Below are 57671 nucleotides of genomic sequence, written 5' to 3' on the forward strand. Positions count from 1 at the left end.
TATCATCTTTTTTATGGGGATGAAAAAGGGAATCCCGGAACGGAGCTGACTTTTTTTGAAATTCCGATGATGGCCCGTCATCGTGAAGGCGTCTGTAGCATCTCCGCCACTTCCCTGCGTGTGGCTGATGATGCTGCACTCGAATATTGGAAAAACCGCTTCGCTATACTTGGGATTGAGCATGACAATATTAAAGAAAGGTCAAATCGCAAAACGCTCGCGTTCAGGGATCCGGAGGGACAGCACCTTATCCTTGTATCGGATGAAAATAACAATGGCGTCGCAGGCGGGGTTCCATGGAAAAAAAGTTCAGTCCCCGAGGAAAAGGGAATTCTCGGACTGGGACCCGTTCAATTGACTGTGCGATACGCGGAACGCACAACAAAGGTATTGACTGAGTTGCTGGGATTTCGGGAAAGAGGAAGCTATCCATCCCATTTGGACGGCCAGCCTGATATCCTCATTTTTGAAACAGGTGAAGGCGGCACAGGGTCCGAAATTCATGTTGAGGAAAGAAAGGAACTACCGCCTGAAAGGCTCGGGCGAGGAGGGGTTCATCATGTGGCCTTCCGCGTGGAGGATGAAGCCGAGCTTCGGACATGGATTGACCGTATCACAAAAGCAGGCTTTCAAAACACGGGGTTCGTCGACAGGTTCTATTTCCGCTCTCTTTATTTCAGGGAACCCAATGGTATTTTGTTTGAACTTGCAACGGACGGGCCCGGCTTCGACACGGATGAGCCGCTTGAACATTTAGGCGAATCGCTCGCACTTCCTCCGTTCCTGGAGCCAAAACGGGCAGAAATTGAAGCGAAATTGAAGCCGCTATAACAGTGAGGAAATCATATGAAGACTAAACTAATGGTATTTACAGGGATCTTGACGATACTGCTAACAATTTCCCTAATAGGAACGAAATCATTTTTTAACCAACGAGAAATCAATGCCGCAAAAGCCGGATGTGAACAAACAGGAGGACAACCCGTACTGGAAGAAGGCTTCCTGACTTTGAACTACTATTTTCAATGCGAATAATCAAGTGGGAAGAAAGCTTTGCGCTTCTTCCCTCTCCTTCATTTTGTTCCAGGTGCCGCCATGTCTACTCCCTTGATCCGATGCCTATGACCGTCGTCTTCCGTTGTATAAAAATCATAATAATGAACATGCATGCCGTTTCCGACCGGAATCGCCGGACCGGAATATGCTTTGTAATGGTGTGTATGCCCATCCTCAAATAAAACATACCCTTCGACGTAATGTACGTGGCTTCCTTCCTTTGTCGGGATTGCTGGGGATGTAACATCCAAACATTGATGTACATGACCATCGTTTACACTCGTGTAATCGACCGACCCGTGATTATGCCCAGGAACATACCCAGGAGCGAAATCATCTTTCCCTACCCTTTTCATCGCTTGGCATCACTCCTTTTCTCAATTGAATATATGAATCGATTGAATAAATATGCCCGGGCAAGGGGTTCATATTGGAACTTGAGAACCCTTTTTCAGCGTCATGCCAGCATTTTTTCTAAAAATCAAACCTACCATAACAGATGCTGCTGTGACGAATCCTGTCATCAATAACGGATAAATCGCCAGATAAATCATTATTTCAAAAACGGCCGCGACAGTTCCCAACACGCAGACGATGCCGTTTAAAATAAATAGGCGCATTATTAAGCGGCCCCTCTTTTCTTTTGTAAAAACAGGAGCAATAAAAAAGGAGGCCAGCCCCAAAAATAGAGTCCATCCGAGCAGATTGATTGAATAAAAGGCGGATGTCGGGTTCCATTGGACGAATTGCTCCAATCCCTCAAGCTGACCATTTAATATGCTAAGCCTGACAGCAGTAAATTGAACGAAGTAGTTCATGCTTGAAAAAGCTGTAAACATGAGTGCAAAACATACGGATATTCTCGTCAAAAACTTTTTTTCAGGAGAAGCATATTCGTGCACACAGCAAACCATCACCACAAAAAGAGGCGCTGATATGAAGGCCATCGTTTGGCATAGACTGTAATAATTTATATATGACAAGCTGAAGCCTGCAACCGTGTCAGAGATTCCCCGCCATTCGGGAATGGGAAAGGCAACGAGCAAAGCAACCATGCCGATCGCATAGCCGATTCCTGTCAATGCAAACAAAATCGATGACCAAAACCCAACTTTAAATGCCAGTTGATTAACTGGATTCCCCATAATAAACGCCTCCGAATTTTATAAATATTGCAATTATTTTATCATAGTGAATTGGTCTGTAATCGGCTTTTCCAAACATTTCATTTCTTTAGTCTGCAGATCTTTTTCCCTGTTCATGAAAAGAACAAGTGAAACAAGCGCTGTTCCAAGCCATACAAGCAACATAGTCCCTGCCAGGACAGGCAACAAGGTGAATTCGAATACAGATTGGCCCAGTGCAGTTTGGACACCAATCAGTATAATTGCAAACATCCACGCAAGGCTCCCAGAATGGATTATCCATTTTTTCAAGCGTTCACTGTCTTGAACTTTTCCCAAAAGCCATCCGGGCAAGATCAATGTTTGCAAAGCATGGAACCCCAATCCGTGGAGCACAATCAGGTTTCCTTCACTTCCTGTAAATCTGCTTTGCAGCAGAATCATACCTATTCCTGCGAGATTGGCAGCAAAAACCGATACAAATGCATAGCGGATACCGAGAATAACCAACGGCCTCTGAGAAACTTTGAAAAATTGAATCATGAGTAAAAAACACAACGTTACAAGCAAAAGTGAATCGATACCAAAAACGGCCCCTGCGATTATATCGATGGCCGATCCTTCACGTGAAAACCGGGGATTCAAGCCGCGAAAATGCTGGATTGTTTCAACTGCATAAGCATACAGGGAGGCGCTGATGAACAACCACCGGATCACTTTCTTCTTTCGTACGCTATACCCGGCTAACGGGAGAATCGCTGCGATGGAAAGAATAAATATGCCGATAGCTGCATTAAATGAGAAGGCATCACCCAAATTGCCCTCAGGTAAAACTATGGGCCCGCGAATTAAAATAAAAAATGCTGTGAGGGCCGCTAGCAAAAATCCGATCAAACTTGTGATTACAAGCCCTTTTTCTCCTTCAAACATCTTAACTCTTGACATCTTTCAACCCTTCTTTCCATTTATTTATCAATCAATAAATAATTTGTCAAAAAAAGAAAGCTAAGCTCACTTTCTTTTTTAAGCCTCCCCTTTGATCAATTGCGGTAGATCCAACACTTCTGAAAGAGTAATCAGAAGTCCTGTGCCAATAAAATGTGCAGCAGTCCTGTTAGCGCGTGGAATTCCTGCTCTTTCAAACTTCAAAGTCAGTGCATCAAACATTGTTTGATGCAACCTGCGGACATGATCCCTTATTCCTTCCTCCGAAATCGAATGTGCCTGCATAATGAGCAAAACCTCGTCCCTGTGTGTCTGGATCGTCTCCGAAAACGCGTGGCCCATCACTTCAATCAATTGATCGGCAGGGACTTCCACTTTGGAAAATGTATCATAGAGACGACTGAACGCACGGTCAATTACCGTTTTGAACAGTTCTTCTTTATTCTTGAAAAAATGGAACACGTATGGTTGCGTTACCCCCGTCGCCTTTGCTACCATCGCAGTCGTAGCTTTATAATAGCCCATCTCTGCAAATATCCCGACGGCGTTTTCAATAATGAGTTCTTTTTTATCTTCCTTGACCATGTGATCATCCTTTTTTTATTTATCGATAAATAAATACTATGCCAGATGAAGTTTTATGTCAATCAAAAATCACGATACCATTCTTCAACACCTCCGAAAGGTTCTTCCAGGAACTGAGGTCTTCCTTAACGCTATCCGCCTCGTCAGTTATAATAGTAAGAAATGCGAAAGCGCCGGTTTAACACTTCGGTGCCAACGGCAATCCTTAATTCTAGACGAAGCATTTAACGAATAAAAAGAACGCAATATCACCATCCCAGTGAGAGAGGGCGTGTAAATTTGAAAGAATGCGGACACCTTCAGCCGAATGCCAAGGAGATGCAGAAACTCTGCGTCTCTTTGGTTCCGATTTTTAATCATTTGCGGACAGAAGAAATGCAAGAGATCGTCAAAGCCACACGGTCATCGAAATATGTGCGCGGCGAAGAAATTTACGGCGCCGGCGACACTTCCGCTCATTTATACATTGTCCATCGGGGCCGGGTGAGAATTTTTTGTTTGTCCGAATCCGGCAAGGAGCAGCTCATCCGGATCTTGGAGCCGGGCGACTTCATGGGAGAACTCGCCTTATTTTCAGGCTCCCCCTTTAACCACTACGCCGTCGCCATGGAAAACACCGAGCTCTGCGTCATGAGGCGAAGCGATTTGGAGGCTTTTCTAAAAAAATATCCCGCCATCTCCCTGAAAATCATGGAAGAATTCAGCAGACGCCTGGAGCGGACGGAAAAACTCATCAGCAGCCTGACATCGCAAGATAGCGAAAAGCGCATAGCCGCCTACCTTGTAGAGCTGGCCAAAGATCAAGAATCGACCCCGATCACCCTGCCCATGCCGAAAAAAGACATCGCCTCCTATCTGGGGACCACTCCGGAAACCGTAAGCCGGAAGCTGGCTGACTTTCAGGAAAAAGGATGGATTGAACAGATAGGACAAAGGAAAATGAAGATTTTGGACATGGACGCGTTGGAGACTCTTTAAGGTTGTGCGCGGTTAACTACGGGTAGGATATATGTGTAAGGGCACACCTTAATCTGACCAAGCGCCGTTTGGTTACAATTTTACAGATGAAAATGCTTTGAATGGAGGAATGGGATTTGTTAGCATCGATTGAAAAAGCGGGAGAAAACTATATTGTCCGATTTGAACGGGCCTTGAACTATACCGTTGAAGAAGTATGGCCATGGTTGACAGAAAATGAAAAACTGGCCCAATGGTTTTCAGAACTTCGGGTTGGAGAACTTGGTAATAGCGGATTCATGCAATTTGATATGCAGGACGGCACCTGTGAAAAACTGGAGATTACCGACTTTACAAATGGCTCCGTCTTAGAATTTGCCTGGTGGGACGACAGCGTCCGTTTCGAATTGCATGAAGCATCGATTGGCTGCGACCTTGTTTTAATAGAAACAATGAACAAAATTACAGACCATACACCCAAAGACCTTGCCGGCTGGCATGTGTGTCTGGATGTGATTGGCGCCCTGCTGGATGGTCAGCACATTGAACGGATGACGGAATGGAAAAAATGGTATGAAAAGTATGTGCAAGCGATTGAGAAGATTACTTGAAACTACGGGTTCAGACCCCCACCACTTGAACGCGTTAAGTGTGCAGGGGTCTGAAACCCCACCCTTTACAATGTGTCTAGGCTAGAAACTTTAATATCGGTAATCAGGAACCCATCAATGTATTTTAGAGTATAGGTATTTTTAAATTTCTTCGTTTTTCCAGTGTTATCTGTATCATCCGAACCATAAATAGTAAATACTTCTGTACAGGTAACAGAATATACTCCATCACCGGAGCTAATTATACTATCTATCGTATAGTCCTCTAATTCCACTCTGATATCCCTTTTATAAGTACTTTCAACATAGTTTAATTGTTCTTCGTAAATAGGGCTTCCGGGATTTAAATAATCTTTAATATAATAGCCGTCTCCATAGTTTACACCGTATTCATAGTTGGTTAAATATTGATCCATCACATAGCTGACTTCCTCTTTATCCTTAGCAACCGCCACATTTTTGTAATGCTCTGCAGCTTCCTCTTTAGTCGTTTTCGTTAAAGTTTCACTTATGCCATTCATAGTCATGGTTAAGCCACGATCTTCAGCAAGGGAAAAAGTAATGTCTGTGTCGTCCAACATTGCATTTAAAGAACTATAAGTAGCGTAGCTTTTCTTCAGTTGCTCAGAATCTCCGGTTTGTAAAAAGGTAAAGGTACCCTTTTTATTCACCTCTAAATATATTATCCCTTCATCAACATCAGCCTTCCATACACCAGCTATATCCTCAAAGGCTAATTCATTAGAAAAGATCATTGTATTTTGATAGTACGCATTAGAAAACTGATTTAAATCATCTACGATGACCTTCTTATCTCCCATGTTCTCCATAAAATATAATTTATCATCGTCGGAACTAAATGCGAGATTACCAAAATAATGGGAAAATAGGTTCACGCCGCTGGCAACTTTTTCATTATTTAAAAATAGGTCCTCGTCATCTGTTTTATAAATAACATCCCCCTTGGAAGTGACCTCATAATACATGACAGAGCTTGCCACTTTTTCGGGGGTTTCGTCTTTTAATTGAAATAGATTTTCATCTTTATCTGTAAAGAACACCTTACCGTTCTTCACCTTAAAATCCAACACATCACTTGCAAGCTTAGTGGAGTTTTCATCATTTTCCTTTTTCTTATACAGGTTATCATCATTATTTACATAGTAATAATAACCATCTTCATATTGAAAATCCCGAATATCGCTAGCAAGCTTCTTAGACGTTCCTCCTTCAGATATGGAAGAAACATATATATCCTGTGAGCCATCCTCTATGTTGTAATAAACAAGATTTGAACCCACTTTGATTATGTATTCCGGTGAAACCTCATTACCAGTTATTTTAATACTCTGTTGATCATCAGCACTCTTGTAATACAACGCATAATCTTCGTTCAAATAAGCAACTTCCTCTTTATCACTTAAGCTAGTAAAAGAAAAAACATCGCTGGCAATTTCAGTTTCCTGTTTATCCTCGATATTGTACATGAGGAAATTGCCACCCTCATTCAAATAATAAATATGGCTCCCTATAAGTTTATAATGGGTAACACGAGAAGCAATTTTATCCTTCTCATTTTCGCCTATGATGACATACAAATCCCCTTCAGGATTTTGGAAGGTCACGATATCTTTATCGTAATTTCCATTAACAGCGATGACATCCTTAGCAAGCTTAGACTTTTCCTTTCCTTTTACGCTTTCAAACAATTCATTTTCTTCATTGATAAACAGCACTTTTTCCTGGCTATTAATATAGTAATAAAAGCCATCCTTCACTTTACTGGCAATTTTCTCTTTTTCTTTTCCGTGAGAAATTAGATATAAGTCTCCAATACTTTGGTCAGATTCCCCAGTATATTTTTCTTCGAACAATAGAAAATCATTATGAATCTTATTAGGTTTTTTTTGACCCTGAGCCTGATTTTTGTTGCAGCCGGCTAACAAAAATATCCCAAGTACTAGAAGTAAAGCCATAAACCGCTGACTGTTCAAAACGGACACCCCTTTTTAATGATAACCTACTTTAATACCGCTTCTATTTTACTATATTAATGACTTTATCTGCTAATTTTAAAAATTCAATTTGGAGGATGGTTTTCCATTAGAAAAGGTATTGGAGTAGTTCCAATACCTTTTCTAGCTTCTTTACTTAATTTCTCTTCGGACTGCGCACCGTCCCTAACCGGGTGACCCATTTTTATTTCGCAGTCATCGACTCCCGATTTCTCTAGAAAATCGCATCTGTCTATACAGTTCACCGTAGAGAATTTAATGGGTTTCTACTCTTGCCTAGGGAAAGTCTAAAGGCTTTGAAGACTGAATTTAAACAAGCCTGTTACTCTAACCCATAATAGCCGCAAACAACATATCCCACTGATTTTGCTGCGACAATCAGTGCATCTTCATCTATGTCAAATTTCGGATGGTGATTGTAGTAAGGTTTTTCGACTCCTTTTGGAGTAGCTCCAATGTAAAAGAAGCAACCAGGGATTTTTTCTAAATAGTAGGCAAAGTCTTCGGATGGTGACATCATTGGATACTCAAGAACCTGCTTAATATCTGGGTCATTCGCACCTTCAAGACTTGCTTTCACTTCTGCGGTAACTTCTGGGTCATTATATAATGGCGGGTAATCAGAGGTATAGGTTAACTCACATTGCACACCAAACTCAGCTTCGATCCCACTGACAATACGGCGGACTTCCTTTTCAATAATCTTCTTCGTTTCCAAATTCATATAGCGAATGTCACCTTCAAGTTCCACCCGATCTTTAATGACATTAAAGGTACCTTTCCCGTCAAAGGAACCTATAGTGATGACCCCCATATCAAACGGATTTAAACGCCGGCTAATAATCGTTTGGACAGCTGTAACAAAATAGGAACCCGCGACAATCGCATCATTTGCCAGATGCGGGGAAGATCCATGACCGCCAACACCTTGGATTCCCAATTTAAAATAAGACCTGCCGGCCATCGAAAAACCGCTGTGGTAGCCCACAACACCTGCTGGATCCATCGGAAGCAAATGAATCCCGAAAATATTGTCTACATCGTCCAGGACTCCGGATTCAACTATGCTTTTAGCACCTCCGGGCGGTACTTCTTCTGCGTGCTGGTGAATGATTTTGATTGTACCAGGAATCTCGCCTTTCAATTGGATCAGGCAATCCGCAAGTACTAATAAATAAGCAGTATGTCCATCATGACCGCAAGCATGCATAACACCTTCATTTTTTGATTTAAAGGGGAGCCCAGTTTCTTCCATAATCGGAAGTGCATCAAAATCTGCACGGAGACCTATCGTTTTTCCCGGCTTTCCACCTTTAATAGTCACGATAATCCCATGACCATTCCCTACATTGGATTGGATTTCCACTTCTTTTCCCTTATAGAAATCTAAAATATATTGGGCCGTTTTTTCTTCTTTAAAGGATAACTCAGGGTTTTCGTGTAAATAACGGCGAATTTGAATCATTTCCTCTTTACGAGCTTCCAACATCTCCATTAGTTGTTTTTTCATGATATGTCCTTCCTTTATAAATGCTTAGCTCTACTCGAGCCCATAATAGCTGCAAACGACTTGTCCAACAGATTTCGCAGCGACCAGAAGACAATCTTCATCAATATCAAATTTCGGATGATGATTGAAATAAGCCGTCTCTACCCCTTTTGGTTTACAACCGATGAAAAAGAAACATCCCGGAATTTTTTCTAAATAGTAAGCAAAGTCCTCAGAACCAGAAAGCATTGGGTATTCCCCTACTTCCTTAATATCCGGATCATCCATGCTTTCAAGTGCGGCAACGACATCTGCGGTCACTTTCGGATCATTGTATAGCGGGGGATAATCAGCCGTATACGACAGATCGCATTGAACATCAAATTCCACTTCAATCCCTTTGGCAATCCGACGTACTTCTTTTGCGATTAACTCTTGATTTTCAACCGTCATGTAACGGACGTCCCCTTCAAGCTCCACACTGTCTTTAATCACGTTGAAGGTTCCTTTGCCATCAAAAGACCCGATGGTAATCACTCCGTGTTCAAACGGATTTAAGCGGCGGCTGATGACTGTTTGAACGGCCGTGACAAAATGAGCGGCCGCGACAATCGCATCATTGGCTAAGTGCGGCGAAGAACCATGCCCGCCAACACCTTGTATAACTAATTTAAAAAAGGATCTTCCGGCAAGCGAATACCCGCTGTGATAGCCAACAAAACCCGCAGGATGTGTTGGGAAAATATGGATACCAAAAATATTATCAACATCGTCCAGGACTCCGGATTCAACGATGCTTTTTGCACCGCCAGGTGGTGATTCTTCAGCGTGCTGGTGAATAATTCTTATCGTACCAGCAAGGGAAGATTTCAATTGAATAAGGCAATCCGCAAGGATCAATAAGTAAGCAGTATGTGCATCATGCCCGCATGCATGCATCACGCCTTCATTTTTCGATTTAAATGGGACATCTGTCTCTTCCAAAATGGGAAGGGCATCAAAATCCGCACGGAGAGCAATCGTTTTTCCCGGCTTCCCACCTTTAATGGTCACGATAATCCCATGACCATTCCCAACATTGGACTGGATTTCCACTCCTTTTCCCTTATAGAAATCTAAAATATATTGGGCCGTTTTTTCTTCTTTAAAGGATAACTCAGGGTTTTCATGTAAATAACGGCGAATTTGAATCATTTCCTCTTTACGTGCTTCTAACATGCCCATTAATTTTTCTTTCATTATCTAGGTCTCCTTCATTTCAAAAGGTAATTTGGGATACCAGCATCACAAGTCCAGAGCGCCCAACCAAGTTTATTAAGTAGCTGGTGATTGTGTTGGTTCCGGTGTTTTTCTTGGGGCCTTTTTTCCAGGAATAAATGCCATTATGGAAAGTAAAGAAAGAACTGCGAAGATAACGTTTGTAATGATTCCCGCAGCTGCTGCAGCTTCTAAACTCCCAACGGTTTGAATCGCGCCATACACAGTCGCTGAAATTGCTACACCGAATGAACCGCCAAGAGAACTGGCCATTTTGTAAAGCCCGGAAGCTTCCCCTACCTTATTTGATGGTGCACTAGAAACGGCGGTATCTGTAGATGGTGTTGCGTACATGCCCAGTCCGATACCGAAAATGGCATATCCACTGAAAACAACAACCGTATAGATTAAATCAGGTAAAAACGTTAATCCCATCACCGCTACACCAATCGTCGTAAGAATCGCTCCCCAAACCATTGGTGTTTTTGCACCGGTCCGTTGTAATATTTTCTCGCCCACACGGATCATCGCTAACACCGCGACTAAATACCCCAGTGATAGCATCCCGGCCTGGAATTCCGTAAATCCACGGCCAACTTGAACATAGGTATTCGCAATTACAAGTGTTCCGGCTACTGCGTTTAACAAAAAGTTGGAAATGGTTGAACCTGTGTACGGTCTGTTTTTAAAAAGCGCGAAATCAATCAGTGCATGTTCTTTCTTTTTTTCCACTCTTATAAAAACAAAAAACCCAATGATTGAAACAGCGGCTAGACCTAATGTTAGAGGGCTTAACCAGCCAAAATCCTTGCCCCTTGTGATGACAAGATTTAATGCAACCATCGTGACAATAAAGATCGCCAATCCACCAAAGTCAAACTTAAATTCACCTGACTCTTCGCCTTTACTTTCTGGAGTATCCTTAATTAACCACATAGCAAGCAAGGCGAAAATAATGGAAAAAATAAATATCCATTTCCATCCCATATAGGTTGCAATGGCACCGCCGGCAAATGAACAAACTCCTGATCCGCCCCAAGAACCAATGGACCAGTAGCTCAAGGCACGCTGACGTTCAGCTCCTTCAAAATACTCTTTCATTAAAGCAATCGTTGAAGGCATAATACATGCAGCTGAAAGACCTTGGATCACACGTCCGATGATCAACAGCGCAGAACCATTGGCTAAGACAAGACAGAGAGAACCAATCACACTTAATATTAAGCCTAGGTAAGTAATTTTTTTGCGGCCAACCTTATCGGCCACCCCTCCGGCAGCAACGATAAATATCCCTGAAAATAATGCCGTTAAACTGATGGCTACATTCAGCATCCCTAATGAGATGCCCAAATCTTTCTGTACTGCCGGAACAATGTTAACCATTGCTTGAGCAAACAGCCAAAACGTAAGGACCCCAAACACAATCCCAGTGATCATTTTATTTGTCCCTTTATAACCAGTACCCATGTTGAACCTCCAATTAATTTTTTTCAAAAATAATGAATCCTAATTAGTAATATTTGAATTGATGGTTGTCTCTATTCGCATGAATTACTAATACCTATAAAAGAACTACATGCAAAAATAAATAATTGGATTAGAGTTGCTGCATTTACAGCATTTGAAATTCTCTTACTTTTAAAAGTAATTGTTTGGAGTTTCCGCTGGGTAATGGTTTTCATATTAGGGATAAAGGGAACGGTTTCTCTTTTCCGAAACAAAAAACACCAAAAAATACAAAACTTCCTCTATATGTTTGGAAATCCATATTATGATATTGGCATTGGTATTTAAGCCCATTCCCCCGCACCACACCACTCTGTTTTCCTAGCCCCATTCATAAGAAAAAACATGTCCACATATATATCATTAAAAAGACCATCCGCTAATGATGAAACGGGGTGCCATATGTTTATTTATGTTGTGAAACTGGGGGATTCTTTGTTTTCAATCGCGGCAAAGTATCGGATTTCGATGGACAGCCTTCGCATCACTAACGGCCTTAGAACAGACCGGCTTGTTCCCGGACAGGATTTGCTGGTCCCATCCAATGTATATATCGTTCAGCCGGGAGATTCTCTTTTTTCCATCGCCCAGACCGCTTTCATTCCGGCTGAAACGATCCGCCTCTATAATGGCTTGCAATCGGATGCCTTGACCGTAGGGATGGAGCTTTATTTACCGCCAAGACAAAAATATTCTGAGGAAGGGCTTAGTTATTTGACTCCATCGACTCCCGCACAAAATCGGCTCAATGTCCAAACCTTCGCGCCGATCATTAATGATTTTGCCGTTTTTGAGTATCACGTTTTGGATGATGGAAGTTTAAGTGCGCTGGATGATCAGCAGCTCATCTCTCTTATAAGGGAGAATGGTTCGACACCGATTGCGGTCATCACTAATTTGACGGAGAGCGGATTCAGCTCTCAATTGACTAAGAGGATTTTGAATAACCCGACTCTCCGGCAACGGGTTATCAATAACATCTATAATTTGGTCAAGAGTAAAAATTACGCCGGTGTCAATGTGGACTTTGAACAGGTCCTTGAAAGTGAACGGGATTTATACAGCGGGTTTTTGGCAGCCCTGAGGGATCGTTTGAAACCGGAAGGCTTCACCATTTCTGCAGCGGTTCCCGCAAAAACCTCCGACAATATTCCTTGGTTGAGAGGATTCGATTATGGCGGCATCGGAGCGGCTGTCGACTTTATTTTTATCATGGCATATGACTGGCACGAAGCTGGCAGCCAACCGGGGCCGGTTGCTCCAATTACAGAAGTGAAAAAAACACTCGACTATGCCTTGACGAAGATGGGCAGGAATAAAATTGTGTTGGGGGTTCCCCGCTACGGATATAATTGGACAATGACAAACGGATCAGTCGAAAGCGCAAGTGCTCTTTCCGTCTCCAATGCTTTTACGACAGCGATGAAATATCAAGTTCCAATCCAATATTCTGCAGAATTCCAGCAGCCTCATTACACATATTGGGATGAAAATGGAAAAAGGCACGTCGTCTGGTTTGAAAATGTGCAGGCACGGGCAGCAAAATTCCAATTGGTGGTCGACTATAAGCTCAGAGGCGTAGGCGCATGGCAATTGGGCCTGCACTTTCCACAATCTGCATTCTTGGTAAGGGAGTTTTTTAGAAAAAAAAGATAAGGCGGCCTGTACACAAAAAAAGATCCTTTTACCAGGGCCGAAGCCTCGGTAAGAGGATCTTTTTTTATTCATAAATTTCTGCTTCCCATTCCGGCTTGATTTCTACTCCGATTGTATCCGCCACTTCCTTGTTCACCATGAACTTCAACGTTTTCGGCGGCTCGGCAGGAATATCGGCAGGCTTGGCTTCCCCTTTTAAAATTTTGACAGCCATTTCGCCAGCTCCATGTCCGACTTCGAAGAAATCTACGCCAAATGCGGCAAATGCTCCCCTTGGAACAGAATCAAGGTCTGCCGCCAATAAAGGCACCTTTGCAGAGGTGGCCACGTCTGCAACTGACTCAAAAGCCGATACGACTGTATTATCCGTAATGACATAAAATGCATCGACTTGGTCGGCAATCGACTCCGTTGCCTGCTTCACGTCAGCACTGGTTGAAACTGTCGCTTCGACCAATTCCAATCCGTATTCATCCATCTGCTTTTTAATCTTGTCGATTTGCGCACGTGAGTTTTGCTCACCGACATTATAAACTGTCCCGACTTTCTTCGCTCCCAATTCATCCTTCAAGTATTCCAAGGCTTTTGGAATCGAATCAGGATGGTGATGGCTTGTCCCAGTTACATTGCCGCCTGGTTCTTCCATTGAAGCGATCAATTCTGCACCTACCGGGTCAACGACTGAAGTAAAAACAATCGGAATTTCTGTTGTTTTACTCAATGCCGCCTGAGCGCTCGGTGTAGAGTTGGCAAAAATCAAATCGACGTTTTGACCGACAAGATTGGAAGCAATCGAGTCATTGGCACTGTTATCTCCCTGTGCATTTTGCATATCATATTCAACGTCAAGTCCAGCTTCCTCAATCGCCTTCTTGAAACCTTCCGTAGCAAGGTTCAGCGCAGGATGCTCCATAAGCTGTGTGACGCCAATAGTATATGTTTCCTTACTCTCCTTTTCACCTTCATCGGCCGGCTTTGGTTCAGGCGAAGCCGAGTTGCTGCTGCACGCTCCAAGGATGAAGACGGCCCCTATTAACGAAAGAAGACCCTTTTTAATTCTCATTCCGACAAATACCCCCTTTTTTCTTTAAAACTCCCTATTTTCTGAATTAAGGGAAATTATAGACCAGTACGGATGCGCTGTCAATTAAAATTCTTCAATAAAAGCACTTTTACCCTCCCCTATACGCATTGCACAGAGACTGGTGGTCTTTAAAGCCAAAAATGGCAGACATTCATGGGCATTTGCCTTGTTAAGGACTTTCTTAGGGCAAACGCCCACCCTTGTACAGTAGCAGCACATAGGATGAAATGGGAGTAAATAGACTAAATAGTTTAAAAAAAGGGGTTGCTTTCTGCTCATGAGTAGGGAAGTATGTGCTTGTTGTGAAAACTTCTTTTGGAAAAGCCAACTGTCGTTGCTGCCAAATGATTGGTATCGTCCTCGCATGAAATACTGTCCGCTATGCTATCCCGATGTCTTAGAAAGTTATTCAAAATTTCATTTTGATTATGGACACTAGATGGAATTAAATTTTCTACAAAATAAAGAACCCTCACGGGTTCTTTCTATACACTGATTTCAAATTCTTTGATTTTCCTATATAGGGTGCTCCTTGCTATCCCGAGCTCCTTTGCTGCTTCCAGGACGTTTTTCGTTTTACGAAGTGCCTTCAATATAGTCTCTTTTTCTACTTCTCTTAAAGAGAGCTGCGACACAGACTTCCTTGAAGCGTATCCGCGCAAACTGCTTGGCAAATGGCCCGCTTGAATTTCCCCCGTGTGCCCTCGCGCCAGTAGGTAGGCCCGCTCGATGACGTTCCGCAGTTCACGGATATTGCCCGGCCACGGGTATTCGACCAACATCTGTAAAGCTTCTCCGCTCACCCGCTCTGGCCCTTCCACATATGAATCTTCCAATTCCCGCATCAACTCTATGACAAGCCCTTCAATATCTTCCGGCCTCTCTCTCAAAGGAGGGATTGTCAAGGACAGCACATTCAGGCGGTAAAAAAGATCAGTGCGGAAAGTGTTTCCGTAGGCGATCTCCTCCGGCAGATTCCGGTTCGTCGCTGCAATGATCCGGATATCCACTTCGCGCTCCTTTGTGTCCCCGAGACGGACAATCCTTTTCGTTTCAAGCGCGCGTAGTAAAATTACTTGGAGATCCATCGGCATATCACCGATTTCATCAAGGAAAAGCGTCCCATTGTGGGCAGCTTCAAATTTTCCGATGGCGCCTCCTTTGCGCGCTCCCGTAAACGTTCCTTCCACATAACCGAACAACTCACTGGCAATTAAATTTTTGGGGATGAGCCCCGTGTTTACAGAAATGAGGGGGCCGACCCTACGATCGCTCATTTCATGGATGGATCTCGCCACCACTTCTTTACCCGTCCCGGTCTCTCCTAAAATTAAAACATTCGCATTCGATTGCGCGGCGATCCGCGCCGTCTCCAACTCAAGCTGGTACTGCTCATTTCTTGTCCTTACCCGGCCAAATTTCATTACAGGGAACGAGCTTCCCCCTATTCGCGGCTTTAACAACAATAGTTGTTTTTTTCTGGCTTCATGGGAAGTGACTTGAAAGGTATCATATAACTTACGAATCATTTTTTTCGTCAGCCTGTCCCCCCTGCCTAATCCCGTCAGTTCTTCCGCTTTTCGGCTCAAATATTGGATCGTCCCATTATCGGAAAGTGCGATGATTGCCTCTTCACTGATCTGCCCCCATGCTTCCAGAACGATTTCATTCACACGGCCTTCTTTTCTTGTGCTTATTTTAAAAGGTTCCGGCTTAATATTTTTATCGGAATCCCAAACGATATCAAACTGGCCATCAGGCAATGCCTTTCCTATCCTCACAGGCCTTGACAGATGACTCCCCTTTGCGTCTACACGAAGCGTCCCGCATGCCGTATCCATCCTTTTTCCTCCTATGTACCCTGTAATTTTTTTGCGGTCACAGGCCTTTGTCTTCAGGATTGAATCAAGTACGATTTTTGTTCCTAAATAAGTATTGTACATGACGGATGAAACTGCTATTTTTGCTTCGGAAAAACGATAAAACCGCTGGACGAACGATTGATTGAGAGGGTTGGATAATGATTGAAAATAACTGGCGGAACTGTAATGTCCCGCGCCGAACTCAGCCCCCATGGCTTCTATTTCCGTCTCTTTTGTAATCGGGCTGAAAATTGGAGCGGTTTCCGGATCAAGGCCCATCTGGGAATAAGTGCGGTAAAACGCAGGCACGCTTTTACCCACCAACGTGGAAAAGACCACATCCGGCTTTTTTAAAATGATATCTTGAATCACTTCATGGAAGTCCTGATGGCCAAAAGGCACATATCTTTCAGTGGTGACTTCTCCATTTTTAGCAGTGGCATATGCCTTGACTTGTTCATTCGTTTTCCGTGGGTAGATATAATCGTTTCCAATCAGGTAGATGCGTTTACCATAATGGCGCATAAAATAATCAATTAAAACGTGGACTTGCTGATTGGGGACCTCTCCGGTGTAAAAAACATTGGGATGATCTTCCTGCCCCTCGTAAAGGGTCGGGTAAACAAGTAGGCAGTCGTATTTTTCCATGACTGGCAAAACAGCCTTCCGGCAGGCGGAAGTGTAACAGCCAATGAAAATTCGAACTCCGTCACGGGCAAGCGCTTCTGCTTCTCCAGCGCTCTTCCTAGGATCCGAGCGAATGTCCCGGACAACAGCTTCGATTTCTGCATGCTGATTATTGTACTCGTTGATAGCAAAACGGGCAGCCTCATACTGCCCTTTTTCCGTGATTGACGTCGTTCCTGTCAAAGAAAAAAGAAGCCCGACTTTTATTTGCAATCCATTTTCTCCCCCTATGTCCCATTTTAGGAAAACCGTCTCAAAATCGGACACGTCCTATTATCACCTTATATAATATATACAAATTTCTAATAATTCAATTAATGTGTCCTTTTTTAAGACATGGGAAAAAACAGAACCCCTTATCTATCGGCTTTTGGCTTGGCACGAAACTTGCAATATTTTTTAAGCGAAAGGAGGGCTCAAGCAGCACTGCTTTGTCACATAAGTTTCAATCCGTTTCTACTTATTTTAAAAAAGGAGAGGATTCAGGTTGAAGTTAACAATTCAAGAAAAGTTGGAGGATAAGGGTATCACTGTAAAAGACGGACATCTTCCCCTGCTTCAGACCCGATGGGACGCAATTCAGGCTTTGAAGGAGAAAATTGACAGTGCAAATCTTGATGATGCTGACATAAGTCTTCGCAATACTCCTGGAGGTGACCACATTGAGTAAAGAACTCATTACAAAATCAGTGGATGAATTGGCGCCGCTTTTAGAGAAGAAAGAAGTGTCATCGCTTGAATTGACAAAAGCAGTACTTGACCATGCCGAAGCCCTCAACGATACAATCAATGCCTACGTCAGCTTCAGACGCGAAAAAGCGGAAAAGGAAGCGGAACAGGCAGACAAGGAGATTGCATCCGGAAACTATAAAGGAATGTATCACGGCATTCCGATGGCCATAAAAGATAACATCTATTTCAAAGATGAAGTAACAACGATGTGCTCCAAAATCCATGGAGAATTCGTTTCCGATTATGACGCAACCGTCATTTCCAAAATGAGGGAAGCCGGCATCGTTTTCACCGGAAAACTGAACATGCATGAATATGCATGGGGAATTACGAATAACAGCCCGCATTTCGGAGCAGTCAGGAACCCATGGAATCTTGAAAAAATCCCAGGCGGATCGAGTGGAGGTTCTGGTGCGGGGGTAGCTGCGGACATGACGGTAGCAACGCTTGGAACAGATACCGCGGGATCTATCCGGATTCCATCGTCTTCCTGCGGAATCGTCGGGCTCAAGCCAACGTTTGGCCGGGTCAGTAAATATGGCTGCTATCCGCTCGCCTGGTCACTCGACCATATCGGACCGATGACAAAAACTGTAAAAGATGCGGCCGGCCTGTTGGAGGTAATCGCAGGCTACGATCCGAATGACCCGACGTCCGCCAATGCTCCGACGGAGAAATACACGTCCAAGCTGACCGGGGATGTAAAAGACCTTGTCATCGGTATTAACGAAGAATACTACTTCAAAGATGTGGACTCTGACGTTGAAAAACTTGTCAGACAAGCCATCAAGACGCTTGAAAGCCAAGGGGCGAAAGTTGAGACTGTTGAAATACCCGCCCTGCAGTATTCCGAGTATGCAGAGCTCGTCACTTCCCTCTCGGAAGCGTCGGCAATCCACCATCGCGACTTGCAAAAGCGCCCGGACGATTTCGGTGACGATATCCGCCTGCTTTTTGAGCTTGGAGAGCTCTTCTCATCTGTCGATTACTTGCAGGCCCAGCAGCTACGCCGCCAGCTGAAGCAAGACTTCAAGAAAGCTTTCGAGAAAGTGGATGTCCTGATGGCGCCGACACTCCCGGTCATGTCGCCTGATATCGGAAGCGACTTCGCTGACCTGAACGGAAAACAAGTAGACCTCATTGACAACTTCATCCGCTTCATGGGGCCATGCAACCTTGCGGGACTACCTGCAATGACAGTCCCATGCGGACTTAAAGACGACATGCCGGTCGGATTGCAGATCATCGGCCCGGCATTCAGCGAGAGCACTGTCTTAAACGCAGGCTATGCTTTCGAGCAGACCAATCCGTTAAAAGGAAGAAAAGCGGAAGTCGGAAGCCCTGTGAAATAAGGGAACAATAACGTAAAAGAAAGCATTATTAAAAGGCACTTCATTTTTTGAAGTGCCTTTTTTTATTTTATAATTATTTTTACACCGTATCGAGCGATTTTCCCAAATGCCCCGCCCTGCTCGGCTCCTAGGCCTAGGCAGCTCCAGCTTCAACAACAACATCACTTCCCTCCTTACTCTTTCTATCATTTAAGGGCCATAACATCACCCTTCATTTAACAAATGTTTAGTCGCATCATGCCCATGTGAACGATTGTTGCTTTCAATTCCATTTTTTACGAAATATGGGAATACCAATAATTATTTTAGCCATGATATTGAATGTTGGTTAATTTTCATCGGGACCTGCTGGGTAAAGTAAATCAATAATCATTTCTCTAAAACTCATCTTTTGTTTATTCCTTTTGGAATTTGACCATTCTATTTACTGCATGGCCTATATAGGCAGTCATTTAGTTTGGGGTTCTTTCATTTTTTTAAAAAAACTTACAAACACCCTGTCCTTGCAACTACTAAATATTTTATGAAAGCGAGGATTGAATGATGAAACTCTGACTGCTTATTTGATGGAATAAAAATAATGAATATGTATTTTTAAGGGAGGTTTTAGTAGTGAGTACGATTGCTCAAAAAAGGAGCTTCGGAGCTACTGTTTGGAATTATTTGACAACTGTGGACCATAAAAAAATTGGTGTTTTATATTTTTCCGCAGGGTTCTTCTTCTTTCTTCTGGGCGGAATCGAAGCCATGATCATCCGTATCCAGCTCGCAGTGCCAAATAATGACTTTGTGAGCGCCGGTACGTATAATGAAATGCTTACGATGCATGGAACGACGATGATTTTCTTCGCGGCCATGCCGATTTTGATAGGTTTAATGAATTCAATTATGCCTCTTCAGATTGGAGCCCGGGATGTTGCCTTCCCATTTTTGAATGCCCTGGGTCTTTGGCTGTTTGTCTTTGGGGGACTGCTTGTAAACGCATCCTGGCTGCTTGGGGGTGCACCTGACGCAGGTTGGACTTCCTACGCTTCACTTGCGATGAATTCCACCAGCCATGGCATAGACTTCTATGTAACCGGAATCCAGATTTCCGGGTTTGGGACACTCATGGGGGGAATCAACTTCCTTGTCACAATCATCAACATGCGTGCGCCTGGAATGTCTTATTTAAGAATGCCTTTGTTCTCTTGGACGACATTCGTCACATCAGCCATGATCTTATTCGCCTTCCCTCCGCTAACTGTTGCCTTGTTCCTGTTGACCTTTGACAGGATGTTCGGGGCCAATTTCTTCAACGTTGCAGCTGGAGGAAACACAATTATTTGGGAACACTTCTTCTGGATCTTTGGACACCCGGAAGTGTACATCCTAATCTTGCCGACATTCGGCATTTTCAATGAAATCATCCCGGTTTTTTCGAGAAAAAGGCTGTTTGGCTATTCATCAATGGTATTTGCTACTGTATTGATTGCATTCCTTGGTTTTATGGTCTGGGCCCACCATATGTTCACAGTCGGGCTTGGTAATATCGCAAATGCGATCTTTGCTGTAGCTACAATGGCAATCGCAGTACCGACTGGTATCAAAATTTTCAACTGGCTTTTTACCATGTGGGGAGGAAGTATAAAGTTCACCACCCCCATGCTTTATGCTGTTGCATTTATTCCAACATTCGTCATGGGCGGGGTAACTGGAATCATGGTAGCTACTGTACCGGCGGATTATCAGTACCATGATACATACTTTGTCGTTGCCCACTTCCACTATGTAATCGTAGGCGGAGTCGTATTAGGTATCTTTGCAGCCGTACACTTCTACTGGCCAAAAATATTTGGAAGAATGCTGAATGAAACTTTAGGGAAAATCACATGGGCATTGTTTGTTATTGGATTCCATTTGACATTCTTGATCCAGCATTGGCTTGGATTGATGGGTATGCCGCGAAGGATTTTCACTTTCCTTGATGGCCAGGGATTGAACACAGGAAACTTCATAAGCACCATCGGTTCTGTACTGATGGCAGTCGCGGTAGTAGTATTATTAATTAATATTGTAATGAGTGCTGCCAAACGAGAAGCTGTTGCAAACGATCCGTGGGGGGACGGGCGCACACTCGAGTGGGCTATTGCTTCACCTCCGCCATTTTACAACTTCAAACAGCTTCCGTTAGTCCGCGGACTCGATGCTTTCTGGCTGGAAAAAATGGATGGAAGAACGGAGTTGACGCCGGCTGAACCAATTACTGATATTCATATGCCAAACGGATCCATCATTCCATTTATCATCTCACTCGGTTTCTTTATTGCTTCCTTCGGAGTGATCTACCATCAGGAGCATGCATGGGGAATCCCGGTATTGATTTTCGGACTGGTAATTGTTTTCGGCTCCATGCTTACACGTTCCTTGAAAGACGACCATGGCTATCATATTCCTAAAGCAGAATTGATGGGAAGTGAAAAAGGACAAGCTTAAAGCGATTGTAAAATAAGCTCCCAAGGGTCTGACCAGAAAATCTGTACAGTGAAAACTGATTTTCTGTGACAGACCTTTGTTTTTTTTATATTTAAGGAATCGTCTAAATGAAGGGACGAAGCAATGCTATTTGCTCAATTCATCGGTAATATAGGATGAATCCCTTGTTGCTAAGCAGGTTAAAATAAATATTATTCATCTAGCAAAGACCCGAAGCAACATACAATGTACAATCCTGAAAACCCGGTTCATTGATTGCAGTTGCAGGCGGCAACTCGAAAATGCTTGTCGAAGTTGCTTTTCTGGGTCCTGCGCGAGTAACATGAGCCTTGGGACCCTGCAGGACGCGAAGCGCCGAGGAGACTCAAGCAAGACCGCGCAAAAGCGTCCACCTGGAACGGAAATCAAAGGACAATATTATTTTTTCTTTTAGATCTGTACGCCTATACGGAGTACCGGGCCCTGGATCAACGGCTTATTCACTCGATTTACTCTTCCTTCTTGCATATAACAACTCCATTCGAGACAAGATAAAATCAGACGAGTTCACGTGGTTACCCGTAATATAGCAATTCCATGTCATAACTTGCACAAATTCAAGAAAAGTCTCGTTTTAAGGAGCTTTTTATATGCGCAAAAAAATTCCAATTCCGAGCGTCCAGTCTTCTTCAGAAACGATCGAGTGGGTGGAGAGTAGACTCAAATCCTTTGATTTTGTACATAAACCGCTTAAAATCCACAATAAAAGAATCATGCTTTTATATATTAAAACAGTCGTAGACGGACAAAGGCTTCAAGAGAGCATCATCAAACCTTTTTTCGAGATGTCTTCTATTGAAGATTTGGAGGCCTATTTTTCTTCTCTTCCTAATCAGATGGATATTGAGTCAAAGGAGCAAATTTTGCTGGAGCTTACAAAAGGCAGCGTTTTGATTCACATCAACGACTCTCTGCTCCTGTTTGATTTTAATCTGGTGAGTAATGATAATGTTCTCGAAAGCAATATTGAGCCTACGATTCAAGGCCCGCAGTATGCTTTGAGCGAAGCCCTCATGACGAATCTGAACTTGATCAGACAGCGCTATCACCAGCCATCCCTCACCATCGAAATGTTCACCATTGGAAAAAAATCGAACCAATCACTTGCACTTATTTATGACCAGGATGGTGTGCACCAGAATGTGCTTGAAAAAGTGAAGCAAAGGATTGACTCCCTGGACAGGGACATCGTCCAATCGACATCGGAGCTTCTTTTCCTTATCAACAATAAAAGGTTCTCCTTATTTCCCAATATGATGATGACCGAAAGAACGGACCGCATCGTCTATAATATAGCAGGCGGAAAAGCCGTCCTGCTTCTGGATGGCGATTCAAACGCCATAATCGCTCCAGCTGTCTTTTTTGATTTCATGACTTCCATCGAAGACAGCTATCATACCTATTGGGTAGCCAAATTCGCCATCATGCTCAGGTATATTGGCCTTTTCATTTGTTTAATTCTGCCGGGGTTATATGTTGCTGTCATCTCCTATAATCCTGATGTCTTCCGCACGGAGCTGGCGCTGTCAATTGCGGGCAGCCGGATCGGGGTACCCTATCCTTCATATATTGAAGTTCTGTTCATGCTATTTGTGATGGAACTTTTAACTGAAGCGAGCATCCGCCTCCCAAAAGCTGTGAGTGCAACAGCCACCACTGTAGGGGGCCTTATTTTGGGTACCGCGGCTACTGAAGCTGCCTTGTCTTCCAATGTTATGATTATTATTGTTTCTGCGGTAGCCATTTCCACCTTTGTCATTCCCATTAATGAGATGAGCCTGGCCATAAGGGTGTTCAGATATGTCATCCTCTTTTTTTCCACCGTCTCGGGAATGGCTGGACTGATGCTAAGCCTCATCGGCTTTATTATGTATTTGACAAACAAGAGGAGCTTTGGAGAGCCTTATTTGAAATTTTTCTTCAAAGGTCGCAAAGAAGAGATCAAGAGGAACGAAACATGAACCGCTTTTTGTACTACTTGATATTTGTCAATATGGCCGCAAATATGATATCCGCTGTTTCGAAAATTCTTATGGACCACAGAATGGCTGGTACAGTAACATCCATTCTTCTGTCTATCATTTTCGGTTTGATCCTTCTTTACATAAACGGCAAATTTTTCAATCAATTTCCAGGCAAGGACTTCCCTGCATTGCTGAAAGAGCATGCCCCTTCTTGGATGTACTGGCCATTAACTGTGTTGATTGCCTGCGTCTGGTTTGCAGCAGGACTCATGACATTAATCACCTATTCTTTCATGCTCAAGCGATTTTTGACACCGGACATGCCCATCACCTGGATTGCTTCCAGCTTTTTAATCATCGTTTCTTTCGGAATTTTGATGAATACGAAAAGTGTCATATATACGGTAGAAAATGTGCTTATATTATCGTTGCCACTTGTTCTCTTTATCGTATACAAGGCCTTTTCAAACGACCAGTTCGAATGGGATTTTGTCAGGGAGGCTATCATGCATTTTAATCATCTCCCCGATTACAGTGCCTTCTCGGCTGCCTCCTTCGTATTTGCCGGCTCATCAAACATGATCATTTTCAATCGGGTATTTACACATACCAAAATCCGCGTAACGTGGAAGCAAATGTGTTTTGTCGGCGTAGTCGGGACCTTTGTGCTGGCAACCCTGTACCTTGCCCCGATAGGATTGAACGGGTTTCAGAAGATCGATCATCTTGTGTATCCCGCCATCTCAGCAAGCGACACACTGCGAATGGAGTTCGGGATTATTGAGCGTGTGCTATACCTGTTTCTGCCGTTATTTTTGGCCATTTCTTTTTTGAACCTCCTAATACATTGGCATGTCGCAATTGAGACGTGCAAGAATATGATCTGGTTCAAAAAGTTTGAGTGGAAAAAAAACAACCTGACTCCCTATCTGTATCTCGTAATATTTTGGATCATCACTCTAATATTGGTTAAGACTCTCTCGGAATACACCCTTCTTTTATATTCAAGGTATTTTTATAATTTGATCCCGGCGATGACTCCTCTTTTCTTTTTCAGCTTCTGGATTATTAAAAGGAGGGCAAAATCATGAACCGGAACCGTTTTTATAAAATAATTGCGGCCTGTATCATCTGTCTTTTCTTGTCCAGTTGCGGCTTTAAAGATATCGATAAACGCATTTTTGTGCAGGCCATCGGTGTCGACCACTCCGGCAATGAAGAGAAACCGTTTAAAGTTACTTTAAAGCTGGCTGTCCCTTCAGGCTCTTTAAAAGAGGCAGGGACCTCCTACACTTATTTATCCAGAGAGGACTCTACCCTGGCCGGTGCGATTCGCTTTTTGAAGACCCACGTGGACAAGGAACTGGATTTCGGTCATACAAAGGTGCTCGTTTTCGACCATAAAATTTTAGAGAAGGACATCAGGGAGGCATTGGATTTTTTCATAAGAAGAAGAGATATCCAAATGATTTCATGGGTGGCGATAGGAGACCCTTCCGCCGAAGAAGTGTTAAAAGTCGAGCCTAAATCGGAAATGGCTGGGTCAACTGTCCTTACAAACCTTTTCTCTGGCAACGGTGTTGAAAGTTCCTATATCGTATCAACCTTTCTTTTTGATACGAGGAGGAAAATTGTGGAGAGTGGCATCGAACCTACTATTCCTATTATTAGAACAAATAAAGACCGCTCAAAACTGATGGTCAACCAGGCTTATGTTTTTACGCCTGGTAAGAAACCAGTGAAACTTACCTCTAAACATACAAAAATCTTCAATTTAATGGCAAATCGTTCAAACAAACTGGACATAGAGGTAAAAAAGAAGGATGAGGAGTTCACCATGTCAGTGGAATCGGCGAAGGTCAAATACAAGATCATCACTTCCCCCAAAAAGCCGCCCGTCTTAAAAATGAAGATTAGGGTTACCGGTATTGTTGAAGAGTCTAAATTCAAAATGGACCCAAAAGACTTGAACACATACAGCAGACTCACTGCACAGCATACTAAAAAAGAGTCTTTGAAGTTTTTGAAATTTCTGCAGGAAGAAAACGTGGATCCATTGGGCTTCGGCCTGCGTTATAAAGCGACAAGGATAAGCAACGGTAAAAGAATAAACGAATGGAAGGAAATGTATCCAAATCTGGTCTTTGATGTAACTGTAGATGCAAAAATAAGGAGTACCGGAACGGTAGAGTAAACTTGTTGGCCAGACCCCCATCAGTTTAACGCGTTACCTCACTGGGGGTCCGCCCCCCCAATTTCAAAATTTTCTATCATGCCCATGCCTTCTGGCTGTATAATGTAATAAACGATATATGACAAGGGGGCTGGGCGATGAGCGAAGGGATAATTTTAATTGTGGAAGATGAATTGGCAATCCGCAAATTGATCGGCTTTAATTTGCAACGTTCCAACTTTGACGTGATTGAGACAGGTGAAGGGAAACATGCATTGTCCTTGATAAAAGAGCATGGCCCTTCGCTTATTTTATTAGATTTGACCCTGCCGGATATGGACGGGCTCGATTTATGCGCGCAAGTTTCTGAGAATCACCCAGGAATTCCAATTATCATTGTTTCTGCAAGAGGACGGGATATGGAAAAAATTATGGGGCTGGAGCTTGGAGCTGACGATTATATAGTGAAACCATTCAATCCGCTCGAACTCGTGGCAAGGGTCCGCTCGGTCCTAAGAAGGCTCAGCAGTACTACCAAACAACCCGACCCGGATGTCATCAAGACGGGACCCTTCGTAATCGAACTCCGAACCCAAAGAATTTATAAATCCGGGAAACAGATCAAAGTAACGAACAGAGAATTTCAAATGATCAAGCTGTTTACAGAAAAGCTCAACGAACCGATCACAAGAGACCAGCTTTTGGACGAGATTTGGGGATTGAACTATTTCGGCGACCCGAAAACAGTAGATGTACATATTCGCAGATTAAGAGAGAAAATCGAGGATGACCCTTCCAATCCAGAATATCTTAAAACCATATGGGGATTTGGATATTCCTTTTTCCATGATGAGGACGCGAAATGAAACGAGGTATTAAAAGAAGGCTTGTATGGAGCTATTTGCTCCTCATCACTCTCACTGTCGTCTTGTTTGAGACGATCATCTTATCGGCATTGATGATGTATTACAAGGAAGGTGTCAAACAGACACTACGCGATCAGGGAACCATGTTTTCCTCTTTTTACGAACAGGAATTCATCGAAGGAAAATTGAAAAGCGAAGCTGCCCAGCTATTGTCGCAATACAACTTTCATGTGAACGCCCAGGTGCAGCTTATCGATATGAAAGGGAACGTTCTGGCCGAATCCCACAAAACTGACTTGAAAAATATTTCACAGGAAAACGATGTGCAAGATGGGCTTGCCGGCTCCCTTGGCTATTGGACTGGAAAGGTTGACGGGGAGAAAATCATGTCCGTGACCAGTCCCTTGGAATCCGGCGGCGAGGTTATAGGAGCCATTAGATTTACGACATCACTTGTACCCGTCAATGCAGTCTTCACTGAAAATGCACTGATTCTCCTGGCTATTGGCGGCATCGTTATTATTTTTGCCGCATTAATCAGCTTTTTCCTTGCTGGAACAATCATCAAGCCGATCGGGCAAATGATCACCGCCGCAGAACAAATGGCTTCCGGACAATTCTCAACCAGAGTTCCCAAAGACAAGGATGATGAATTGGGACGGCTGGCTGACACACTGAACTACATGGCAAGCCAAGTCCAGGAACACGAAAAATTGAAAAATGAATTCATTGCCTCTGTCAGCCACGATCTCCGCACCCCGCTGACATCAGTCAAGGGATGGGCCATCACCTTGCACTCCATGGCGAAAGATGATCTGTTCCGCGAAGGACTCGAGGTAATCAAAAATGAAAGTGAACGCTTGTCGCGTCTTCTCGGAGACCTGCTTGATTTTTCAAGTCTATCCAGTGGAAGAATTTCATTCACATTCGATGAAGTGAACCTGGCGGTTCTCGCTCAGGAGGTCGTTCAGCAGCTGCAACCCAGGGCCCAAAGACAGGGCGTACAGCTCACGGCACAATTGAAGGAACCCGTTATCGAGATCAAAGCTGATAAAAACAGGCTGATCCAAGTATTCATCAATTTGCTGGACAACGCGCTTAAGTTCACGCCGCCTAATGGATGTATCACCGTTTCCGTCGAAAAACTTAAAACTGAAGCAATCATACAAATCTCGGATACGGGCATCGGCATTCCGGTCGACCAATTAGATTTCATCAAGGACAAGTTCGCCAGAGGGAAAGCAAAAGGGTCAGGCACAGGGCTCGGGCTTGCTATCTGTGAGGAAATCGTTAAGGGGCATAGCGGATCGCTTCAATTAACAAGTGCCGAAGGACAAGGAACAACTGTTGAAATCACCTTGCCTGTTACCTAAATTTAACCCTTTTTCCTAGTCAAAACGTTATAGTTTGGTAAAAGATCATTGGAGGGGCCTATGAAAAAATTCTATGTTTTATTCATTTTTCTGGCGGCCGCCACTTTTTCGACAGCCGGATGCAATATCCTTCCTGAACCAGGCAGCCTGATTCAAGCACCCAAGCAGGCAAATGCCAAGGCTTCGGACAGTAAAAATATGATTGGGGTAGCAAAGAAATATTTGCCGAAAGGGACAGTTTTGACGGCACCCAATTCCCCGGTTCATTCCGAAGCTGTCCTGATGGCCGACTTTGACGAAGATGGCCATGATGAGGCCGTTGTTTTTTATCAATCCAAAAACAGCTCAGGTCCCGTCGGCATATTTGTACTGAAAAAAGCCGGCGATCTATGGGAGAAAGTTTTTGCCAAAACAGGTGTAGGCTATGAAATCAGTTGGGCAAGCGCATCCGATATTACCGGTGACGGAAAAAATGAATTGTTGGTCGGATGGAAAATAGGAAATACTGCCGGCAGTACTCTTGAAATTTTCACTTGGAGAAAAGACGGAATGGATCTTGTGACAAAGGTGAACTACCATGAACTTGACTTGATTCACATAGGGAATGACCCGAAAGCCCGACTCGCCATATGGAAAAAGGACGGAAATGATATTTACGACATCGACTTATTGGAATGGAAAGGAAAGACGCTTCAGTCCGACAAGAACCACTACCCTTCTTATTTTCCCGAAGTCGTCAATTATTATAAACGCCGAACAGCCGCGGTGCCTGATGCATCCTATTATTGGTACTACCAGGCCGATGCCCTTTTGAAGGCGAATCTTCCTGAGCAGGCCCTTGCAGCGGTTGACGAAGGGATGTCCTTTAACATGGTTGTCCCAAGCTACAATCAATTCGTGGAACTCCGGGAAAAAATTGAACGGGCCATTACTTTGGAAGGAAATCGGAACCTGTCACTGGAACTTCGGGATGCAGGGATAACGATGGAAATCCCCAGGGAGATTGCTTCCTACATTACGGTGGAAGAAAGCCCATCAGATATGACCGGCTATGAAGCATCAGTATTTGTGTCAGCCGGTGACGAGAAGAAAAAGCTTTTTACCATTGAAATCTATTCAAAAGATATGTATATGCCAGAAGATGATTCCGAGCTTGAAAGAATAGCAGAGTCAGAACAGTTTGTTTACTTTGCCCGAAAGGCTGATGCGGTGCCTGCCGGCGGAGCCATCTATGAAAAAAGCTATGCCCTCGTGGATAAAATGATTGCCAATGTGCGGCCGGGAAATGCCTATCCTGCCGTTTCTAACTTAGAAAACGAATTGATTTTGAAACAAGTGAAAGATGCGGCGGACAAATATGCGTATGTCACGAGCGGGGGAAAAATGCCCGAAGGAATCATCGAAACGTTCACCAAAAATGAAATGGAATACCGCTATTTGGGGTCCGATCTGGATACAAAAGAAAAGCTATTTGAATTTTTATCGGATTCATACACACCTGCGGCCATCCGCTCTTACATTCTGCGTGCCAACCTCATTGAAAAGGATGGTAAATTGGCGCAGCCAAACGCAGATGGCAGCTCACTTTTAAATTACGAAAAAGCAGTCATCGTCAGGAAAAAAGACAACGGTACTGAAAAGGAATTCGATTTAAAAGTGCCGCTTGGAAACAGCCTGTCGTATGAATATGTCCACGTGGTTTTTTCCAAGACAAGGGATGGCTGGAGAATTTCGTCGGATTTGGGGACGTTTTAGAGAGGAAGCTTCGCGTGCGCGAAGCTTTTTTGATAGAGTCTCTAACGATTGCAGGAGTTGTGGGACCGTACGCTCCTAACCCTAGGTATGCGCGACATTCGCAATTATCCTGGGAAACGCCTCGTTACCCTCCGCCTTTTCAATTAAATGGCTTCATTTGACGGTTCTGTCAAATCCGGTTGTTCATCTTTCTTCTTTTTCCTCTTAGTTTTAGAGCCTTCTGAATAGATGCCGTAGATTCCACTGACGATTGCTGCGATGGAAAAGGTCAAAGTCCAATAGTTCATTCGTTAATCCTCCAATTTTCTATATAATCCGTAAAAAAATCCCCTTTGGCTATACCGCGGGGGAATCAATTAGAAGGTAAGTATCAGAAAGAATATCCACAGAATAATAATCGTTGAAATTGAGACTGCAACTAGCACATATACGAGAAAATCAAAGAACTCCTTCGATGGGCGCCGGCTCAACGTTGTGCACTTACTTTACAATTCTTTTGGCACCGACATATTTTGTTTTCCAATAATCCAGATCCATGGATTGAACACGGACCCCTTTGGATGTTGCTCCGATGAATTGCTTTTTACCAATATAGATTCCTACGAATGAAACTGTTTTTCCATTAGTTTTATAGAAAACCAGATCCCCTGCCTTAAGATCCTTCAACTTGACGCTTTGCCCCTTTTTAAACTGCTCAGCACTCGTGCGCGGAAGCTTCACCTTAAGGCTTTTCGAATAAACATATTGCGTAAAGCCGGATGCGTCAAACCCTTTTGGCGTTGTTCCGCCATATTTATAAGGCTTCCCTTTTAACGTTTGCGCGTAGGCTGCGGCCTTCTCCCCTTTCGTTTGAGTGGCAGCATCTGTACTCACGCCAAACATTGAAGAGAATAAGAGTGCCAAGGCCGTGACAATCGCGACAAATAATGATGACCTTTTTGCCGACAAACTGACTTCCATGAAATCCCTGCTTTCCTTTGATTTATTTTTGCTACAAGAACATCATATTCGGTTTCCGGATTCCATTGGTTTCTATTTGTTTAAAAATGGTTACACAAAGGTTAAATGGGGTCAAGAGAAAAAAAGGCATGTAGCCTGCTTGAAGTTAAATTTTAGGCCGCTCCGATGAGCTTGCTGAGGCCTTATCTCCATTTCCCTTCTACTTTTGAGGAAATACTATCCGGATTACTGAAATACTGTCCAACTTCTGAGAATACTATCCGGTTTACCGAAATACTGTCCAACTTCTAAGAATACTGTCCGGTTTACCGAAATACTGTCCAAGAGAGCACATATTAAAAGACGGGAGCTTTGTCCCCGCCTTTCCGCAAACCTTCCTTATATTTTCTCCTGCAAGTCCTCAATAAACGCCACAACCAATTGCACCGCATGCTCTAGGTCATCCATGTGAACACAGCCTGTGGCTGAATGGATGTAGCGGGATGGGAATGATACGCAGCCGGCCATCGCACCTTTTCCCCTGATGCTCATAGCCCATGCATCCGTTCCACCGTTCAATACGGCCTGCCGCTGATACGGGATGCTGTTCTTTTCCGCTACTTCTACGAGTTTGCGGGTTAATTTCTTCGGTACGTTGTTTCCGTGTCCAGTGTCAGGTGTCCAGTCATAGAACATGATTGCCGGTCCACCTCCAAGCGTGACTGGAATATCCTTTTCGGAGAGAGCCGGTGTCCCGCCGGATAAGCACACATCAAGTGCGAGTCCGATATCAGGCTGGATTTGGCCGGAGATCGGCTCAGATCCGCGTATTCCCATTTCTTCCTGTGTCGTTCCGACACCGTAAACCGTTGCCGCAATGTCCTTGTCTGCTAAACGTCTCATAACCTCAACAAGTACCGCACAAGCCGCACGGTTATCTACCGCTTTTCCGGTAAAAATTTTACTTCCGTTCAAGAATTGGCCGGTCCTTTCAAATGTGATGTAATCACCAATCTGAACGCCCAATGCATGGGTTTCTTCTTTGCTGGTTGTACCGACATCAATATACAATTCGTTCAACGGGATAGCCATCTTCGCTTCTTCCGGCGTAACGATATGCGCTGGCTTTCCGCCTGTGATTCCAGTGACCGGCCCTTTTTCCGTATTGATCGTCAACACCTGGTTAAAAGCTGTACGGCTGTCATGGTACCCAACCGGCAAAAAGTAAATGAAACCATCAGCGTCGATATTATGGACAATATAGCCGATTTCGTCCATATGAGCTGCCAGCATAATTTTAAAATCAGGGTTGCCTCCTTTTTTTACAAAGACCTGATTCCCTAATGCATCCTCAAAATAGTCATCCGTAATTGGCTGCAAATGTCCTTTCAAACAATCGGCGACGCGTTCTTCATCACCTGATACACCATGGATGGCATCAAATTGAACCAATAAATCTGATAATGAACTCATATTCTTCCTACCTCCAAAACTATTAATCTCACAAGCGCTTCCTTCCCCCTAAGCCTCATCATACAAGTGACATGCCACGAAGTGCCCCGGTTTTACCTCACGGAAATCCGGCACTTCCTCTGTGCAACGGGCAAAACATTTCGAACAGCGCGAAGCAAAACGGCAGCCGCTTGGCGGATCGAGCGGACTTGGAATATCTCCTTCCAATGTTACCCTGTCTTTCTTTTCCTTCGGATGATTGACTGGAATCGCATCAATCAAAGCTTGCGTGTAGGGATGCAGGGGCGTTGCATATAGCTCCTCCACGTCCGCCATTTCAACCATCTGTCCTAAATACATGACGCCAACCCGATCGCTGATATGCTCCACCACACTCAAATCGTGGGCCACAAACAATATGGTCAAGCCTAATTCCTCCCGAAGCGATGCTAGTAAGTTTAAAATCTGGGCTTGAACTGACACATCCAGAGCGGATACCGGTTCATCCGCAAAAATGAATTTTGGCTCGACTGCCAACGCCCGGGCGATGACAATCCTTTGGAGCTGCCCGCCGCTGAATTCATGGGGATGGCGGTCCATCGCATCCTTTGGCAGCCCAACCTGCTCCAACAGCTCCGCAATTCTCTCTTCCGCTTTTTTTCCGGTTGCAATACCGTGAACCTTTAATACTTCTTCAAGCGTTTGGCGAATCGTCATCCGCGGGTTAAGGGACGAATACGGATTTTGAAAAATCATCTGCATCTCTCGGCGGATATCAAGCAGTTCCTTGCCTTTTATATCTGTAATGTCCTTTCCCGAGAAAAACATGCGCCCTTCCGTTGATTCCTCAATTCTTAAAATGCACCTGCCAGTGGTCGACTTACCACATCCGCTTTCTCCGACCAGGCCGAATATTTCTCCCTCTTTAATGGCAAATGATATATTATCGACAGCTTTCAGGAGCTGGGTATGCTTTCCCATAAAATTTGTTTTTCCTGCCGGGAAGTACTTTTTCAAACCTTCAACTTGTAATAACGTCGACATGGCGCTCCTCCCCTTCCTTTTTAAACTGTCCGGCCACATGACACGCTACCCAATGTGAAGGCGCCAATTCTTGTAAAACAGGCTTTTCAACCTCGCAAAGCTCTGTTTTGAACTTACACCTTGCGGCAAAAGGGCACCCATTAATCTCTTTTGTAAGATCCGGAGGTGAGCCTTCAATCGGCTGCAGCTGTTCCTGTCTTTGGCCAAGCTTCGGCCTCGATTCCATCAGTGCCTGTGTATAGGGATGGAGCGGGCTGTCAAAAATATGCCCCACACTTGTGCTTTCCACGATTTCACCGGCATACATGACCGATACGGTATCGCAAATTTCAGCCACGACACCCAAATCATGTGTGATCATGAGAATGGCCATCCCATATTGCTCTTGCAGTTCTTCCATCAACCGTAAGATTTGCGCCTGAATTGTCACATCGAGTGCCGTTGTCGGCTCATCCGCAATCAATAATTTCGGTTTGCAGGCAAGGGCGATGGCAATCATCAAACGCTGCAACATTCCGCCGCTGAATTCATGCGGGTACTGATGGTACCTCTTTTCCGGCGAAGGGATGGATAAATCCTTCATGATGCTGACGGCCTCTTCTTTTGCCTGCTGCTTCGTCATCCCTTTGTGAAATCTTAGAACCTCGGCAATTTGTACGCCTACCTTAATCAAAGGATTCAGGGAAGTCATCGGATCTTGAAAAATCATCGAAATATCATTTCCTCTGATTTTTTGCATCTGCTTTTCCTTCAAGCGGGCAAGATCATTTTCTTCAAATAGAATTTCTCCGGCAGAAATTTTTCCCCTCTGGCTTTCAACCAATCTCATAATCGACTTGGCCGTCACACTTTTGCCGCTGCCGCTTTCTCCCACGATACCCATTGTTTCACCGGACTTAATGGAAAAGTTAACTGATCTGACAGCATGGGCTATCCCTCGTTCCGTCATGAACTGGGTTGACAAATTCTTCACTTCAAGCAATTGCCCCATCAAATAACCTCCTTTGCGGAAAATTTTTATTGTCGGCGAATGAGTGTATATACCAACATCACACATAGCGCAATTAGAAAATCAATGATAATTCCTACCATTAGTCCATGTCGGAGCATAAAGGAAATTCCTGCTGCCGCACTGACACAGACGGTAATCCAAACAAACAATGAAGGCACAGATATTTTTTTTTCTAAAAAAGCAATCGGGATCATTGCCGACCACATGAACGAAAAACAGAACATGACGTCTAAAATCGTCAACTTCGGAAACAAAATAACAATAATGGCTGCGACGATGACTGTCCCCGCTTTTATTGCTGCATCTGCCCGCCCATATGCTTGGTGGACAATATATCCCGAAATAGAAGAAAACAACATTACAATCAGAGTTACGACAAAAAGGGCGACTCCAAACTGACCTCCGAATTGCTGAATTACATTGATGCTCACTTCATCATTCAATGCCGGCCAGACCGCCGAAGCCTTTGCTACAAAGGAAAGTGTCCCAATGGACAGCGGAAGAAACAGCCATATGAAAGACGATAAGGTGAAAGAAAGCGCCCTTTTACTCTGTTTGATATTTGAATATATGCTCCAAATATGTTCATTCAAAAAGTTGTGCGCCGAAAATCGGAAAAAAAGGACAACAACAATCAGCCAGCTGGAAGGCTCATCCACAATCAACATATCCGTCGCCAAAAAATTGACTCCAGAGTATACTGTCGGAACGCTCACTTTTAAATAAACCAAAGTGGGTATCAAAACAGTCGTAATCAGCGACAAAATCACAATGAACAAGGAGCCGGTATATAGCTTCTTATTCCTCGCAAGAATAATAAACTGATAAAAGATCACCAGCAAACAAGCCGCGATAAAAAAATTCAAGCCGTAAAAAAGCTTTATGATCATTTTTCCTGCCAAAATGGCGATGATGACATTCTCCATTTGATATAGCCAACTGAAGGAACCTATCATTTGCTCCTTATGGACGAACGTACCTTCATTTCTTTTCAACAGCAGATAGACGAACAAAAAACTTGCAAGCCCTGCCAAGCAGTAGCCCAGTAACCCGATAACCCCATATTCATAGGAAGCTTGGGATGATGCGAGAAAGGTTATAAGTCCTATCGATTGACCGAGCAGAGCCACAATTCCCTTTCCCACTCCAAACGGCTTTTCTCCCAAAGGCGAATTGCTTTTCTGAATGTACCGCACTCCCAATAGCAGGAAAAATAAACTTAAAAGAATCGTAACCTGCAACGTTATGAACATGGATGCACGCCATCCTTTTTCAAACGGTACTGGCTTGGGGAAACGCCCTCCAACTTCCGAAAAGTTGATGAGAAATAATCAGGGCTGCTGAATCCGACCCGGTTTGAAATGAATTGAATGGATAGGTCTTTGTTTTCCAGCAGGTCCTTCGCCCGCTCAATTCTGATCTTCGTCAATACATCAACGAACGTAACTCCCAGGTTGTTTTTAAAAATCCGGCTCAAGTGTGAAGCGCTGAGGTGCACAACTTTCGCCAAATCATTCAAACTAATGGAGCTGGCGTAATTGGCCGATAAATAATCAAGGCAATGCTGGATGATCGATTCATCTTTATTTTGTGTATCCTGTATGGCACTGTAAAAGGACTTTCCTAAATCTGCCGGGGAATTGACGACCTCCCCCACTCCAAACATCCACCCAATTTCTTGAAACTCTGCTGCCAAAGCCATTTTAAGAAATGAAAGCTTCTCTTTAATGTAATGGGTATTCAAATCTTCACTTTCCATCAAATACGCCCAGACACCTTTGATTGGATGAGGAACTGCAATAACTTTTTGTAATCCTTCGGAAAATTTTGCATCCCATTTTTCCTTCTCAGGCTGCGAATCACTTTTCATTTTCACAACAACCACGACATTCGGCTGTATGGGGAGGTGTAGGAAATTTATATATTCTTCATTCGAATCATCCTGCAGCCAGCTTTCGACTGCTGTTTGCAAAATGAATGAATGCTCACTTTTCATGTGTTCAATTTCTTTGCCCATTTTTTTAAAAGCTTCAATAAACTCTTCCGGAATAACAGGCTTCAGTAAATAGGCTGAAGCTCCGGAAGCGATGGCCTCCTTCGCATATTGAAACTCTCCGTACGCGGAAATAAGAATGACTTTCAAATGAGGCCATTTGCGCTTGATCCGTTTTAACGTCTCGATTCCATCCCAGCCTGGCATTCGGATATCAAGACATACAATATCGATCTTGTGCTTTTCTAAAATATCCCACGCCTTCATTCCATTTTCAGCAGTAAAGATTTCCAAAGAAGGGTCAAACGAATGAAGAATACTTTCAATATTCAAGAGTTCTAATGGCTCATCATCAACTATTAGTACCTTCATCAAACCCCTCCCCCTGTTCAATATTTTACTTTTGATAAAAGATCTTCACCTCGCTTACCGTTTCATTTCCTTCCCTTTTTATCATCAGGCCGCTTCTCCTGCCAAACTGTTCAACTAAGCGGGAATGGACATTTTTAAGGCCGATATGAAGATGATTGTCAGCTGACGGAAGACCTTGTTTCCACTTTTCAAAGCCATCAATTACTTCATCGCTTACGCCGACGCCATCATCTCGTATTTCAATTTGCAATTGGTCTTCAACTGCCTTTGCCGACAGTGTGATCCGCCCTCCTTCAATGGCAGGCTCGATCCCATGAATGCAGGCATTTTCGATTAAAGGCTGGATAACGAGCATCGGAATTTTTTCATCCATTAACTTTTCAGGAATAACGAACGTCCAATCCAGTCTGTCTCCAAATCGAAGCTTTTGAATAGATAAATATTGCTTAGCGTATTTCATCTCGTCTTTTAAGGTGATGAGAGCCTCTTCGTTTTCCAGATGGTAACGCAGAAGAGATGACACGGAATAAATCGCCTGCTCGGCCTCTTTGTTTTTCTTCAGCCGAATCAAAGTCGAGATTGTATTCAATGTATTAAAGAGGAAATGTGGACGAATTTGGGCGGATAATTGGAGCAGCTTTGATTCGTTCAATAATACTTCCAGCTCCGCCCTCTCTTTCTCAACTTCGAGATAGTCCACTTCTTTTTCTGTAATCAAAATCATGACAATGGCTGTAAGGCTGATCATTCCGCCGACAATGCCCAAAATGATCAAAGCCGTAAATAGATTAAGTGATAACAGCATACGCCCTCCAATTATGCAAGAGTCATTGTTTTCGCTGTTTCGGATCAAGTACGCTTTGCAGTCCGTCACCAAATAAATTAAATGAAATAACCGTAATCATAATGGCAAATCCCGAAGCAAGAGCAACGTTAGGAGAAACCAGTAAATATTCTCTCCCTTCCGATAGCATATATCCCCAGTCCGCTGTAGGCGGCTGTACTCCAAGACCCAGGAAGCTGAGTGCAGCCAAATCAATGATGGCATACGCAAAGTCGATGGTTACCTGCACAATAATGGGCGATATACAGTTGGGCAGAATATGACGGAAGATGACACGTGCGTGCGAGAAGCCCAGAGACTGGGCAGCATCCACGTATGATTGTTGTCTTTCGACGAGTGTTACGGATCTCACGAGTCTCGCGATCATCGGCACGTACACAATGCCAAGTGCAATCACCGCATTTTCAAATCCGCGCCCGAATGTTGCAACGATGATGAATGCCAAAAGAATTGTCGGGAATGCCAGGATGACATCCCAGACACGGTTAATGAGATTATCGATTTTTCCTCCGAAATACCCGGAAACCAATCCGAGCGGAACACCAATAACTACGGAAAATATCACAACAAGCAAGGCGCCGAGCAATGTAGTTCTCGTCCCATATATAATCCTGCTGAGAATATCCCTGCCCTGCATGTCTGTTCCAAACCAATGGGCAGCCGATGCGGGCTCCAGCGATTTATCCAAATCCTGGACATTGGGATCAAATGGGGCAATGAGCGGCGCCAACAGCGAAATCATTATGATCATAATAATAATGATTCCCGCAACCACTGACAATTTATTTTTAAAAAAAGGAGATCTCCAAATACTTCTTTTTTTATCGAGTTCATTTAACACCTGTGCAGGCGGCTGGCTTTGCAGTTCCATCAAATCCCTCCCCTCTATTTATAACGAATTCTAGGGTCGATCACAGCATAAAGGACATCGACCAGCAGATTAATCAAAAGGAACGCTACAACCATAAACAGCATCGTTCCTTGAACGACAGGGTAATCACTTGTCTGCACGCCATTGATAATGAGACTCCCCAAACCGCCAAGGCCGAATGTATATTCAACGAGGACCGTCCCTACAATCAGTACGCCAATCTGGATACCGGTAACTGTCACCAGTGGCACAAGCGCATTTCTGAGCGCATGTTTCAATATAATGACATTTCGCGGCATTCCCTTTGCCACCGCTGTTTGAATATAATTCGTGTTCATGACCTCAATCATTCCGCTTCTAGTAATGCGCGAATTCAGCGCGATCATATTAAAACTCAAGGCTAGTGAAGGCAGCAGAAGATGGACAAGGTTCTCCACAAATCCATCGCCCGCGCCAAAGGCGGGCAGCCAATCCAAATGATATGAAAATAACAAAACCAATAAAATTCCCGTAAAGAAAACGGGTGAGGAAACACCAACAAATGCAAACATCGTAGACAGATGGTCCATCCACGTATTTTTCTTGATGGCGGACAAAATTCCCAACGGAATCGCAATCAACAATGTAATGATCATACTCATCACAATCAGCTGCAAAGTGAGTGGTAACCTCTCAATGATCATGTTTGTGACAGATTGCTTCATTTTATAGCTCTCGCCCAAATCCCCGCTGGCCACGTTTTTCAGCCAAATGGCGTACTGTTCAACAATAGGTTTATTCAGATGGTATTTCTCGCGGATATTATCCAACACTTCCGGCGAGGTTTGGTGCCCGCCCGCCATGATAAGCGCCGGATCTCCGGGGACCATTCTTGACATGCCGAAAATCAGGATTGAAACAATGAATAAAATGGGAATCAAAATAAATAAACGCCTGGCAATATAGCTGGCCATGATCTCACCTCCTGTTAAGAATAGCGCAAGGCGCGCAGCCTTAGGCGACAAGCACAAGGCGAATTTTGAAGAGGCAGTTCCTCAGTCACCACAGCAAAGCAGCTGACTTTAAATACCTCGTGTGAAGCATCCCTGAGTGTCCTTCATGCAGTTTTACTATGATGTTCCATAACTTCCCCGAACTTGCTATGCTGCAGAACCACATTCATCCTGAATAAGCTTCTTGTAACTTGTGACCTCAAGCCGATGGCGCCTGGAGCTAGACATAACGTATACTTTTCAAATAAAAAACTTAGTCTAATCTTTCTTACTTTACTTTCATAGATGAGAGAAACCCCCTTCTTCATTTGAAAAAGGGGTCTCTGCAATTATTTCAGTTTAATATCTTTCAAGAAACCATCCCAATACCATAATGGAGTAATGTGATAGCCTTCCACATTGTTTGTCATGGCCATCATTTGTTTTTGATGGCTGAGTGTAATCCACGGAGAATCATCAGCAATAATTTTTTGTGCTTGAATCATCAAATCTGCCCGTTTCTCATCATCAGTCAATTTATTTTGCTCAGCTAAAAGTTTGTCTACTTCAGCATTTTTGTAGTTGGCATAGTTTGCGCCGCCGTCTCCCGTATTATCGGAATGGAACAATGGATGCAAGTTACCGGATGGATCAGGGAAGTCAGAGCCCCAGTTTTGGATCGCAATATCGTAATCCCTTGCGCCGCCAAACGTGTGTGACATCAATTCTTCGCCAGTTAACTTTTCAATCTCAAGCTCGATACCAAGCGGTTTAACTGCAGCTTGTAGAGCCAAAGCCGCATTCATACGCAAGCTGTCGCCATCAGTGATGATTTTGGCTTTAAATCCGTCAGGAACACTTGATTCGGCGAGTAATTCTTTAGCTTTTTCAATGTCATATGAATAGTCAGGTAATTCTATGTATGCCGCTTCCCATTTATCTTTGGCGAATGTCCACATGACTGGTGGCACAGTGGAACCTTCAGCAGCGATACCCGCATCTTTTACGATTTGCTTCAAGATTTTTTCTTTATCCAACGCGTAATTTATTGCTTGTCTTACTTTTGGATCCGTAAAAGGTTCTCTTTGAGTATTAAACTCAATTCCGTCAATTAAGTAACTGTCTGATGTATCAACTCTTGCATTATCCATTTCTTCTATTTTCCCTAGTAGATCAAGCGGCAGTTCTGTTGCGATATTTAATTGACCTGTCTTTAAACCGGTAATTCTAGTTGTACCTTCTGGAATAATCTTGTAGACCGCTTTATCAATATAAGGCCCGCCCTCTTTATTCCAATAGTTTTCATTTTTCTCAAGGACAATTTCAGATCCTGTTTGCCAGCTGACAAATTTAAACGGACCAGTACCCAAAAGGCCGCCTTCAGGTTTACCGAAGTTGTCTTTATGCTCTTCATAATACGCTTTGCTAATTACGTGTCCGGCTGTTGTTGCAGGTGCGTATTTAAATAAAGCATCTGGCGTGGATAATGTAACTTTTACTGTCCAATCATCTTCTTTTTCAATCTTCTCGATGTTATCATACATCCAGCCCACATAAGAAGCAGTTGCCGGATCCTTAATTCTTTCCATCGAAAAAAGAACATCGTCAATCGTCATTGGGGTACCGTCAGAAAAAGTCACGTCATCCCGCAAATGATAAATATACGTCAACTCATCTGGGTTTTCCCACTCTTTTGCAATATTTGGTACAAGACCGCCATTTTCATCGAATTTCAAAAGACCTTCGGTAATTTGATTAACGACCGGTCCCGTTGAAAAGTCATAGGCAAAAGCCGGATCAATCGCAACAGCATCTTGTGCTAACCCAATTGTAATTGTCCCACCCGATCCATCGGACTTAGATGACTTGGAGCCTCCTCCTGACTCTTTGCCGCCTGAGCAGCCCGTAAAAATGAAAAGCATGAAAGCGGTTATCAAAATAAGTAATGCTTTCGTTCTATTTTTCAACTTTAGTCCCCCTTTTCCTACATTTATTAAAATTATAATGAACTTTCGGAATTAGAGTTTTAAAATTTGATCATATTTTCAGTGATATTTTATCGAAGTGAAAAAGAGACAGGTTGTCAAATTGGAAAAAATGGCCATTACACTGAAATAATCACTTAGGAAAGATGTTTTGCTTTCTTTTTATTTCTTTTAAAAATAAGAGCAATAACCAATAGCAAGAGAGGGATGAAGATTTGGATGGAAGTTGAATAAAACGGAAAAACACTAGCGTTGTAGCGGCTAATATCCAACGTGTTCGGTACCGCCCAATAGGATAGTTGGACAATCAAAATTCCAAGAGGCCAGACAACCGGCCGATATTCAGATAGGTTTAACCATTGGGTAGTTCCCAAAACGGCCGCGTAATAAAAAACAGATATTTTCACAAATGCCCCAGCAATCCAAAGTGCCATGACCACAGCCTCCATGTTTTCAATAAATCCGGCAACATTGGCATAACGGCCGACGATCATAAGGGGGTAAACTTTGTTGGCTGTTGTTGCGCCTAAAACAAATTGAACAATTAGATTAATAAGCACAATCGACAACATCACACCTAGAACCGACAACATTCCGTACTTCATACCTTTTTTCTTATCTGCCAAAAAAGGCAAGAGAAATGCCATTAAAAAAAATTCCGCGAACCATCCAGAAGTCGGAATTGCACCCTTGATGGACGGCATCAATCCTTTTTCAAAGACCGGGAATATATTTCCGATTTGAAAATCCGGGGCTAAGAAGACAGCTGCAAAAATAATAGGCAACACGAAGAATGGAAATAACAATTGAGTAGCTCTTGCCAACACTTCCAGACCTCCGTATATGCATAAAGCACAAAGAAACACCATTGAACCAATGACAACGATTTGTGGAGTCTTGAATAAAAAGGAAGTGACAATGAATTCGCTGTAAGATCTGGATATCGTACCAGTGGTGTGGATGTAGAAAAAAAGGATAAAAAAACTGATTATTTTTCCCGGTACCCGCCCAATGATGTCTTCACTATACTGAATGACCGTTTTCCCCGGATGCAGCTTATGAAGCCTGACAGCAATGTAAACGGTCAAAAAACCGGTGACGGACGCAATGATTGGGGGCTGCCATAAATCATTTCCCGCATATTTGGCTGTGATACTTGGAACTGAAAGGACAACAGTGGCGATAATGGCGGGATATAATAACATAGCCATTTGCAGAGCTGAAATTTTACCTTTCTCCATTATCTCCTCTTCCTTTCGTAATTGATTAAGAGTTACTGTTACTTTGCCATAAATTGTCCTATTGGTTTAAAAATATCTTCTATCAATGTGACAGGCCCTTTCATATGCTGGAGGTCGAACATGGATAGTACCAAGCCAATAGGAAGGGGCACGAAAAATGCCCTTTTATCTTTTTTTGGAATTTGTTTCATCCTTGGCCACAGCAGGAAAATAATCACCGTAACAATCACAATTGTCCCGATAAAGACCTTATTCGATTATTAATTTACGGTTAAATGGGGTCAGACCCCAACTTGCCCCTTTTTCTTTCTCTTCCAAATAAACGCGATGACCAATAGCATCAGTGGTATTAAGATTTGCACGATAATCGAGAAAAACGGAAAGATTGTGTTATCGTAATGGCTCAACCTCATCGTGCTCGGTATCGACCAAAAAGCGAATTGGAAGATGAGGATTCCTATCGGCCAGACAACAGGCTTATAATCTGAAAGATTCAGCATTTGGGCAAACCCCAAAACAATCACATAAAAAAATACAGAGAGTTTGACAAAGGCTCCCGCAATCCAAACAGCCATGACAATGGCTTCCATATTTTCAATGAATCCACCGACTCTGGCCAAACGGCTGACGTTCATGACCGGATAAGTTTTAAGGGCCGTTGTAACACCTAACACAAATAAAGTAGCAAGGTTTACGATGACTAACGAAATTGTCACACTCGTAACTGTCAGCAGGCCGGATTTCAAGCCTTTTTGTGGTTCTTTTAAAAAAGGCAGTAAAAAGGCCATTAGAATCATATCCGCCATAAATCCCGTATCAACAATTCCCCCTTTTATGGGCGGCATGACTCCTTGCTCCAAAACCGGAAAAATATTACCGGGATGAAAATCCGGGGCCATGACGATCACCAAAAAGAAAATGGGCAGTACAAAAAAAGGAAATAAGAGTTGAGCAACCCTTGCCAACACTTCCAATCCGGCGTACACGCAAAACGCACACAGAAACACCATTGATCCAATGATTACTACTTTCGGGGTTTTGAATAGAAAGGAAGTGACAAGAAATTCGCTGTACACTCTGGACATTTCACCGGCTCTTGTAATATAGAAGAAAAGAATTAACCCCCCTATGACTTTTCCTGGAAACCGGCCGATCACGTCCCCACTCAATTGAATGATTGTCTTTTCGGGATAAAGCTTGTGTAAACCAACAGCGATAAAAACGGTTAAAAAGCCGGCAACAGAGGCCAAAATGGGCGCTATCCATATGTCATTGCCTGCATATTTGGCAATTGTACTCGGAATCGAAAGGATAGCGGTAGCAATGATTGCCGGATACAATAACATCGTCATCTGTAAGGACGAAATTTTTCCTTTCTCCATCTTCATTTTCCTTTCCCGTTACTAGTATTCATTGCTTTTTTTGTCTGATAGCGGCAATCCCTAATAAGAGAAGGGGGAGTAAAATTTGAACGATTGTAGAATAGAAGGGGAAGATTGTGGTATCAAATTGCTGTAGTTGCATTGTACTGGAAATCCTCCAATAGGACAGTTGTACAATAAGGATTGCTATAGGCCAGATAACCGGCCTAAAATCCGAAAGGTTCAAACACTGGGCAGTCCCTAAAACAACTGCATAAAAATAAACAGATATTTTGATAAATGCGCCGGCAATCCAAACAGCCATTACCACCGCTTCCATATTCTCGAAAAAACCGCCTAATTGCACAAACCGGCTAACATTCATCAGGGGATACGTTTTTAAGGCCACCGTTGGTCCGAGTACAAATAGAACAATCAGATTTGTAATTAATAAAGTCATCATTACGCCAAGCACAGAAATTATTCCGTATTTCCTTCCCTTTCCCTGATCCGATAAAAAGGGGAGCAGGAAAATAATCAGGAAATATTCTGCAAACAAACCGGCATCCTGAAATGACGCTTTCATCAGTGGTTTCATCTTCACATCAAATAAGGGAAATATATTACCAAAATTCAAATCAGGACCTACTAATATTAATAAAAGAAAAATGGGTAATACAAATAAGGGAAATAACAATTGACCGAGCCTCGCTAACACCTCTAAGCCCCCATACACACAAAAGGCACAAAGGAGCACCATTGAAGAAATGACAACGATTTGCGGGGTTTTTAACAAAAAGGAGGTAACAATAAATTCACTGTATGCCCTGGTGATTTCACCAGTCGACTCGATATAAAAAAAAAGAATAATAAAGCTGATGATTTTTCCAGGTATACGGCCTAAAATCTCTTCATTTTGTTGAATAATTGTCTTTCCTGGATAATATTTATGAAGCTTGAATGCGATGAATATTACGATGAGCCCGGCACTGGATGCTATTATCGGTGGCATCCATAAGTCGTTGCCGACAAAGCTTGCTAGCTTACTTGGAAACGAAAGGATAGCGGTAGCGATAATTGTCGGATATAGTAATATAGCCATCTGTAAAGATGAAATTTTTCCTTTTTCCATCGCACCATGTCCCCTTTCGTTTTATTATCACAACTCCAAAAACTTTCCAAGCGGTCTCAAGATCGTTGTCACCCATGTGACGGGCCCGGATATCCGTTGGAGGTCGAACATTGATAGCACTAAGCCCAACGCTAGAAGCACGATAAAAGCAACTTTATCTTTCTTGGGGTTTTGCTTCAATTTTGGCCATTGAAGTAAAAAAATCGTTGCCACGATCACTAAAGTAGCGAAGAAAGCTCCCATTTCATTCATTTTCACCTCTCCCTTTCCTTCACTGGTTCACTAACAAACCCCTCCCGCCGGATATTTGCATCAATGATGAATTCCGGTTTTACCTCCGGAAATTTTTGCTCCCAGCTGTCTTTGACCTGTTTCCATTCCTGTGGATATTTCCGGTGAAACTCTTTACCGAAGTTGATAACATCGACTTGCATTTCCTGGCTCTCTTTAATCGCATCCCCCATGCGTTGTTTAATTCTTTGTCGAAATGCTTTTTCAACTTTTTTTAATGCAGCAGCGTTATTGACGTTCAAATGGGTACTATTTTGAATCATCGATCCCTCCGCCTTGACCTTAATAAGCATTTTCCATTCTCCGCCTTGAATTTTCGGATTCAGATTGATTCGTGTTTTGACAGGAAATATAGCCACTTCCCCTTCATCATCAAGTTTTAAAGTAACGGTATAGTCCTTGACTTCATTTCTTAACCAAAGAAGCCCCCTTGTAGTTGATTCGGAAATGGTTCCAACCATCCGATCGTTATGAAAAAGGGCCGTACCGGCAATTTTCATGAATTTCTTGGATGCCCCCTTGGCTTCTTCCAAATAAGGGAGTGCTGCTCCTTGGTCTTCACTGCTTAGCATTTCATCCAAACCCTGCAAGGTCACCCCCATACCATGCCCCATATTAGCTATTTCCCGTATATACTCTGCCGAATACCTTTCCAGATCAGCAGTTAGTTCTAGGTATTTCTTTGCTTTACCCTCACTAACAAAAATAAAGGCTCTTTCCCTTGGCTCCGGATGACGCAGCAGGAAATCCAAATGATCGTGTAATCCTGCTTTCGCTGTATTTTCTCCAAAAATAAAGACTTTACATATCCCCCAGAAGACATCACGGGACAGTTCAGCCTGAAGCTTTGACAGTGCATCTGCAACATTTTTCCCCTTATGAGACATGACCATTGTCTCTTTTCCTGCGCTGCCCGGGCTTCCTCCCTGCCCTGCACTCATTGACTTTGGAATAAAGATTTGGAGTGAGAGCTCCACTTGACCATCATCTGTTTGGTCAATTCCTGTCGCTGTGACAATCGCTAAATCATTCGTTTCCACACGATCCCAGCAGCCCGTCAATAGGATGAACACGCAAATGATTGTGACTAATAAAGAATTTTTTTTTCGCAACTTAACCAATTTTGCTCGCCTCCATCAGGTTCCCGGATCTCCTCCCTTTTTCGGACCGGGAGATTGGTTCGGGGCCTGCCGATATACATCATATTGACCGGTAAAATGCGGGCGTGTATCCATCTTCCAATGAGGGGCCCTCCAAAGGACATCTTTAAGTTCACGTTTTTTCAGCGGTGCCAACGGCGCCAAATACGGCTCTCCAAAGGAACGTAATGTACATAAGTGAATGACGATAGCAAGAATCCCCATCATGATCCCTAGCAGTCCAAACGAACCGGCGAGAAAAATGATCGGAAAACGGAGGATCCGAATGGAATACCCGGCATTATAGCGGGGAATTAAAAATGAAGCGACCCCCGTACTGGCTACAATGATGATCATCGGTGCCGAAACCAATCCTGCTTGAACAGCCGCTTGACCGATCACGAGTGCCCCAACGATACTCACAGCTGAACCAATTTGTTTTGGCAGCCGAATCCCTGCTTCCCTCAACGCCTCGAACATCACTTCCATGAGAATCACTTCGACAAGGGCAGGAAAAGGAACGGATTCCCGGGAAGCTGAAATACTAAGAAGCAGTGAATCTGGAATCATCTCTTGATGAAATGTCGTCACGGCTACGTAAAACGAAGGAAACAACAAAGACAGGACGAGAAAAATATATCGGAGCAATCGTGTAAACGTCCCGATCATCGAGCGTTGATAATAATCATCAGGCGATTGAAGGAAGGAAAAAAAAGAAACAGGAACAATTAATGCAAATGGCGTTCCTTCTGTCATAATGACTACACGCCCTTCCAATAAAGCACCAGAAGCTACATCAGGCCGTTCTGTAGACAGCGTTAGCGGAAAAGGTGAATAGGGACCATCCTCTATCAAATCTTCAATGTATTGACTTTCCAAAATACCGTCGACTTTAATACGGTTCAGCCGCTTTTGCACCTCTTCAACCAGCGTTGGATCGGCAAGCCCTTCAACATAGGCAACCAGCACATTTGTCTTTGTGTACTCCCCGATTTTCATTGATTGGATTTTAAGTGCGGGACTTTTAATAATGCGCCGAAGCTGGGATGTACCTACTTGCAGTGATTCAGTAAATCCTTCCCGCGGGCCCCTGATGACGGTCTCCGCCTCGGGCTCCTCCATTGCCCGCTTTTCCCATTTAGCCAGCCCAAGGGAATATGCGATATTTCCCCCTTCATAAAGAAGGATGGGATTTCCTGTTGAAAGGGAGTCAATGCTATCGGAAATCGAATATACTTTCTCTACCTTTGGGGCAGAGATTGCATTTTCAATCAATTCACTTAACGGCTGCACATCAGTTGCAGTTTCTTTTTTTAAGGGGGTGAGCACGCTTTCCTCTATCCCTACGTTATCTGAAAGCCCCTCTATATAAATAATCATCGCTTTTACTTTTCCGAACATATTGAAGTTGTGAAAAACGACATCTGAACAGTTATTATAAATGGATTGAAAAGTTTCCACATTTTGGTCAAATTTTTTATGCAGAGCCTCCTTCGGCTTAGCATTCGCTTGTTTCTTTTGAGGTGGCTGCTTTTTATTTGTCGCTTTACGTAACAATTTATTCACATTCCGTATCAAGGGCCTGCCCCCCATTCACATGCTCACAAATCACTCTTTTTTCTATCATTCTTCATTTAGGGCAAATTATACGGTAAAACCTGAAATTGGCATGAATGAAAGAATGAACAGTGACTTTTGCACCTATGTAGTGAATCTGCCGTTTCAGGCGGCCTTTCCAAGAAGCTTTTTATGGCCGAGCACCCGTGATGCCATTGTTTACCTCGCTCACAGCCCAGTGTTGACCACCCTCCCCTTTGAACCGTCAACACATCCGTTTAAGGGAGGGAATTTTAGCAGCCAATTTCAATACAGATGAGAAGGCGCAAAAACAGCAGAAATAATCTCTTTGCAAGCCGGAAAAATGAAAATGACTCTCCGTTCATGGAAAAATGCTGTCTAGAAAAGATCTAACTTCGTACATGAGTTGACCCTTGGATTGTCGTGATGCCTTTACGGGGTGAATAGGAAAGATTGAAATTGAAAAAGACCAAAGGCTATATACGCCTTTGGCCTGGTTATTGCATTATTTACTTTCACCTTGGATTAGCCTGTCATTGTCTCCTCAAACAGGCTTTGACCGTGCTAATAAAAGGGCCAGGGTCAGTGGTCCAACTTTCCCCATAAACATCATAAAGGTAATAATGGATTTCCCACCTTTGTTCAACAGTGGTGTGTAGCATAAAAAGAGATGCTCCTACCAATATGAAAAAACAATAAAACGAGCATTAACAGATGATATGGAGAATAGGTGATGATCCATCTGACATTCATTTTCTATACCCCTTCTTCTAATCTTTCAATATCGCTGTTTTGACCAATGATGAACAGGATATCCCCTTTTTGAATTCGGACATCTGCAGTAGGTGCGATAATGACCTCCTCTCCGCGTTGGATTCCGATCAGTATGCATCGGTATTTAGATCTGAAATGCAATTGTGTCAACGTCTTGCCATGAAGCTTTTCAGAAGCAATGATTTCAGCCATGCTGTAATGCCTTGAAAGCTCAATGAAATCAATCAGTTTATCAGAGACAACGTGCTTGGCGATCCGTCTGGCAATATCCCTTTCCGGTTGAATGACCCTGTCTACCCCGATTTTCTCTAACACCTTTGTGTGATAATCACTTTGGGATTTAGACCAGACAATGGGCACCCCCAATTCCTTCAACATAAGTGAGGTTAATATACTGGCCTCAATGTTATCGCCGAAAGAGACAAACGCATGGTCAAAATTGTTGACACCCAGCTGACGCAGCACAGTTTCATCAATCGCATTCGCCTGAACAGCCTGCGTGGCATAAGATGAATGCTCCTGTACCCTGTCATAATCCATATCCACTGCCAAGACTTCGGCATCCGTCTCCGCCAACGCTTTAACCAAACTGCCTCCAAAACGTCCCAGCCCAAACACTACATATTGCTTTTTCATTACCCTCTACCCCTCATCAAAAGCAGAATGAATCGTTATTATGAAAAAAAAACGGTAAAACAAATGTACTCCCATGAATATATTATTTCAATCATTGATTTTTGGGTTAATAAATACTTTAAGTTGATATCCAGTCAACTGTTAGCGTTAGCCTAGTTTATTTTCAACTTTTTGCCACTCCACATCAATGAATCCACCCCGTCGGAGAAGTGAGCAATCGGCCCGTGTCCGGGAGTATCTATATGAAATGGGGAAAAAAGCGTATTCTGATCAATTTGAATCTCAGCTTTTTTCAAGGGCCAAGGTGGATGATGAATGTCACCATAATAAATATCTTGCCCGTTTGCAGACGTATAGAAACGATATTTTTCCGTCAGAAAATGATCAAGGGTGTTGTAAGCTGGAAAATACACATCTTTTGAGGGGATGCAGCTTCCTTGAAACGCACTCTTAGCTTCGTTTCTCCGGACACTATCAACTTTGAGCAATTCTTTTGTTAGTTTCATGAATATGTCAGCTGAATGATATGGCAGGCGATACCACCTTTTGGCAATATTCAAGGAAGCCCAGTCATCTACATCAAGAGTAAGGAAAAACACACCAGGAATTCCCAGGTAGTTCACATATGTACGGACATTCACTTCGAAAAAAGGACGAACAACGGAAAAGGGCAAACCACGAAAATGAATTCCTTTCATCGTAAATGCAACAATCCCAAGCCATGCGGATCCATCGAAAGTTTCAATTTCCAAAGGTGATGGTATGTACGGGCGCAAGCATTCGTAAGAAACAGGCCAATGAATAAAAAGGACATTGCGCCAAGCTTGCTTCATAATCCATTTGTTTGCCGGCAGCGGCCATTCGCGATGGCTGACTTGAAGAATGTCCATGGCTCCTTCCTCCTTCCTGATAATTTGCGCTTTCCATGGGGCTTCTATTCTGATTCCGCAGGATACATAGTTTTTTCCAATCTGAAAAATAATACAAGGAAGATTAAAAATGGTACTGGAGGCCAAGGACATGCCGGAGATTTTGTCCTATATTACTTTTGGAATCACAGCCTTTTTATTTATTGCAGGTATAGTTGCAATGTTCAGCTGGCGCTGGATTATGAAGCAAATCGTAAAGCAGACGGGGAAAATAATATTTACCGACAGTTATCAGGAAAACATCATTGAAATCATACCTGGCCTAAAGCATATGGGGATTCAAAATACGCTGGAGAATAATTTACGCTCGGAAACCGGAGATCTCCTTCATCGGCCGCTGGGTTCTTCAAAAAGCTGGCCAAGTTTGGATCCGATCACTTTTCTACCCGCTCAGACCTCACCATTTCCCACTTCTAGCGACGAAGAGGTGGATGTCAGCGTTACAATTGGCCCGAAGGCAAAAAAGCCGTTGAAAATAGATATTCCGCTTATGATCAGTGGAATGGCCTACGGAGTGGGACTCAGTCAGCAAGCCAGGGTGGCTTTAGCGGGCGCAGCAAATAAAGCCGGAACCGCCATCAATTCCGGCGAAGGTGGGATCTTAGACGAAGAACTGAATGCAGCAGGAAAATATATTTTGCAGTTTTCCAAAACCGAATGGGGAAAAGACGAAAAATTCATCAAGCGTGCGGACATGATTGAAATCAAGCTTGGCCAAGGCGCAAAAATGGGCATGGGAGCAGTAATATCCCCGAAAAACCTTACAGGCAAGGCCAGACAAATCATGGGGTTAAAGGAAGGCGAGGACGCTGTCATCCATGAACATTTTTTTGAAAATCAGACCTTACAGGATTTAAAGGAACTGGTTGACGAGTTGCGCAGCTTGTCTGGCGGTGTCCCCATCGGTGCAAAAATGGGGGCAGGCGGAAAGATTGAAGAAGATATCGATCATCTGTTGGAGATGGGCGTCGATTTTATTGCAGTGGACGGTGCTCAGGCAGCCACCCATGCCGGCGCCCCAATTTTAGCGGATGATTTCGGCATCCCGACACTGCATGCAGTCGTGCGCGCTTCCAACCATCTTCAAAGAAGAAAAATGAAAGGGCGAGTAAGCCTGGTCGTTTCAGGTGGACTTTTGATCCCCGGCCATTTTTTAAAAGTTCTGGCGCTTGGAGCCGATGCCGTGTACCTCGGATCTGCCATTCTATTTGCCCTAGCACACACGCAAGTCACCAAGGCCCTCCCCTTTGAACCACCGACGCAGGTCGTCTGGCATGAAGGGAAGTTCAAAGACTCATTTAATGTAGACGAAGGAACCAAAACAGCTCAGAAATTTTTAAATGCCAGCTCAGAAGAAATGAAAGCGGCATTGAGGGCAATGGGGAAACGTTCCTTGAGCGAGCTTTCTCGCAAAGACTTGACTTCCTATGATGAGTTGACTGCGAGAATGATTGGGATTCCGTTTACGTTTAAGGAGTGGGGTGTAAAGAAGGGTTAGCTGAAAAGCAATCATTGTCAAATACCTAATATTATCAGGGGGGCCGTATTTGGTCCTCATTTTTTTATCATAGAGCGTGTCTAATAGTTCCATTGTACGCTTACTCACTCCCTCCCTGTGGTAATGAATAGGAAGGGAGGGGAAGATTATGATATATATGGACACAGTGATAAAGCTTGTTCTGGGCCTCGGCGCCCTTCTGGCAGTCACGCGGCTGCTCGGTAAAAAAGAGATGGGACAATTCACTCCGTTCGATTTTATTTATGCGCTGATCCTTGGAGCGCTTCTGGAGGAAAGTCTCTACGATGAAAAAATATCCATTTGGCAGATGCTTTTTGGTGTTGCCGTCTGGGCTATGTTAATTTATATAGTGGAGGTTCTTGTTCAGAAGAATGACTCTATCAGAAAACTCCTAAAAGGGAATTCCGTCAGATTAATGAAAGACGGAGAGCTTGATTTTAAAAAAATGAAGAAAAATCATATTGAAATGGAACAGCTTCGTACAATGCTCCGCCAGCAGGGGGTTTTTTCATTACAAGAAATCCGAGACCTTTATCTGGAAACGAGCGGTTCAATCAGCATCAAAAAATTCTCGTATGTTGAACCGCCGACGGCCAAGATGTTGAAAATGGAAGTGGAAGATGAGGACCCCACAATTCTGCTGGTCGATGAAGGAAGGGTCAAGGATGACATGCTCGAATTCATCGGGAAGAGCAAAGAGTGGCTTCAAGAACAATTGGATAAGGAAGGATATCCTGATCCGGATAGTATTTTATATGCTGAATGGTCCGAAGCAAACGGTTTTTTTGTAAAAACATATTATTGATATGACTTGGAAAAAGGATGTAAAAAATGAATAAAATCATCGTAATCGGCGCCGGAATTTTTGGTGCTTCAACCGCTTATCATTTGGCGAAAGCCGGAGCGGAAGTGACGGTCATCGACCGAATGGATAAGGGGCAGGCAACGGGTGCCGCAGCAGGGATTGTGTGCCCATGGTTATCCCAGCGGCGGAACAAAGATTGGTACAGACTTGCAAAAACAGGAGCTGCTTTCTACCCTGGCCTGATTTCAGAGCTTGAAGCAGCAGGAGAGACTAAGACCGGCTACGCAAGAGTCGGGGCAATCAGCCTTCATACTGACCGTAAAAAACTGATTGAAATGAAAGAACGAGCATTGTTCAGACGTGAAGATGCACCTGAGATCGGGGATGTACGCCTCCTCGATCCGGAAGAAACGCGAGCGCTATTCCCCCCTTTAGCTGAAGAGTTCGGCTCTGTATATGTGAGCGGTGCGGCACGTGTGAACGGACGCGAGCTGAGGGATGCGCTTTTACGTTCGGCAGAACGCTTGGGAGCGCGAATCGTTTACGGAGACGCACGACTAGTTATGGATGGGAAAAAGCTTGTGGGCGTTGAGGCGAACGATGTTTTTTATGGGGCCTCAAAATTCGTTATAACAGCAGGTGCATGGATTAAGGAGCTAATGCAGTCAATCGGGGTAGAATTTCGTTCAAAAGACTTAAAAGCCCAGATTGTACATATGGAACTGCTCAACGCGCAGACAGATCATTGGCCGGTGATCATGCCGCCTGGCAGTCAATACATTGTGCCATTTGAAAATGGGAGAATCGTAGCCGGAGCAACCTATGAAAATTTCACCAACTTCGACTGGCGGGTAACAGCCGGCGGAATGCATGAAATTTTAGCAAAAGCCTTGCAGGTTGCGCCTGGCCTTTCTGCCAGCACGGTGTTGGAAACGAGAGTCGGATTCAGGCCATATACACCCGAATCAATTCCGGTTCTCGGAGAACTTCCCGGTGTTGAAAACATCTTAATTGGAAACGGATTGGGAGCGACCGGCCTGACCGCAGGTCCTTACTTGGGTTCAGAGCTGGCCCGTTTGGCTTTGGGTGAAGAACCGGGAATGGATTTGAGCCTGTATCGGGTGGACCGGGCGCTGCAATGAGATTGCGATTGATTGGATGGGCTGGCGGGGGCCAGCCTTTGTTTCCATAGAAAACAAAGACCGGTGGCTACCCAGGTAAGATGCGGCAAATCCTGCGGATAAACGGGACGGATTTTTGATAATCAATCCTACTCTCTTATAACTGCTCCTACCTTCTTATAACCACCTTATAATCGATCCAACCCGCTAAACTTCCTTCTCAAATTAAGGCGTTATAAACGTATGCTGCCCAGCCGTATATAAATCGCGCCAAATTTTGTTAATGGCGGAATCTTCCATAATGGCTTCCATGCCCAGACGGCGAACGAGCATACCTGCACGAGTAATGGCTTGTTCAACTGGCTTTTTACATGTTCGGCTAAAATGGTCCTCCTGTTCAGCCGTGAGAAGCTTTCCTCCCAAATGGTCTTCCCACAACGCCTCTATCTCTTCATAAAAATGATACAGCTCTCTTTGAAGCTCTTCTTCATTTTTCTGAATGTCAGTAAGCACTTTTTCAAAAGGATCAGCTCCTTCCTTCAACCGGCGGGCTGCAATCACCTTTGCCTCCCGGAGAAAATTCGCGGCAATGCCCAGGCAGACAGACGTAAAAGTGGCCTGGGAAAATGGAACAAACGGAAATGTGTGAACAGGGCCATCATAATCATTCAATTTATGCATCAAATTGAAAGTTCGCTCTTCTGGTACAAAAGCGTCCTCCACTTTGATGGTATGGCTGCCAGTTCCCCTCAACCCAAAAGCCTTCCAATCATGGAGGACTTCCACTTGGTCGGGCATGAAGATAAAGCTGGTCACTTCTCCATCTTCCTTCATGCTATTTGCTGTAAAAAAGGTTGCAAACTCAGCTCCGCTGCAATATTTCCATTCCCCGGTAACTATAAAGCCGCCATCCACTCTTTTAGCCGTTCCCTGCGGGTGGCCGCTGCCGGCGAGGACCGCTTTTTCGCCGTTGAATAGTATGTCTGTCTGGCCCTTTTGTATATATGGAACAAACATACCGCCTCCTGATCCGATGGCTGTCAGCCAGCCGAGATTGCCCTCTATTTCCGACACTTTCTCAATAACCCGAAGAGCAGCAGGCAAATCCAGCATGCTTCCACCCAATTCCTCTGGAGCGAACAGTTTAAATAGCTTTTCTTTGAACATCCAATTCATTAATTCCACCGGGATGCCCCTTGATTGATCAATTTCCGCAGCAAGGCCCCTGATTTTATTTACAACTGATTCGCCGAACATTATATTTCCCCCTAGGATAAACTCTTCTATATTTTCTATTTTATATCAGCCGAACACATAAGCGCCGATCTTCTTTTTATGCAAAAATAAAACAACGTACAGAATACTGCACGCTGCTTAGGAAAAAAATCTAGACTAAAACGCCTAAATGGCATTTGTAAACACAAATAACCTTTGTGCTTTATAGCCAAAAAATACCGATAATGACTAGCGCCCCCAATATGATGCCGCCGATTTGGCCGATCATCGCAGGAGTAACAACTGGTTTCGGCGTGAAAAACTTTATATCTTCGATGTCCTGCTCCAACTTCTCCATCTTGGTTCTCATTTCTTTTATTTCATTCAATAATTGTGTATTCGTTTCTTCTCTGGCCTTCAATTCTTTTAACTCATTTAATAATTGCAAACTTGTTTCTTCCTTTTCCATCTTTTTACCCTCCCGTATCTTGTTAACCTTTATACGCAAATAACTATCGTTAAGTTTCATCCACTTTTACGAGAGTAGCTGCTATGAGGTCTTGCGGTCCCTTTCGCCCGGTCGTCACATACAAACAAATAATATAAATCAATATGAGTGCATTCGGGATGTAGATGAAATTGTTTGGCTCCGCCCCCGGTTCCCACCATGGTACGGGCACCAATACGATAATATGTGTTAATTCCCAGGGCAGGAGCTTGATGAGTGTACGAAGCCAAGCCTGCCACAGGGTTAATCTTCCCCCATCACTCCTCGTGACGCGCAACTTTAACATTTTTTTGCCGATTGTTTTCTGCTTTCGAAATTCATGGGTAATAAAATACGTCCAAACAGGGATCGACATTGTACAAAGTACCCATATCTCAATTTGCACGCCACTCCTAAATTGATTAAACGGCCACCCGCCGGTTACTAGACTGATAAGGAGCTGTAATCCTAATAATACCGTCGCAAGAATTAAAAAATCAATCGTATACGCAGCAAGCCTTTTAACAGTGAGCACACCCTGCACACCTTCCCTGCTTAAATTTGCTTCTCCCCTAAAATAACGGACGCCTTATGCTTTCTTTTTCCCAGTCGGTTGATTACAACATTTTTAAAACCACAGCTTTCGAGCCAGTTTTTCACGTTGGTATCCGTGAATTTTTGGTAGACCTCGCCTTTTCCGGTGCGAATCGTTATGGCAGCGATTCCCTTGTTTTTCAACACTCTGTGAATCTCTCTTAAATTGACTTCGGGCTGTTCCCAAAAATATATACAGTGAATGCTATATACCTTATTGAAAGACTCTTGGGGAAAGTCCAATTTTCTAGCATCACCCACATGAAGTTCAACAACTCCTCGATCAACCCACTTCTTGTTTTTCCGTAAGGCCACTTCGAACATTGCCGCTGAATGATCAACGCCCACAATTTTTTCATCATGAATTTTTTCCGCCGCTAAATCCATCGCTTGCCCTGTTCCATAGCCAATTTCCAGTACATGATCATCCGGCTGCAAATCTAGGCTTTTAATTGTTTCTACATGTTCAAGTTTATTGTATCGGTCCATCATCCAGCCAGAAAACTTTCCAATTATTCCCGTCGGCTTTCCAAATTGTCCAAGGTCAGCCATTTGTATCCCTCCATTACAAGAAATCTATCTATACTTAATCATGCTCCAACATTTTTCACAACAGTCCAAATATATAAAATTCTGATTTCTTCAACGCAGAAACCTGTTCCTTATGATAGACTATGAGAATGATTAGAATATATACAAAATGGGGGGATTTTGTTGAAAGCGATTGTTCATGAAGGTAAGTCAGGAATGGCAGGTCTCTCTTTGCGGGAAATGGAAGTTGCCCAGCCTGACCAAGGTGAAGTCAGAGTAAAACTGAAAACAGCAGGGATGAACCACAGAGATTTATTCGTTCTTCACCGCCACCAAGAGACGGATCCACCGCTCATTATCGGTTCCGACGGTGCAGGTATCATCGATGCAGTCGGCGAAGGTGTCACCAATGTCAATATCGGAGACGAAGTGATTATCAATCCCGGATTAGGCTGGAAGGAAAAAAGCGATGCCCCGCCTGAAGGATTTGATATTGTCGGACTTCCAGGTCACGGAACATTTGCCGAATACATTGTCATTCCTGCCGAAAATGCGGTTCCCAGGCCTGAACATTTGATTTGGGAGGAAGCCGGTGTATTTGGGCTTGCCGCTCTAACGGGATATCGCGCACTCTTTACTAGAGGAAACATCTCACCGGATATGACTGTCCTTCTTCCTGGAGTCGGAAGCGGGGTCATCACTTTTATTTTAAAATTCGCCAAAACAGTGGGAGCCACTGTCTATGTCACATCCCGCTCGGAAGAAAAACGGCAGAGAGCCCTTGAGTTGGGTGCAGATAAAGCGATTGACAGTGACGGTGACTGGGATGAGCAGCTAGAAGGAGAAAAAGTCGACTTAGTCATTGAATCAGTCGGGGCGGCCACTTTCAACAAATCACTCAGCCAGCTCCGTCCAGGTGGAACGATCGTCACATTCGGAGCTTCCGCAGGCGATGAAGTGAATATCGACATCCGCAGCTTCTTCTACGGACAGTATAATATGCTCGGTTCCACCATGGGCAGCGCCGAAGAATTTAAAGAAATGATTGAGTTTGTGGAAAAACATAAAATCAAACCGGAAATCGAAGCCATTTTTCCTTTAAGCAAGTACGAAATAGCCTTTAACCGCTTGGAAGAAGCCGAGCAATTTGGAAAAATTGGATTCTTGATTGATTGATATTTTGAGGCAGGGCTGCAGCTCTGTCTTTTTTTATACCCAATCGGGGATAACTCTGTGGATTATTTTATAAATTCGTCTCCATTCCCCGCTAGT

The 57671-nt window shown here is 43.6% G+C and carries 51 protein-coding genes (1 of these 51 cut by a window edge); 18 read left to right on the forward strand and 33 right to left on the reverse strand.

Annotated features, from left to right (window positions below; genetic code table 11):
* Both D4T97_RS11540 and D4T97_RS11545 read left to right on the forward strand, forming a co-directional pair.
* On the forward strand, positions 1 to 831 hold the 3' portion of the coding sequence (locus tag D4T97_RS11540; protein ID WP_126050828.1) for a ring-cleaving dioxygenase. It extends 129 nt beyond the left edge of the window; only the last 831 of its 960 coding nucleotides appear in the window; the start codon falls outside the window, past its left edge; the stop codon is at positions 829 to 831.
* A 15-nt stretch (positions 832 to 846) separates the two neighbouring features.
* Positions 847 to 1035 (forward strand): hypothetical protein, encoded by a 189-nt coding sequence (locus D4T97_RS11545; protein ID WP_126050830.1) that lies wholly within the window; start codon positions 847 to 849, stop codon positions 1033 to 1035.
* 38 nt (positions 1036 to 1073) lie between these two features.
* On the opposite strand, the gene D4T97_RS11550 is transcribed toward D4T97_RS11545, so the two are convergent.
* The 4 genes from D4T97_RS11550 to D4T97_RS11565 all read right to left on the reverse strand — a co-directional run bounded on the left by D4T97_RS11550 (position 1074) and on the right by D4T97_RS11565 (position 3710).
* Complete coding sequence (locus D4T97_RS11550) at positions 1074 to 1412, reverse strand: YmaF family protein (RefSeq protein ID WP_126050833.1); 339 nt, start codon at positions 1410 to 1412, stop codon at positions 1074 to 1076.
* Positions 1413 to 1481: 69 nt separating this feature from the next.
* Positions 1482 to 2201 (reverse strand): hypothetical protein, encoded by a 720-nt coding sequence (locus tag D4T97_RS11555; RefSeq protein ID WP_126050834.1) that lies wholly within the window; start codon positions 2199 to 2201, stop codon positions 1482 to 1484.
* Between the two features lie 33 nt (positions 2202 to 2234).
* Positions 2235 to 3125 (reverse strand): hypothetical protein, encoded by an 891-nt coding sequence (locus D4T97_RS11560; protein ID WP_126050836.1) that lies wholly within the window; start codon positions 3123 to 3125, stop codon positions 2235 to 2237.
* A gap of 78 nt (positions 3126 to 3203) precedes the next feature.
* Positions 3204 to 3710: a TetR/AcrR family transcriptional regulator gene (locus D4T97_RS11565; protein WP_126050838.1), complete on the reverse strand. Its 507-nt coding sequence runs from the start codon at positions 3708 to 3710 to the stop codon at positions 3204 to 3206.
* 279 nt (positions 3711 to 3989) lie between these two features.
* On the opposite strand from D4T97_RS11565, the gene D4T97_RS11570 reads away from it, so the two are divergent.
* Positions 3990 to 4688 (forward strand): Crp/Fnr family transcriptional regulator, encoded by a 699-nt coding sequence (locus D4T97_RS11570; RefSeq protein WP_235872224.1) that lies wholly within the window; start codon positions 3990 to 3992, stop codon positions 4686 to 4688.
* Positions 4689 to 4804: 116 nt separating this feature from the next.
* Positions 4805 to 5278: an SRPBCC family protein gene (locus tag D4T97_RS11575; protein WP_206435561.1), complete on the forward strand. Its 474-nt coding sequence runs from the start codon at positions 4805 to 4807 to the stop codon at positions 5276 to 5278.
* Between the two features lie 65 nt (positions 5279 to 5343).
* Here D4T97_RS11575 and D4T97_RS11580 read toward each other — a convergent pair whose 3' ends face one another.
* The 4 genes from D4T97_RS11580 to D4T97_RS11595 form a co-directional block, all read right to left on the reverse strand.
* Positions 5344 to 7272, reverse strand: coding sequence for a TcaA NTF2-like domain-containing protein (locus tag D4T97_RS11580; protein WP_126050842.1), 1929 nt, complete (start codon positions 7270 to 7272; stop codon positions 5344 to 5346).
* Between the two features lie 343 nt (positions 7273 to 7615).
* Positions 7616 to 8803, reverse strand: a complete 1188-nt coding sequence (locus D4T97_RS11585) for a M20 family metallopeptidase (RefSeq protein ID WP_126050844.1) — start codon at positions 8801 to 8803, stop codon at positions 7616 to 7618.
* 30 nt (positions 8804 to 8833) lie between these two features.
* Positions 8834 to 10021, reverse strand: a complete 1188-nt coding sequence (locus tag D4T97_RS11590; protein ID WP_126050846.1) for an amidohydrolase — start codon at positions 10019 to 10021, stop codon at positions 8834 to 8836.
* 75 nt (positions 10022 to 10096) lie between these two features.
* Entirely contained in the window at positions 10097 to 11506 is a 1410-nt protein-coding gene (locus tag D4T97_RS11595; protein WP_126050848.1) for an MFS transporter, read from the reverse strand.
* 441 nt (positions 11507 to 11947) lie between these two features.
* Here D4T97_RS11595 and D4T97_RS11600 point away from each other — a divergent pair, with 441 nt between their 5' ends.
* Positions 11948 to 13201: a glycosyl hydrolase family 18 protein gene (locus tag D4T97_RS11600; RefSeq protein WP_126050998.1), complete on the forward strand. Its 1254-nt coding sequence runs from the start codon at positions 11948 to 11950 to the stop codon at positions 13199 to 13201.
* A 64-nt stretch (positions 13202 to 13265) separates the two neighbouring features.
* Here the strand turns inward: D4T97_RS11600 and D4T97_RS11605 are convergent, their stop codons facing one another.
* On the reverse strand, positions 13266 to 14264 hold the full coding sequence (locus tag D4T97_RS11605) for an ABC transporter substrate-binding protein (protein WP_126050850.1): 999 nt from the start codon (positions 14262 to 14264) through the stop codon (positions 13266 to 13268).
* 506 nt (positions 14265 to 14770) lie between these two features.
* A complete protein-coding gene (locus tag D4T97_RS11610; protein ID WP_126050852.1) occupies positions 14771 to 17047 on the reverse strand; it encodes a transporter substrate-binding protein in 2277 nt (758 codons plus the stop codon).
* Between the two features lie 274 nt (positions 17048 to 17321).
* Between D4T97_RS11610 and D4T97_RS11615 the strand changes: the two genes are divergently transcribed.
* The 9 genes from D4T97_RS11615 to D4T97_RS11655 all read left to right on the forward strand — a co-directional run bounded on the left by D4T97_RS11615 (position 17322) and on the right by D4T97_RS11655 (position 29563).
* Complete coding sequence (locus D4T97_RS11615) at positions 17322 to 17504, forward strand: hypothetical protein (protein WP_126050854.1); 183 nt, start codon at positions 17322 to 17324, stop codon at positions 17502 to 17504.
* Positions 17497 to 18918 (forward strand): amidase, encoded by a 1422-nt coding sequence (locus tag D4T97_RS11620; RefSeq protein WP_126050856.1) that lies wholly within the window; start codon positions 17497 to 17499, stop codon positions 18916 to 18918. Before D4T97_RS11615 ends, D4T97_RS11620 begins: the two co-directional genes overlap by 8 nt.
* Positions 18919 to 19530: 612 nt before the next feature.
* Positions 19531 to 21393: a cytochrome c oxidase subunit I gene (gene ctaD, locus D4T97_RS11625; protein ID WP_126050858.1), complete on the forward strand. Its 1863-nt coding sequence runs from the start codon at positions 19531 to 19533 to the stop codon at positions 21391 to 21393.
* Positions 21394 to 22022: 629 nt separating this feature from the next.
* Positions 22023 to 23393, forward strand: a complete 1371-nt coding sequence (locus D4T97_RS11630; RefSeq protein ID WP_126050860.1) for a spore germination protein — start codon at positions 22023 to 22025, stop codon at positions 23391 to 23393.
* Positions 23390 to 24487: a GerAB/ArcD/ProY family transporter gene (locus D4T97_RS11635; protein ID WP_126050862.1), complete on the forward strand. Its 1098-nt coding sequence runs from the start codon at positions 23390 to 23392 to the stop codon at positions 24485 to 24487. The genes D4T97_RS11630 and D4T97_RS11635 overlap by 4 nt, the downstream gene beginning before the upstream one ends.
* Positions 24484 to 25590: a Ger(x)C family spore germination protein gene (locus D4T97_RS11640; protein ID WP_126050864.1), complete on the forward strand. Its 1107-nt coding sequence runs from the start codon at positions 24484 to 24486 to the stop codon at positions 25588 to 25590. Before D4T97_RS11635 ends, D4T97_RS11640 begins: the two co-directional genes overlap by 4 nt.
* A 137-nt stretch (positions 25591 to 25727) precedes the next feature.
* Positions 25728 to 26435: a response regulator transcription factor gene (locus D4T97_RS11645; RefSeq protein ID WP_126050866.1), complete on the forward strand. Its 708-nt coding sequence runs from the start codon at positions 25728 to 25730 to the stop codon at positions 26433 to 26435.
* A complete protein-coding gene (locus D4T97_RS11650; protein WP_126050868.1) occupies positions 26432 to 27808 on the forward strand; it encodes a sensor histidine kinase in 1377 nt (458 codons plus the stop codon). Before D4T97_RS11645 ends, D4T97_RS11650 begins: the two co-directional genes overlap by 4 nt.
* 60 nt (positions 27809 to 27868) lie before the next feature.
* Positions 27869 to 29563 carry a DL-endopeptidase inhibitor IseA family protein gene (locus D4T97_RS11655; RefSeq protein WP_126050870.1) on the forward strand — a complete coding sequence of 565 codons (1695 nt, stop codon included), beginning with the start codon at positions 27869 to 27871 and terminating at the stop codon, positions 29561 to 29563.
* A 143-nt stretch (positions 29564 to 29706) separates the two neighbouring features.
* On the opposite strand, the gene D4T97_RS20520 is transcribed toward D4T97_RS11655, so the two are convergent.
* The 19 genes from D4T97_RS20520 to D4T97_RS11750 all read right to left on the reverse strand — a co-directional run bounded on the left by D4T97_RS20520 (position 29707) and on the right by D4T97_RS11750 (position 50088).
* Complete coding sequence (locus D4T97_RS20520; protein ID WP_164525552.1) at positions 29707 to 29850, reverse strand: hypothetical protein; 144 nt, start codon at positions 29848 to 29850, stop codon at positions 29707 to 29709.
* A 193-nt stretch (positions 29851 to 30043) separates the two neighbouring features.
* The gene (locus D4T97_RS11660; RefSeq protein WP_126050872.1) at positions 30044 to 30523 is read right to left on the reverse strand and encodes a C40 family peptidase; all 480 of its coding nucleotides are present in this window, start codon (positions 30521 to 30523) and stop codon (positions 30044 to 30046) included.
* Between the two features lie 378 nt (positions 30524 to 30901).
* Entirely contained in the window at positions 30902 to 31975 is a 1074-nt protein-coding gene (locus D4T97_RS11665) for a M42 family metallopeptidase (RefSeq protein WP_126050874.1), read from the reverse strand.
* Positions 31976 to 32023: 48 nt separating this feature from the next.
* A complete protein-coding gene (locus D4T97_RS11670) occupies positions 32024 to 32998 on the reverse strand; it encodes an ABC transporter ATP-binding protein (RefSeq protein WP_126050876.1) in 975 nt (324 codons plus the stop codon).
* Positions 32976 to 33989 carry an ABC transporter ATP-binding protein gene (locus D4T97_RS11675; protein WP_126050878.1) on the reverse strand — a complete coding sequence of 338 codons (1014 nt, stop codon included), beginning with the start codon at positions 33987 to 33989 and terminating at the stop codon, positions 32976 to 32978. The genes D4T97_RS11670 and D4T97_RS11675 overlap by 23 nt, the downstream gene beginning before the upstream one ends.
* Positions 33990 to 34015: 26 nt before the next feature.
* Positions 34016 to 35263 (reverse strand): hypothetical protein, encoded by a 1248-nt coding sequence (locus D4T97_RS11680; RefSeq protein WP_126050880.1) that lies wholly within the window; start codon positions 35261 to 35263, stop codon positions 34016 to 34018.
* The gene (locus D4T97_RS11685; RefSeq protein WP_126050882.1) at positions 35254 to 36375 is read right to left on the reverse strand and encodes a response regulator transcription factor; all 1122 of its coding nucleotides are present in this window, start codon (positions 36373 to 36375) and stop codon (positions 35254 to 35256) included. Before D4T97_RS11685 ends, D4T97_RS11680 begins: the two co-directional genes overlap by 10 nt.
* Positions 36376 to 36400: 25 nt before the next feature.
* Positions 36401 to 37180 (reverse strand): sensor histidine kinase, encoded by a 780-nt coding sequence (locus D4T97_RS11690; protein ID WP_126050884.1) that lies wholly within the window; start codon positions 37178 to 37180, stop codon positions 36401 to 36403.
* A 22-nt stretch (positions 37181 to 37202) separates the two neighbouring features.
* The gene (locus D4T97_RS11695) at positions 37203 to 38090 is read right to left on the reverse strand and encodes an ABC transporter permease (protein WP_126050886.1); all 888 of its coding nucleotides are present in this window, start codon (positions 38088 to 38090) and stop codon (positions 37203 to 37205) included.
* Between the two features lie 14 nt (positions 38091 to 38104).
* The gene (locus tag D4T97_RS11700) at positions 38105 to 39043 is read right to left on the reverse strand and encodes an ABC transporter permease (protein ID WP_126050888.1); all 939 of its coding nucleotides are present in this window, start codon (positions 39041 to 39043) and stop codon (positions 38105 to 38107) included.
* A gap of 368 nt (positions 39044 to 39411) precedes the next feature.
* Entirely contained in the window at positions 39412 to 41028 is a 1617-nt protein-coding gene (locus D4T97_RS11705) for an ABC transporter substrate-binding protein (RefSeq protein ID WP_126050890.1), read from the reverse strand.
* A 155-nt stretch (positions 41029 to 41183) separates the two neighbouring features.
* On the reverse strand, positions 41184 to 42287 hold the full coding sequence (locus D4T97_RS11710; protein WP_126050892.1) for a GerAB/ArcD/ProY family transporter: 1104 nt from the start codon (positions 42285 to 42287) through the stop codon (positions 41184 to 41186).
* Between the two features lie 281 nt (positions 42288 to 42568).
* The gene (locus D4T97_RS11720; RefSeq protein ID WP_126050894.1) at positions 42569 to 43669 is read right to left on the reverse strand and encodes a GerAB/ArcD/ProY family transporter; all 1101 of its coding nucleotides are present in this window, start codon (positions 43667 to 43669) and stop codon (positions 42569 to 42571) included.
* 28 nt (positions 43670 to 43697) lie between these two features.
* Positions 43698 to 44780 (reverse strand): GerAB/ArcD/ProY family transporter, encoded by a 1083-nt coding sequence (locus D4T97_RS11725; RefSeq protein WP_126050896.1) that lies wholly within the window; start codon positions 44778 to 44780, stop codon positions 43698 to 43700.
* 27 nt (positions 44781 to 44807) lie between these two features.
* Positions 44808 to 45032, reverse strand: coding sequence for a hypothetical protein (locus D4T97_RS11730; RefSeq protein WP_126050898.1), 225 nt, complete (start codon positions 45030 to 45032; stop codon positions 44808 to 44810).
* Positions 45033 to 45034: 2 nt separating this feature from the next.
* The gene (locus D4T97_RS11735) at positions 45035 to 46192 is read right to left on the reverse strand and encodes a Ger(x)C family spore germination protein (RefSeq protein WP_126050900.1); all 1158 of its coding nucleotides are present in this window, start codon (positions 46190 to 46192) and stop codon (positions 45035 to 45037) included.
* A 15-nt stretch (positions 46193 to 46207) separates the two neighbouring features.
* Complete coding sequence (locus tag D4T97_RS11740; protein WP_408021601.1) at positions 46208 to 47788, reverse strand: spore germination protein; 1581 nt, start codon at positions 47786 to 47788, stop codon at positions 46208 to 46210.
* 756 nt (positions 47789 to 48544) lie between these two features.
* Positions 48545 to 49198, reverse strand: a complete 654-nt coding sequence (locus tag D4T97_RS11745) for a potassium channel family protein (protein WP_126050904.1) — start codon at positions 49196 to 49198, stop codon at positions 48545 to 48547.
* Positions 49199 to 49350: 152 nt separating this feature from the next.
* Positions 49351 to 50088 carry a YqjF family protein gene (locus D4T97_RS11750; RefSeq protein ID WP_126050906.1) on the reverse strand — a complete coding sequence of 246 codons (738 nt, stop codon included), beginning with the start codon at positions 50086 to 50088 and terminating at the stop codon, positions 49351 to 49353.
* Between the two features lie 130 nt (positions 50089 to 50218).
* On the opposite strand from D4T97_RS11750, the gene D4T97_RS11755 reads away from it, so the two are divergent.
* From D4T97_RS11755 to D4T97_RS11765, 3 genes are all read left to right on the forward strand, one after another.
* The gene (locus D4T97_RS11755) at positions 50219 to 51625 is read left to right on the forward strand and encodes an FMN-binding glutamate synthase family protein (RefSeq protein WP_126050908.1); all 1407 of its coding nucleotides are present in this window, start codon (positions 50219 to 50221) and stop codon (positions 51623 to 51625) included.
* A 148-nt stretch (positions 51626 to 51773) separates the two neighbouring features.
* Positions 51774 to 52451, forward strand: coding sequence for a DUF421 domain-containing protein (locus D4T97_RS11760; RefSeq protein WP_126050910.1), 678 nt, complete (start codon positions 51774 to 51776; stop codon positions 52449 to 52451).
* Between the two features lie 26 nt (positions 52452 to 52477).
* Positions 52478 to 53593, forward strand: coding sequence for an NAD(P)/FAD-dependent oxidoreductase (locus D4T97_RS11765; RefSeq protein ID WP_126050912.1), 1116 nt, complete (start codon positions 52478 to 52480; stop codon positions 53591 to 53593).
* 204 nt (positions 53594 to 53797) lie between these two features.
* On the opposite strand, the gene D4T97_RS11770 is transcribed toward D4T97_RS11765, so the two are convergent.
* From D4T97_RS11770 to D4T97_RS11785, 4 genes are all read right to left on the reverse strand, one after another.
* Positions 53798 to 54829, reverse strand: coding sequence for an acyl-CoA dehydrogenase family protein (locus D4T97_RS11770; protein WP_126050914.1), 1032 nt, complete (start codon positions 54827 to 54829; stop codon positions 53798 to 53800).
* Positions 54830 to 55010: 181 nt separating this feature from the next.
* On the reverse strand, positions 55011 to 55256 hold the full coding sequence (locus tag D4T97_RS11775) for a hypothetical protein (protein ID WP_126050916.1): 246 nt from the start codon (positions 55254 to 55256) through the stop codon (positions 55011 to 55013).
* A gap of 49 nt (positions 55257 to 55305) precedes the next feature.
* Positions 55306 to 55809, reverse strand: coding sequence for an RDD family protein (locus tag D4T97_RS11780; protein ID WP_235872227.1), 504 nt, complete (start codon positions 55807 to 55809; stop codon positions 55306 to 55308).
* Between the two features lie 20 nt (positions 55810 to 55829).
* Entirely contained in the window at positions 55830 to 56420 is a 591-nt protein-coding gene (locus D4T97_RS11785) for a class I SAM-dependent methyltransferase (protein ID WP_126050920.1), read from the reverse strand.
* 162 nt (positions 56421 to 56582) lie between these two features.
* Between D4T97_RS11785 and D4T97_RS11790 the strand changes: the two genes are divergently transcribed.
* Positions 56583 to 57575, forward strand: coding sequence for a zinc-binding dehydrogenase (locus D4T97_RS11790; protein WP_126050922.1), 993 nt, complete (start codon positions 56583 to 56585; stop codon positions 57573 to 57575).
* Positions 57576 to 57671: the final 96 nt, after the last annotated feature.

The organism is Siminovitchia acidinfaciens (genome assembly GCF_003605385.1).
Taxonomy (GTDB): domain Bacteria; phylum Bacillota; class Bacilli; order Bacillales; family Bacillaceae_C; genus Siminovitchia; species Siminovitchia acidinfaciens.

Coding starts and splice junctions, on each gene's coding strand:
- D4T97_RS11660 (WP_126050872.1), bottom strand. CDS start 30,523: ATGGAAGTCAGTTTGTCGGCAAAAAGGTCATCATTATTTGTCGCGATT.
- D4T97_RS11775 (WP_126050916.1), bottom strand. CDS start 55,256: ATGGAAAAGGAAGAAACAAGTTTGCAATTATTAAATGAGTTAAAAGAA.
- D4T97_RS11595 (WP_126050848.1), bottom strand. CDS start 11,506: ATGGGTACTGGTTATAAAGGGACAAATAAAATGATCACTGGGATTGTG.
- D4T97_RS11720 (WP_126050894.1), bottom strand. CDS start 43,669: ATGGAGAAAGGAAAAATTTCGTCCTTACAGATGACGATGTTATTGTAT.
- D4T97_RS11710 (WP_126050892.1), bottom strand. CDS start 42,287: ATGGAGAAAGGTAAAATTTCAGCTCTGCAAATGGCTATGTTATTATAT.
- D4T97_RS11645 (WP_126050866.1), top strand. CDS start 25,728: ATGAGCGAAGGGATAATTTTAATTGTGGAAGATGAATTGGCAATCCGC.
- D4T97_RS11600 (WP_126050998.1), top strand. CDS start 11,948: ATGTTTATTTATGTTGTGAAACTGGGGGATTCTTTGTTTTCAATCGCG.
- D4T97_RS11550 (WP_126050833.1), bottom strand. CDS start 1,412: ATGAAAAGGGTAGGGAAAGATGATTTCGCTCCTGGGTATGTTCCTGGG.
- D4T97_RS11685 (WP_126050882.1), bottom strand. CDS start 36,375: ATGAAGGTACTAATAGTTGATGATGAGCCATTAGAACTCTTGAATATT.
- D4T97_RS11590 (WP_126050846.1), bottom strand. CDS start 10,021: ATGAAAGAAAAATTAATGGGCATGTTAGAAGCACGTAAAGAGGAAATG.
- D4T97_RS11750 (WP_126050906.1), bottom strand. CDS start 50,088: ATGGACATTCTTCAAGTCAGCCATCGCGAATGGCCGCTGCCGGCAAAC.
- D4T97_RS11635 (WP_126050862.1), top strand. CDS start 23,390: ATGAACCGCTTTTTGTACTACTTGATATTTGTCAATATGGCCGCAAAT.
- D4T97_RS11545 (WP_126050830.1), top strand. CDS start 847: ATGAAGACTAAACTAATGGTATTTACAGGGATCTTGACGATACTGCTA.
- D4T97_RS11765 (WP_126050912.1), top strand. CDS start 52,478: ATGAATAAAATCATCGTAATCGGCGCCGGAATTTTTGGTGCTTCAACC.
- D4T97_RS11700 (WP_126050888.1), bottom strand. CDS start 39,043: ATGGCCAGCTATATTGCCAGGCGTTTATTTATTTTGATTCCCATTTTA.
- D4T97_RS11605 (WP_126050850.1), bottom strand. CDS start 14,264: ATGAGAATTAAAAAGGGTCTTCTTTCGTTAATAGGGGCCGTCTTCATC.
- D4T97_RS11745 (WP_126050904.1), bottom strand. CDS start 49,198: ATGAAAAAGCAATATGTAGTGTTTGGGCTGGGACGTTTTGGAGGCAGT.
- D4T97_RS11675 (WP_126050878.1), bottom strand. CDS start 33,989: ATGGGGCAATTGCTTGAAGTGAAGAATTTGTCAACCCAGTTCATGACG.
- D4T97_RS11760 (WP_126050910.1), top strand. CDS start 51,774: ATGATATATATGGACACAGTGATAAAGCTTGTTCTGGGCCTCGGCGCC.
- D4T97_RS11655 (WP_126050870.1), top strand. CDS start 27,869: ATGAAAAAATTCTATGTTTTATTCATTTTTCTGGCGGCCGCCACTTTT.
- D4T97_RS11630 (WP_126050860.1), top strand. CDS start 22,023: ATGCGCAAAAAAATTCCAATTCCGAGCGTCCAGTCTTCTTCAGAAACG.
- D4T97_RS11785 (WP_126050920.1), bottom strand. CDS start 56,420: ATGGCTGACCTTGGACAATTTGGAAAGCCGACGGGAATAATTGGAAAG.
- D4T97_RS20520 (WP_164525552.1), bottom strand. CDS start 29,850: ATGAACTATTGGACTTTGACCTTTTCCATCGCAGCAATCGTCAGTGGA.
- D4T97_RS11650 (WP_126050868.1), top strand. CDS start 26,432: ATGAAACGAGGTATTAAAAGAAGGCTTGTATGGAGCTATTTGCTCCTC.
- D4T97_RS11770 (WP_126050914.1), bottom strand. CDS start 54,829: ATGTTCGGCGAATCAGTTGTAAATAAAATCAGGGGCCTTGCTGCGGAA.
- D4T97_RS11565 (WP_126050838.1), bottom strand. CDS start 3,710: ATGGTCAAGGAAGATAAAAAAGAACTCATTATTGAAAACGCCGTCGGG.
- D4T97_RS11640 (WP_126050864.1), top strand. CDS start 24,484: ATGAACCGGAACCGTTTTTATAAAATAATTGCGGCCTGTATCATCTGT.
- D4T97_RS11730 (WP_126050898.1), bottom strand. CDS start 45,032: ATGAATGAAATGGGAGCTTTCTTCGCTACTTTAGTGATCGTGGCAACG.
- D4T97_RS11725 (WP_126050896.1), bottom strand. CDS start 44,780: ATGGAAAAAGGAAAAATTTCATCTTTACAGATGGCTATATTACTATAT.
- D4T97_RS11690 (WP_126050884.1), bottom strand. CDS start 37,180: ATGCTGTTATCACTTAATCTATTTACGGCTTTGATCATTTTGGGCATT.
- D4T97_RS11555 (WP_126050834.1), bottom strand. CDS start 2,201: ATGGGGAATCCAGTTAATCAACTGGCATTTAAAGTTGGGTTTTGGTCA.
- D4T97_RS11755 (WP_126050908.1), top strand. CDS start 50,219: ATGCCGGAGATTTTGTCCTATATTACTTTTGGAATCACAGCCTTTTTA.
- D4T97_RS11670 (WP_126050876.1), bottom strand. CDS start 32,998: ATGTCGACGTTATTACAAGTTGAAGGTTTGAAAAAGTACTTCCCGGCA.
- D4T97_RS11680 (WP_126050880.1), bottom strand. CDS start 35,263: ATGTTCATAACGTTGCAGGTTACGATTCTTTTAAGTTTATTTTTCCTG.
- D4T97_RS11695 (WP_126050886.1), bottom strand. CDS start 38,090: ATGGAACTGCAAAGCCAGCCGCCTGCACAGGTGTTAAATGAACTCGAT.
- D4T97_RS11665 (WP_126050874.1), bottom strand. CDS start 31,975: ATGAGTTCATTATCAGATTTATTGGTTCAATTTGATGCCATCCATGGT.
- D4T97_RS11585 (WP_126050844.1), bottom strand. CDS start 8,803: ATGAAAAAACAACTAATGGAGATGTTGGAAGCTCGTAAAGAGGAAATG.
- D4T97_RS11560 (WP_126050836.1), bottom strand. CDS start 3,125: ATGTCAAGAGTTAAGATGTTTGAAGGAGAAAAAGGGCTTGTAATCACA.